35 protein-coding genes, 7 pseudogenes and 1 other annotated feature are annotated in these 42,699 nt (G+C 51.8%); of the genes and pseudogenes, 24 read left to right on the plus strand and 18 right to left on the minus strand.

Annotated features, from left to right (window positions below; all coding sequences use genetic code 11):
- Positions 1-486: hypothetical protein (locus AC1RMF_RS24495; protein WP_493145013.1), on the minus strand; the 486-nt coding region annotated here is incomplete at its 3' end.
- A gap of 327 nt (positions 487-813) precedes the next feature.
- The gene (locus tag AC1RMF_RS24500; protein WP_493145015.1) at positions 814-1,110 is read right to left on the minus strand and encodes a hypothetical protein; all 297 of its coding nucleotides are present in this window, start codon (positions 1,108-1,110) and stop codon (positions 814-816) included.
- Between the two features lie 320 nt (positions 1,111-1,430).
- On the opposite strand from AC1RMF_RS24500, the gene AC1RMF_RS24505 reads away from it, so the two are divergent.
- From AC1RMF_RS24505 to AC1RMF_RS24520, 4 genes are all read left to right on the plus strand, one after another.
- Positions 1,431-3,167: a sensor histidine kinase gene (locus AC1RMF_RS24505; RefSeq protein ID WP_493145016.1), complete on the plus strand. Its 1,737-nt coding sequence runs from the start codon at positions 1,431-1,433 to the stop codon at positions 3,165-3,167.
- Positions 3,164-3,793 carry a response regulator gene (locus tag AC1RMF_RS24510; RefSeq protein WP_493145017.1) on the plus strand — a complete coding sequence of 210 codons (630 nt, stop codon included), beginning with the start codon at positions 3,164-3,166 and terminating at the stop codon, positions 3,791-3,793. Before AC1RMF_RS24505 ends, AC1RMF_RS24510 begins: the two co-directional genes overlap by 4 nt.
- 136 nt (positions 3,794-3,929) lie before the next feature.
- Positions 3,930-4,316, plus strand: coding sequence for a response regulator (locus tag AC1RMF_RS24515; protein WP_493145019.1), 387 nt, complete (start codon positions 3,930-3,932; stop codon positions 4,314-4,316).
- Positions 4,317-4,436: 120 nt separating this feature from the next.
- On the plus strand, positions 4,437-6,119 hold the full coding sequence (locus AC1RMF_RS24520; protein ID WP_493145021.1) for a methyl-accepting chemotaxis protein: 1,683 nt from the start codon (positions 4,437-4,439) through the stop codon (positions 6,117-6,119).
- 365 nt (positions 6,120-6,484) lie between these two features.
- On the opposite strand, the gene AC1RMF_RS24525 is transcribed toward AC1RMF_RS24520, so the two are convergent.
- From AC1RMF_RS24525 to AC1RMF_RS24540, 4 genes and pseudogenes are all read right to left on the minus strand, one after another.
- On the minus strand, positions 6,485-9,736 hold the full coding sequence (locus AC1RMF_RS24525) for an EAL domain-containing protein (protein WP_493145022.1): 3,252 nt from the start codon (positions 9,734-9,736) through the stop codon (positions 6,485-6,487).
- Positions 9,737-9,738: 2 nt separating this feature from the next.
- Positions 9,739-10,152 (minus strand): response regulator, encoded by a 414-nt coding sequence (locus AC1RMF_RS24530; protein ID WP_493145024.1) that lies wholly within the window; start codon positions 10,150-10,152, stop codon positions 9,739-9,741.
- A pseudogene (locus AC1RMF_RS24535) lies at positions 10,127-11,304 on the minus strand (PAS domain-containing sensor histidine kinase). Before AC1RMF_RS24535 ends, AC1RMF_RS24530 begins: the two are co-directional and overlap by 26 nt.
- A 55-nt stretch (positions 11,305-11,359) precedes the next feature.
- A complete protein-coding gene (locus AC1RMF_RS24540) occupies positions 11,360-12,004 on the minus strand; it encodes a PAS domain-containing protein (RefSeq protein ID WP_493145026.1) in 645 nt (214 codons plus the stop codon).
- 318 nt (positions 12,005-12,322) lie between these two features.
- Here AC1RMF_RS24540 and AC1RMF_RS24545 point away from each other — a divergent pair.
- The 3 genes and pseudogenes from AC1RMF_RS24545 to AC1RMF_RS24555 form a co-directional block, all read left to right on the plus strand.
- Positions 12,323-12,908 (plus strand): annotated as a pseudogene (locus AC1RMF_RS24545) (IS3 family transposase); the annotation flags it as partial.
- Positions 12,909-13,435: 527 nt separating this feature from the next.
- Positions 13,436-13,774 carry a hypothetical protein gene (locus tag AC1RMF_RS24550; protein WP_493145028.1) on the plus strand — a complete coding sequence of 113 codons (339 nt, stop codon included), beginning with the start codon at positions 13,436-13,438 and terminating at the stop codon, positions 13,772-13,774.
- Positions 13,771-15,876, plus strand: a complete 2,106-nt coding sequence (locus tag AC1RMF_RS24555; protein ID WP_493145030.1) for a putative bifunctional diguanylate cyclase/phosphodiesterase — start codon at positions 13,771-13,773, stop codon at positions 15,874-15,876. The genes AC1RMF_RS24550 and AC1RMF_RS24555 overlap by 4 nt, the downstream gene beginning before the upstream one ends.
- A 229-nt stretch (positions 15,877-16,105) precedes the next feature.
- Here the strand turns inward: AC1RMF_RS24555 and AC1RMF_RS24560 are convergent, their stop codons facing one another.
- A complete protein-coding gene (locus AC1RMF_RS24560) occupies positions 16,106-16,783 on the minus strand; it encodes a GNAT family N-acetyltransferase (RefSeq protein WP_493145032.1) in 678 nt (225 codons plus the stop codon).
- A 529-nt stretch (positions 16,784-17,312) separates the two neighbouring features.
- On the opposite strand from AC1RMF_RS24560, the pseudogene AC1RMF_RS24565 reads away from it, so the two are divergent.
- Positions 17,313-17,541: pseudogene (locus tag AC1RMF_RS24565) on the plus strand (IS30 family transposase); the annotation flags it as partial.
- A gap of 304 nt (positions 17,542-17,845) precedes the next feature.
- Here the strand turns inward: AC1RMF_RS24565 and AC1RMF_RS24570 are convergent.
- Positions 17,846-18,508: a class I SAM-dependent methyltransferase gene (locus AC1RMF_RS24570; RefSeq protein ID WP_493145034.1), complete on the minus strand. Its 663-nt coding sequence runs from the start codon at positions 18,506-18,508 to the stop codon at positions 17,846-17,848.
- 268 nt (positions 18,509-18,776) lie between these two features.
- Positions 18,777-19,070 carry a DUF1330 domain-containing protein gene (locus tag AC1RMF_RS24575; RefSeq protein ID WP_493145036.1) on the minus strand — a complete coding sequence of 98 codons (294 nt, stop codon included), beginning with the start codon at positions 19,068-19,070 and terminating at the stop codon, positions 18,777-18,779.
- A gap of 122 nt (positions 19,071-19,192) precedes the next feature.
- Here AC1RMF_RS24575 and AC1RMF_RS24580 point away from each other — a divergent pair.
- A pseudogene (locus AC1RMF_RS24580) lies at positions 19,193-19,483 on the plus strand (IS30 family transposase); the annotation flags it as partial.
- Here AC1RMF_RS24580 and AC1RMF_RS24585 read toward each other — a convergent pair.
- A complete protein-coding gene (locus AC1RMF_RS24585; protein WP_493145038.1) occupies positions 19,403-19,996 on the minus strand; it encodes a hypothetical protein in 594 nt (197 codons plus the stop codon). The pseudogene AC1RMF_RS24580 and the gene AC1RMF_RS24585 overlap by 81 nt on opposite strands.
- Before the next feature lie 222 nt (positions 19,997-20,218).
- A complete protein-coding gene (locus AC1RMF_RS24590; protein ID WP_493145040.1) occupies positions 20,219-20,689 on the minus strand; it encodes a hypothetical protein in 471 nt (156 codons plus the stop codon).
- 201 nt (positions 20,690-20,890) lie between these two features.
- On the opposite strand from AC1RMF_RS24590, the gene AC1RMF_RS24595 reads away from it, so the two are divergent.
- From AC1RMF_RS24595 to AC1RMF_RS24615, 5 genes and pseudogenes are all read left to right on the plus strand, one after another.
- Positions 20,891-21,853: a helix-turn-helix transcriptional regulator gene (locus AC1RMF_RS24595; protein WP_493145042.1), complete on the plus strand. Its 963-nt coding sequence runs from the start codon at positions 20,891-20,893 to the stop codon at positions 21,851-21,853.
- A 195-nt stretch (positions 21,854-22,048) separates the two neighbouring features.
- Positions 22,049-22,147: pseudogene (locus AC1RMF_RS24600) on the plus strand (IS5/IS1182 family transposase); the annotation flags it as partial.
- A 402-nt stretch (positions 22,148-22,549) separates the two neighbouring features.
- Positions 22,550-25,645 carry a bifunctional diguanylate cyclase/phosphodiesterase gene (locus AC1RMF_RS24605; protein WP_493145044.1) on the plus strand — a complete coding sequence of 1,032 codons (3,096 nt, stop codon included), beginning with the start codon at positions 22,550-22,552 and terminating at the stop codon, positions 25,643-25,645.
- Between the two features lie 1,030 nt (positions 25,646-26,675).
- Complete coding sequence (locus AC1RMF_RS24610; protein WP_493145046.1) at positions 26,676-27,119, plus strand: CZB domain-containing protein; 444 nt, start codon at positions 26,676-26,678, stop codon at positions 27,117-27,119.
- 48 nt (positions 27,120-27,167) lie between these two features.
- Entirely contained in the window at positions 27,168-28,067 is a 900-nt protein-coding gene (locus tag AC1RMF_RS24615; RefSeq protein WP_493145049.1) for a diguanylate cyclase, read from the plus strand.
- Positions 28,068-28,436: 369 nt separating this feature from the next.
- On the opposite strand, the gene AC1RMF_RS24620 is transcribed toward AC1RMF_RS24615, so the two are convergent.
- Entirely contained in the window at positions 28,437-28,913 is a 477-nt protein-coding gene (locus tag AC1RMF_RS24620; RefSeq protein WP_493145050.1) for a hypothetical protein, read from the minus strand.
- A 123-nt stretch (positions 28,914-29,036) separates the two neighbouring features.
- A complete protein-coding gene (locus AC1RMF_RS24625; protein ID WP_493145074.1) occupies positions 29,037-29,321 on the minus strand; it encodes an integration host factor subunit beta in 285 nt (94 codons plus the stop codon).
- Between the two features lie 348 nt (positions 29,322-29,669).
- Between AC1RMF_RS24625 and AC1RMF_RS24630 the strand changes: the two are divergent.
- The 10 genes and pseudogenes from AC1RMF_RS24630 to AC1RMF_RS24675 all read left to right on the plus strand — a co-directional run.
- Positions 29,670-30,038 (plus strand): annotated as a pseudogene (locus AC1RMF_RS24630) (LysR substrate-binding domain-containing protein); the annotation flags it as partial.
- Between the two features lie 284 nt (positions 30,039-30,322).
- The gene (locus AC1RMF_RS24635) at positions 30,323-31,120 is read left to right on the plus strand and encodes a transporter substrate-binding domain-containing protein (RefSeq protein WP_493145052.1); all 798 of its coding nucleotides are present in this window, start codon (positions 30,323-30,325) and stop codon (positions 31,118-31,120) included.
- A gap of 95 nt (positions 31,121-31,215) precedes the next feature.
- Positions 31,216-31,893 carry an amino acid ABC transporter permease gene (locus AC1RMF_RS24640; RefSeq protein WP_493145053.1) on the plus strand — a complete coding sequence of 226 codons (678 nt, stop codon included), beginning with the start codon at positions 31,216-31,218 and terminating at the stop codon, positions 31,891-31,893.
- Positions 31,894-31,902: 9 nt separating this feature from the next.
- The gene (locus AC1RMF_RS24645; RefSeq protein ID WP_493145055.1) at positions 31,903-32,562 is read left to right on the plus strand and encodes an amino acid ABC transporter permease; all 660 of its coding nucleotides are present in this window, start codon (positions 31,903-31,905) and stop codon (positions 32,560-32,562) included.
- An 8-nt stretch (positions 32,563-32,570) separates the two neighbouring features.
- A complete protein-coding gene (locus AC1RMF_RS24650; protein WP_493145057.1) occupies positions 32,571-33,317 on the plus strand; it encodes an amino acid ABC transporter ATP-binding protein in 747 nt (248 codons plus the stop codon).
- 7 nt (positions 33,318-33,324) lie between these two features.
- On the plus strand, positions 33,325-34,662 hold the full coding sequence (locus AC1RMF_RS24655) for an aminotransferase family protein (protein ID WP_493145059.1): 1,338 nt from the start codon (positions 33,325-33,327) through the stop codon (positions 34,660-34,662).
- A 13-nt stretch (positions 34,663-34,675) separates the two neighbouring features.
- On the plus strand, positions 34,676-35,605 hold the full coding sequence (gene kce, locus AC1RMF_RS24660; protein ID WP_493145061.1) for a 3,5-dioxohexanoate:acetyl-CoA acetone transferase: 930 nt from the start codon (positions 34,676-34,678) through the stop codon (positions 35,603-35,605).
- A 40-nt stretch (positions 35,606-35,645) separates the two neighbouring features.
- On the plus strand, positions 35,646-36,935 hold the full coding sequence (locus tag AC1RMF_RS24665) for a M20 family metallopeptidase (protein WP_493145062.1): 1,290 nt from the start codon (positions 35,646-35,648) through the stop codon (positions 36,933-36,935).
- A gap of 9 nt (positions 36,936-36,944) precedes the next feature.
- The gene (locus tag AC1RMF_RS24670) at positions 36,945-37,937 is read left to right on the plus strand and encodes a LysR family transcriptional regulator (RefSeq protein WP_493145064.1); all 993 of its coding nucleotides are present in this window, start codon (positions 36,945-36,947) and stop codon (positions 37,935-37,937) included.
- An 11-nt stretch (positions 37,938-37,948) separates the two neighbouring features.
- On the plus strand, positions 37,949-38,389 hold the full coding sequence (locus tag AC1RMF_RS24675; protein ID WP_493145066.1) for an acyl-CoA thioesterase: 441 nt from the start codon (positions 37,949-37,951) through the stop codon (positions 38,387-38,389).
- 239 nt (positions 38,390-38,628) lie between these two features.
- On the opposite strand, the gene AC1RMF_RS24680 is transcribed toward AC1RMF_RS24675, so the two are convergent.
- The 5 genes and pseudogenes from AC1RMF_RS24680 to AC1RMF_RS24700 all read right to left on the minus strand — a co-directional run bounded on the left by AC1RMF_RS24680 (position 38,629) and on the right by AC1RMF_RS24700 (position 42,664).
- A complete protein-coding gene (locus AC1RMF_RS24680) occupies positions 38,629-38,823 on the minus strand; it encodes a hypothetical protein (RefSeq protein WP_493145068.1) in 195 nt (64 codons plus the stop codon).
- 251 nt (positions 38,824-39,074) lie between these two features.
- The gene (gene trhA, locus AC1RMF_RS24685) at positions 39,075-39,713 is read right to left on the minus strand and encodes a PAQR family membrane homeostasis protein TrhA (RefSeq protein ID WP_493145069.1); all 639 of its coding nucleotides are present in this window, start codon (positions 39,711-39,713) and stop codon (positions 39,075-39,077) included.
- Positions 39,714-39,929: 216 nt separating this feature from the next.
- Complete coding sequence (locus AC1RMF_RS24690; protein ID WP_493145070.1) at positions 39,930-40,502, minus strand: hypothetical protein; 573 nt, start codon at positions 40,500-40,502, stop codon at positions 39,930-39,932.
- Positions 40,503-41,035: 533 nt separating this feature from the next.
- Positions 41,036-42,011 (minus strand): annotated as a pseudogene (locus tag AC1RMF_RS24695) (IS3 family transposase); the annotation flags it as partial.
- Positions 41,617-41,733: a sequence feature (AL1L pseudoknot), on the minus strand. Its footprint overlaps the pseudogene before it by 117 nt.
- Positions 42,012-42,058: 47 nt before the next feature.
- On the minus strand, positions 42,059-42,664 hold the full coding sequence (locus tag AC1RMF_RS24700) for a hypothetical protein (protein WP_493145072.1): 606 nt from the start codon (positions 42,662-42,664) through the stop codon (positions 42,059-42,061).
- Positions 42,665-42,699 lie beyond the last annotated feature (35 nt).

Genomic DNA, 42,699 nt, shown 5'->3' on the forward strand with positions numbered 1-42,699 from the left:
GCGCTGGAGGCGCTCGGAATCAGCGGCAAACGCCGTCAGCGTTTGGGCGATGCGACGTGAGCCCAACAAAGCCAGTGGCACTAGCACGAGTAAAACCGCCATAGCAACCAGCATTACGTCGCGTTGCGCGGCCCTAAATGCTGCGGTGAAGTCGGTAACTGGTGCCCAAACGGTGACGCTAAAACTTGCGCCGTCTGCAATTTGAACGGTCTTATGATTGACGACAAAGCGAGCACCTTTGGTGCCCACCGGCTCTACGGCCAAACCGCCCGGACTATTGGTCTTGAGCACCGAGAGGTATGCACTCTTCAACGATTCTGGCTTGGTTAAGGGGGCGATCCTTACGTTATTGAAGTGGGAACCCGAGCCATGGAAAGCCAGCACACGGCCCTTTGCGTCCTGAATTGCAATGGCACCGTTGGGTGGAAGCTTAAGCCGTGCCAAAAATCCCCCCATGGAACGCAGGCTGATATCGGTAGCCAGCACGCCACCTCCAGCAGCCAGGGGCGCTGCGACCGTGATGCCCAATTCATTATTGGAGGCAAATACATAGGGCTCCGTTATGAACAGGCCTCCTCTTTCAGTAGCTCCACCATACCATGGACGTTGCGTGGGTACCAGCTTCGCTGGGCTGGGAGCGATTACCCAACATGGTTCTGTCCTTGTCGAAGAATTGGTAGTCGTCACTGCGACGCCCTTTGCTATCGTGGGTGATGCGACGCACCGCAAAAAAAGTTCTAGCTGGAGCTAGAAGCGCAGCTTGGACTCTTTCATCCCCTTCGACATTAATCATCTGCAAAAAATCGTCATTGCTTAGCGCAAAAAAGTGGGAACCACGCCGTTCGGATTCAGCGTGCCATCTCTCACATAAGTCAGCTGCTCCGCACCTGCACGTACCTTTACCAGCTTAGCATTTTGCAGCACCAAACTTTCCAACTGCATTGAGGCCTGCGCGGCAATCAAAGAGAAACGTTCCTGTGCGGAATCTTCGGAAATACTGGTGAACGTCTGAAACACGGTGCCAAGAAAAATCGCAACCAGTGTGACCACAATTAATGAAGTACTCAATGCGATCCAGTTTTGGAAACGGATTTTGATACCGATCTTCATCGAAAACCCCCTGCGTTTGGTATTAGTTTCGTAGCATACTCGCGATATAAAGGCGTCTGGCAAGATCGCATCCACTCAGGCATTCGGCCACAAAAATCAACTGCAATTTCTCCCAACTGAATGCCCAAGCATATGAATCTGACGGGACTAACAATGTTCTGCACTGGCGCGCGGCTGAGTTATCTCTGTGGGTGTGCAAATCGTTTCAACGTGCCTAATTTCCTTCAGCCACAAGAGACCTCTACACACCAACTAGGGAGTCTTTATAGAAGATCATCCCAATGATTGCTAACAATTGACCATTTAAAGACGTGAAGACTATGAAATCCAAGCCACGCATTGTCATTTGGCTAACGCTCTTGGTCTTGTTGCCCGTTATTCCCTTATTTTTCTTTTCTCTTTACTCGGCCCAGCAGTATGCCAAGGAGCGTCAACTAGCCGTCGAATCTGATTTGACCCAGAGGGCCGAAGCTATCACTAACCACCTTCAGAGCCACCTTGAAAAAACGCTTGGCTATCTGAATGGCCTGGCCGTTTCGGAAGCCAGTAACCAAGGCGATGTCGCTGCGCTCTATCGTGGTGCACTGCGCATCCAAGCAAGCAATCCGGACATAGCAGGCATTTCATTAATTGATCGGGCAGGAAAACTTGTATTTCTAGCACCTCAACCTTTGGGAACTCTACTGCCCACCGGGCAGCCGGAAGCGGTCAAGGAAGTGTTTGAGTTTAAACGGCCTGTTCTTTCCGAGCCATATCAATCTTCCATTTCAAAGTATCTGGTTGTGGCTCTCGGAGTCCCTGTATTTCAGAACGGTGAGGTGATTTATTGCATCCGGGCACTCCTGACTACGGAATCGATTAATAGTGTGTTGAAGCAAATGCCGCTGCCGTTGAACGGCATTTCAGGTGTGTTTAGTCCGAGCGGAGTAACAATCGGACGCTCAAAGGGGCCGGAGTTCATTGGACAGAGTTCACCTAACATTCTTAAAGCAATTCGTGACCACAGGCAAGGCTCTTGGGATGCATTGACCAAGGAGAACGTGCTGACCCGAACGGTGATACGCCCCGTTGGGAACTGGAAGTGGTACGTTGCTGTCGGAGTACCCTCAGAAATACTCAATGCTCCCCTGCGGTCGGAAATAGCGGCTCTGGCCTCCTTCGGTGCTGTGCTCCTTGGTGTGGCTCTGGTAGCTGCCGCGTGGATATCTCGGCGTATCACACGCGGACTCAAGGGGGCGGTGGAGGCCTCGCGGTCCGTGTTGGACGGTACTTTCGTTGCCGAGCGCTCGTCTGGCATCCTGGAAATTGACCAGATGAGGGACAGTCTGACGGCGGTGGACGTGCGCAGCAAATGGCTTGAGCAAAAAGTCTCTGAGCGTACACAGGACTTGACGCAAGCGCGAGCACGACTGGGTCGCTTTGTGGTTGAGCAAGAGCGCGTCGTGGAGGCGGAGCGTCACCGCATTTCCAGAGAAGTGCATGATCAGATCGGCTCCGTACTGACAGGGCTAAAGATGATTTTCCGCGGCATTCCCAAAGGCTGCTTGCCCAGCGACCAGGAAGTCGCATTTCTCGAGGCTCTTGACTTGGGCATTATGATTGCACGACGTATTGCGTCGGAATTGCGGCCCCCGCTGATAGATGATCTGGGCTTGCAAGCAGCTCTACAACATTTGCTGGGAAATATGTCTCGCGCCGGTAGTGTAGCTTTTTCGGTTCAGCTTGAGGACCAGCACCTGCTTGCGGAGCACCAAACTATTGGAGCGTATCGAATTCTTCAAGAGGCTTGTACTAACGTCGCACGACATGCGCAAGCTTCTGAACTGAAGATCTTCGGTGAGCCGGTGAACGACCTCCAGTATCTGATCACATTGTGTGACAACGGCGTCGGTCTTCCCACCCCAGAGTTGCGGCATGGTGGCCTAGGTTTGACGGGCATGCAGGAGAGGGCGAACTTGCTGGGCGGCGCCTTAGAGCTGGATAGCCCGGCCGAAGGTGGTACATGCCTGAGGCTGCGACTACCATTGAATTCACCGGATCAACCATCTACTTTATGAAAATCCTGTTGCTAGAAGATCACCCGATCGTGCGTATCGGACTACACCAATTGGTGGCCAAACGCTGGCCCGAGGCCCTCATGCAGGAGGCACCATCACTTGCAACGGCATTGGAGCTTGTGCGCGAGCAGGTCTTTGACGCGGCTATCGTAGATCTCAACTTACCTGACGCCAAGGGATTGGAAAGCGTTTCCCGATTGCGCCGCGCGGCTCCACAGTTGCATTTGTTAGTGCTAAGCCTGAATGATGAGGTCGCCTATGCTAGCCACGTATTGCAATTGGGTGCTCTCGGTTATCTTACCAAAGACAGAGCGGCAGACGAACTGGTAGTGGCGCTCGAACGCGTCATGGCGGGAGGTCGCTACGTCACCGCAACCCAAGCCGACCATTTGCTCGATCTCGTGTCAGGTAGGGCCTCAATTCTCCCCCACGAAGAACTGTCTGCGCAGGAATATCGCGTCATGCTTCTGCTATCCCAGGACATGCGTTTAACCGAAATCGGCGAATTGATGCACCTATCGCCGAAGACCGTCAGCACCTACCGATCGCGCATTTTAGAAAAACTCGCTCTCGCCAACAATGGTGAACTGATTCGCTATTGCCTGGATCACGGTATAGCCCTCTGAGTGTTTGGCCACTGCCGTAGGCCTTCCCCTACAAGGTAATCCGCCAAACCTGACAGGATGATAGGGTTCTCGCTGCTATTAGAACTCTCGGGTGTGGAAGACACTCAGGGTACCCATTCAAATGCTCAAGCGCTTCATGAATATCCTTATCGTCGAAGACAGCGAGCTGATTTGCAGGCAACTAGTTCGTTTGCTTGAACCGTATCCCGCGATTCATGTCATTGGTACTGCCTCAACAGAGGCAGAAGCAGTGGAGAAAATTCTCAGTAATCCGATTGACGCTGTATTGTTGGATTTATCTCTGGCGTCAGGAAATGGCCTTCAAGTATTGCAGCAAGTAAAAGCCGCTGGGCACAGTGCACGATTCCTGGTATTGAGCAGCAAAGGGGGGCGTTTATTGAGGGATGCGTGCCTTGCTTTAGGCGCCTACGCCTACTACGACAAGAATTCAGAAATCGACGCGTGCTTGGCGCATCTTCAAAGTTGGATACCGTTCTTCTCGCAATACAAAGGACAAGAATAAATTGAAGTATTGAGCATAAACAGTTGGAAGGTAAGGGGAGTATTCAAATCGGACGCAGAGCCGAGAAAGCATGTATGGCCGGATAGACCTACTGCTTAGACCCACTTCAAAGGTAAGAAAATGCGTACTAATTTGCCAATCACCCAGCGTGAATATGAGTTTCCGGCAGACGCCACGCTGATGTCAACCACCGACGCACAAAGCCGCATCGTTTATGCAAATGCTGCATTTATTAGCGTTAGCGGTTTCGAACGCGAAGAAATCATTGATCAGCCGCACAATTTGGTACGCCACCCTGACATGCCAACGCAGGCGTTCGCCGACATGTGGGCCACATTAAAGGCCGGGCGGTCCTGGACTGCACTGGTGAAGAACCGCCGTAAAAATGGTGACCATTACTGGGTACGCGCGAATGCTACACCCGTAGTGCGCAACGGACAGTTGACAGGCTATATGTCAGTACGCACCAAACCCGGCACAGACGAAGTGCGCCAGACCGAACAGCTCTATAAAAAGTTCAGAGAAAACAAGAATGGCAGCCTGGCCTTTCGTGAAGGCTTAATCGTGCACACAGGGCTTTTATCCTGTATGTCGCTGTTCCAAATTTTACCTGTGCGCTGGCGCATCCGCCTGGCTCTAGCCCTTACCCTGGCCTTGACCTTGGGCTTGGCGGCTGCACTATTTCCCATAGGATCAGCCATGGGTTGGCTGTGTATAGGGTCCCTAGGATTGACTCTGGCAATATCTGTCATTTTGGAAAGCCAGATTTCGCGCCCTCTGGAGGTGGTTTTGCAACAGGCGCTAAACGTAGCCGCAGGCAATCCCGGGGCCAACGTCCAGCTGAACCGGGTGGATGAGATCGGGATGGTCCTGCGTGCCATCAACCAGTCTGGCCTGAACTTGCGCTCGCTGGTTGACGATGTCAGTGAGCAGGTAAACGGCGTACGAGGTGCCAGCGGCGAGATTGCCCAAGGCAACAACGATTTGAGTGCACGTACCGAACAGGCAGCTTCCAACCTGGAGCAAACCGCCGCTTCAATGGAGGAGATGACATCCATTGTTCACAACAATGCCGACACAGCGCTGCAAGCCGCTCATTTGGCTGCTTCTTCTAGCGCTGCAGCAGAACGAGGCGGCCAGGTAATTGCACAGGTAGTGGGTACCATGGGTACCATCACTGATGCCAGCCACAAGATCCGAGACATCATCGGCGTTATTGATGGCATCGCTTTTCAGACGAATATCCTAGCTTTGAACGCGGCGGTTGAGGCTGCGCGTGCTGGAGATCAGGGGCGCGGTTTTGCGGTGGTGGCTGGCGAGGTGCGCGCCTTGGCTAAACGAAGCGCGGATGCGGCCAAAGAGATCGCCACACTTATTAAGGACAGCACGGAGACAGTGGATGCTGGCAGCAAATTGGCTGTCCTTGCCGGCTCAGCCATGGCTGAGATTGTCGCCCAGGCGCAGCAAGTTGCCCACATGATCCGTGAAATGAGCGAATCCACACGTGAGCAGTCTAGCGGCATTGGACAGGTGAATATTGCTGTCGGGCAACTCGACGAGATGACGCAACAAAACGCGGCCTTAGTTGAGCAGTCCGCCGCCGCTGCCGGTAATCTTCAGATCCAGGCAGGCATGTTGGCGGAAGCCGTGGCGGTGTTTAAGGTACAAACCGGCCCCTGTTCCACCATGTCCTTTGTTTCTCACATACCAGCCAATTCGCCGCAAGACAAGCCCCGAATTCAACAAGTTAAAGCTAGACCTACTTTGGTTGCACCCAAGGCGCTTATTCAGCATCGATCCTAGTTCTCAATGCGGGCAAGGCGGTTGTAGTGCGACGGTTCAGAGATTATTTAAGCAGAAAGGCTGCGTTCGAAGTGATGTCTGTTGGTGACGCTCATCAATGTCAGTTCGGGAAGTGGCTTAATAATGAAGGGTATCGGCTGACGCTTAAACGGCGGCGAGAGCAAATTTGCATTGCACATGACGAATTCCCAATGTGATGCTCCTCGGAAAAATGTGTTGCCTCACTTATGGTTAATTTTACAAATGGGTGACAGGCAAAAGCAATACAAATCACCATTTCCCATACGATGATTAGAACATTACACTCCAGCATCTCATCTCGGAATTTTATATAAGAAATATCATCATGTCGAACCAGTGGATTCCTATTTCTTATCATCATTTAAATATACAGATTCAAATATTTCACTTGGAATTGGTTTGCTAACCAAATAGCCCTGCATTTCATCGCAGCTCAATAGAAGCAACTGACGTGACTGCTCCTCGGTTTCAATGCCCTCTGCAACAACCTTCAATCCCAATGAGTGAGCCAAATTTATGATCGTTGCCACGAGCGCAAGTCCCTGTGGACCAGATGTAATATCAGTTATGAATGACCTATCAATTTTAAGTGTGTTCGCCGGCAATTTGGCCAAATAGGCAAGTGAAGAATAGCCTGTACCAAAATCGTCTATCGCAATACTAACCCCCATATCGCGTATTGCCATTAGTTTAGAAATATTCGACTGAACATCGTCCATAATCACGCTTTCCGTAATCTCCAACTCTAGACCATCAGCCGCCTGCTTATTTACACCGATAACTTGTGCGACTTCGGCTAAAAAATTGCGATGCCGAAGCTGCAGAGGAGATACATTGACCGCTACGCGTATCGGTAATAGTCCTGCCATTCGCCAACGAAGGCCATCTTCCACGGCCTTTCCAAGAGCCCAGCGCCCGACCTCATAGATAAGTCCAGTTTCTTCAAGAATAGGAATAAATAAGCTGGGCGGGACCAACCCCGACAGAGGATCGTTCCAACGGATTAATGCCTCTGCGCCTGCCAATTTTCCTGAAATCATATTTATTTTTGGTTGGTAGTGCAAAACGAATTGACCTAGCGCGAGCGCCGCACGTAATCTACTTTCTATGATGAGTGTTTCTGCCGCACGGGTATTCATTTCCGGCCCATAAAACAGTAGTGTTTCTGCCGCACCTTTTGTTCTCGTAAGAGCCGCTTCGGCATTTGCTAGCAATGCGTCAGCTTCTTCACCATCCAACGGGTATAGGGCAATACCCGATTTTCCTGATATCCTTAGCTCAGATCCGCGAATTTGAAACGGCTCGGAAAAACAATGACGATGCAATGTCTCAACTGAAAGGGCAAGTGCGCCTGCATCCAATACATTACGAATAGCAATTCCAAAACAATTAGTGCCAACGCGAGCAATCGTGCCACACTCAATATCGCTTCGTTGGATTCTTGTTGCCACCAATTTCAATAATTCATCGGCAGCTTGCCTTCCCAATGTTTCATTGACGATTCGGAATCGATTTATATCCAGCAAAACCACAGCCACCTGACTATTATTACTATTGAGAGCATGTATATGCTGACTAACTTGCTCAAGAAATAAACTGCGATTTGGCAGGTTCGTCAGAGCATCGTAATATGCCAGGTAATTTAATCTCTCTTCCTTTTCAATATGATCCAGTGCAAAACCGATATCCCCCGCGAGTTCCGTAAGAAGGTGCATTTCCTCATCATCAAAGAAATTAACTTCATCCGCATACAAGGCCAGAACACCTACGGCTCTATCTGACACGACCAAAGGTAGAAATGCCATGGATAGAATCCCTTTTTCGTTTCGCTCACGATAGAAACGACTGGAAGATTCATCATGTATGTCGTTAATAACAATGGGAATCTTCTCCCTGATGGCTCGTACGCCGAGCATACTCTTAACGTGATCTTCTTCTTTCAATGAAAATTTTCCCTTAATAATTTCCAAAAACTCTGTCGATACTCCAGAAGATGCCAGCGGTTCAATTTTTTTGGTGATTTCGTTAACTATTCCTAACCATGCCATTTTAAATTTCCCATGTACCACGGCAATGCGACAAGCTTCCTTGTACAGTTCCCCTCGATCACGAGTGCGCACGATTAATACATTAATACCACTAAGTACTGCATAGACGCGATTTAGTCGAAGCATTCGTACTTCAGCTTGTTTTTGTTCCGTGACGTCCTGAATGGTGTTGAACCAGCGTCCTTTGCCCGTCTGGTGCGTTTGGCTATTAAGTGGATCCATGACTTGCCGTAAGTGAATCCAAATACCATCACCCCGTTTCAGTCTGTATTCAATTGCTTCGGATCGTGCGCCGCGAGCACCTGATTCAATTGCCGTTTTTCGAAAAAGTGCTCGATCAACTGGGTGGATTATCCTAATCCAATCGCGCGTACTTTTGATCATCTGGGCTGGTTCGATACCTATCATTTCGGGCATATTTTCAGGCCAACTCTCAAACTCTCCGTTTGGTCCGGTAATAACATGCGATATCTTTGCCATTAGCTGTGCCCGATGCAATCCCGCTTCTTTAGCTTCTAGCTCATCCGTTGCGCGCTTACGTTCAGAGATTTCAACCTCCAATTGCTCAGCATGTCGTTGCACTATGGCATAAAGGCTGCCGTTTTCGTAAATGCGACCAACTTGAGCAGATAAAACCGAAGCAATTTGCTCGTCTTCATCACTAAATTCAGTCGCCCCCATTTTGTCGCAAAGGCAGATCCATCCATACACGTGCGACAGTGATGCTATTGGAACAATGAGACAAGCGTAAATGGATGGATAACCGATGGGCAATCCAATTCTGGAAGGACTCCCATCTGAGACCCCCATTCGAATGGCGCGATGTTCCGCGCATGCCTTTCCAAGCATACCTATACCAAGCTGTGGCGCAGGCAATTTGTTTAGAAGTGCGGAATCAATTCCACTGGTAAAGAATCGTGCCCTCCCAGTTTCGTTCATGCCATTTACTCCCATCACGGCATACTTGGAGCTAAATAGATCACGCGCCCCAACGCAGAACTTACTTAAAAGAATATACGGATCGCGTTCAGATGCGAGATGAAGATTAAGATCTGTCAGCGCCGCCAAGCGCCTATTTGTATTCTTTAAATCATCGAGTTTCTCAGATAGTTTGTCAGTTATCAATCGCAAATGCTCACGGTCAAAATCTTGCTGAGTGGAGACGATAGGCTCCTTTGCTTCATTTGACAATGATTCGTTAATAGCGTTGAGAATATCTCGGGGATCACTTGGTTTCACGAGCACGCGTAATACTCCGCACGCGCGTGCTAAATTCTGCGCATCTCGTTCACGGTAATGAGCGGTGTAGAAGATCACATCCGTCGCAGCAAGTTCAGGGTCTGCACGTAGCTGGCGGACGAACTCATATCCATCCATGGTTGGCATTAGAATGTCTGAAATGACCAGTTCAGGCCTTTGTGCACGTACCAATGCCAAGGCTTCACGTCCGTCACCAGCCTCAAGTGGTTCGTGACCAGCATGAAGGATTAGTGTTACTACAAGCGCTCGATTCGAGGCGTGATCGTCAACTACTAATATTTTTGCCATGATTAAGGTACCGATTTCCGAGATTGCGCTGGGAAATTAATCCGTAATTCAGTCGGCAGATATGCCTCTATTTGTGCAACAAAAAACTCAGGAGCAATTGGTTTTGTGATGTAATCGTCAAAACCCGCGTCAAGTGCCCTTCGTCTATCCCCAGTCATTGAAAGCGCTGTAACTGCTATGACAGGCACTCGCCGCCACATTGGGCTAGAGTGCAAGATTCGCACAACTTCATAGCCGTTCAAAATCGGTATTTGAAGGTCACAAAGCAGCATATCAACTACCTCAGTCAAAGCCAATTGAAGCCCCACACTACCGTCCGCGGCTTCCAGGGTGGTATATCCTGAGGTATTCAGAAGATATTTCAATAAATTGCGGCTGGCGGTATCGTCTTCAATAATTAAAATTCGGGCGACCATTTTTTCTGACTCCTTGCAACTCTAATACGAACGTACTACCACGCCCCATTTCGCTTTTAAAGTTTTTGTGTCCGCCTAGTGCCTCCGCCAATTTTCTACTTAGATACAAACCAAGACCAGTACCTTCCATTTCGTGCCAGTCGGCAGCCTCTCCGCGCGCAAAAGAAAAAAAATGTGTACCTGATCGTTTTCTGAAATTCCGATTCCACTGTCCTCCACAAAGAAACTCAATTTTCTGGTGCTGTCTTGATCGTCGTGTTCTTGCACAGCTAGGTAGATATGCCCTATCGCGGTGAATTTAATGGCATTTCCTATTAAATTGATCAGAATTTGACTGAGTGCGCGACGGTCTGTATGTAAAATTATGTTCCCTTCGGATTGTTGAACTTCAAATGCCAGCCCCTTGCTTTCAGCTTGCGGTCGCAAACTCCGTGTAACTTCCTGTATTACTTCATAGCAATTGACATCTTCATTGTTTAGCTCCAACTTGTTGGCACCTAGTTTGGCAAGATCAAGTAGATCGTTCATGAGTGAAAGAAAATGCTTTGCAACAGCTTGAACTGTATTAAGCTGCCTCTCTTGCTCTATGGTAAGAGGCCCAGGCAAGCGCATTAACAGTGTTCCAGTAAAGCCAATTACCGCGTTCAATGGCGTACGTAACTCCTGCGACATACTGGCAAAAGATCTGTCTTTTGCCAGAGCAGCGTTTTCGAGTTCAATATTTTTGTCTCTCAAGGCTTGTTCGAATCGTTTACGCTCAGTGACATCGCGTATGGCACTAGAGACGAATAGTTCTTCCTCCGTCTCAAGGTGACCCAGGCTAATCTCCACAGGGAACTCGGTCCCATCTTTGCGGAGTCCAAAGAGCTCCAATCCGGCCTCCATTGATCGGTGCCGTGGTTTTGTAAAGAACCCCACTCGGTTATCAGGATGCCTGTTGCGAAATCTCTCCGGAACGAGCATTTCGATCTTCCGGCTTAGCATTTCTTGCCGATTCCATCCAAATAGATTCACTGCCTGGGAATTCACCAGCACTATCTCTCCTTCGCGTTTGACAATGACCATTGCATCCGTGGCGGATTCCAACAGATCTTTGAATTTATTATCCACTCGTCGACGATCTGTGAAGTCACGTATGGCGCTCAACACCATAGCGCCTTCTTCGGTATTAATGGGACTTAAACTTATTTCCACGGAAAACTCCTCACTATTCTTCCGAATCCCATGCAGAACTAAGCCAGCCCCCCATCATTCGCGTGCACGGTTGTTCAAAGAACCCACTCCTATGATTCAAGTGGGCATTGTGAAAACGTTTGGGGAACAACACTTCCACAGGAGACCCAAGGGGTTCTCCTCGTGTATGGCCGAACAGTTTCTCACCCTGCGAATTAATAAGCACAATGCGGCCTGTGACATTGACCATTGCAATGGCGTCAGGTGTGGACTCCAGAAGATCATGAAACCGGGCTTCAACGAGTTTTGCATCACGTAAAACCTTGAGTCGCGTCACGTCCTTTTTGTTGGAGAGAAAGAACAACAATTGACCATTTGACTGGTGTACCGCTTTCGTGGAAACACTAACATGCACCAGTGTTCCATCTTTGCGGCGGCGGACAGACTCGTACACAGCGAGACCAAGGCGAACGGCATCGTCCTGAATATGGCGCTCTTCATTGATTCGGTCTTGCGGAACAATTAAAGCTGCGAGGTATTGACCTGTTGCCTCGCCTTGACTGTACCCAAAGATACCTTCTGCAGCACGATTCCAATGAAGAATTACACCTTCGGGCGATACGGCAATCAATGCGTCAGGATTTTGCTCCCACAAGATTTTGGTGAACTCAGGCGTCATATAACCCTCGTGTTCTGGCCCCCGCTACGAGGCATTCACTGTTGCGCAACAAGTAGAGTAAAGCTCATCGAGCTACGTCAGTCACTTGATGCAAATCAATTCTACTTTACGCTTTTTCATTTTTCCAACACTTCGTACATGCCCTCGTCCCTTTGGCAAGTTGTGCTTGGAACAAAAATTTTGCGCCCGCGTTCTGAAATGAGACGAAGTAACTTTGAATCGCCCGGATCTTGAGGAGGTTCCATCTTCTAATAGAAAGGAGCCGTGAGAAATTCAACGAAGTTTTCCCCCGAAGTTCGCGAACGCGCTGTGCGTATGGTGCAAAAGCACCGAGGGAATATCGGCGTGTTGGCCTGGCCGGTGGGGTTGATATGCGAGACGCTCGATGTCTCTCGCAGCAGTTTCTATGCATGCTTGAGCCGCCCCAGAAGCGAGCGCAGCCGAACGGATAAGGTGATGGGCACACTGGTGCGCCAAAGCTTCATCGCAAGCGACCGGACCTATGGAGCCCGACACGTATGACATGACGTACTTACCTTAGGGCACAACTGCGGCTTGCATCGCATTGAACGGCTCACGCGTGCAGGCATTGCGTGCACGCCCCAGACGCCGTGGATTACCGCAGGACCGAGGCCAGTGCAGTGCCATTGCCGACAACGTTCTGGACCGTCAATTCCAAGCAGAGGCACCCAACCAGAAGTGGGTGGCTGACTTCACCTACATCTGGACGGCAGAAGGCTGACTCTATGTCGCGGCGGTGCTGGACCTGTATTCGCGTCGGATTATGGGCTAGTCCATGCACGGCAGCATGACTTTACAACTAGTGGCAGATGCCTTGATGACGGCAGTGTGGCGCCGCGGCATACCAGCGGCACCGTTGCATCACTCAGACCAAGGTAGTCAGGGTGTATTCAACTGGTCGTCGCAACAATACTAGGTTGCCGGTTGGAGAAGAGCAACACCATCTCCGCTCGCTTGAGCTTCGACCTTGTGATTTCTCCAGCCACGGGATCTACCGAGTGCAGTTAATAGAATCGTTTGAAAATATCTAGTCCGATCAAGGCAGGCATGGCGTTCACTTTGGAAGGTGTGGAAAGAATCTCCATCGTGATTGAAAAAGCCGCAGGAGGCGTCTATGTCATCTGCTGTAAATCTCTTTTTCACGTTCAATCGCCAGCCTACGGGATTGGACTCCAAGCTTATGCACTACCAAAATCCGGGCGACGTCGCACAGTTTTCAATCATCTCATGACCTAAATCAATCCTTTTGCGGGAGGATTGGCAAAAATGGCCTAATCGCGGGTCACAACAGCCCCTCTGGATCAGATTGGGTCTTCTTTAGCTGACGGTACTTAGAAGAATGTCCCCGGCTTGAACCTCTGGCTTATTTTCGTCAGGGGCACTCTATACAAAAGGCCATTGAAGCAATACATGCAACAGAAAAAACGGCAACACCACCTTCGCGTGCGCGTCAGGGAGTTTCTATTGCCGCCAATTGATGACGGCTTGGTTTTGGGCAACCGGTCGCCCATTGGTCACGTCGCGGTTGGGCGAGCCTTGAGCTTGCTATCTTCAACCTCCTACGAACATCTCCCCATTACGGATGATGTCATCAGCGACATCCTTATCCGAACGGCCATTTTGCGCAAGCTTGATGCACAGACAATAATTGCGTTCGTTCTGCATGAGATTAAGCCTCTCATGAGTGCAGAAGAAATTTTGCATCTTGATCTGGACGTTGAAGTACTGATTGAGACAGGGCGCCGATGAGTGAAGTTCTGCGAATTAGTGAAGCCTTGTGCGATCGCACGCTCCGTGTGTTGGATACACAAAGGTTACGGGATGTTCTGCCTGTAGAAGGCGCCGGTGCAGTCGAAGCTTACGCGGTTTTCAACGAGGACGAGAAGTTCTGTGGATTGGTTATCGCTCGCGAGGCCACGCTCTTCCCGAGCAGAATTTTTGCTGACCTCATAACACGTAAGCAGCCAATACCACTATCTGCGCAGGCCCCACTACAAGGAGCAGTGGAATTCTTCATGACCGAAAAACTCGACTATGCCGTAGTTTTGGACCAGGAGGATCACTACGCAGGAGTTGTCTCACGATATTCAATATTTGCGAAACTCCTCGCGCAAGAGCGAGAACTTCGGGCGGAGCGCACTGAACTTATCGAGCAGTTAGAAGGCGAGTTGGCGCATCACAAAATCGCCGCCACGGTCTTCGATGCTACGTCAGAAGGTATCGTCGTCACCGGTGAAGACCGAATGATACTGCATGTAAACGATGCCTTTTGCAAAACTACGGGATATCACAGTAAGGACGTAATAGGACAGACGCCACGGATACTCGCTTCGGGAAGACAAGATAACGTCTTCTACAAGAATATGTGGAGTTCGATTCTGGAACGTGGTGTTTGGCAAGGTGAGATATGGAACCGCCGGAAAAACGGTGAAATCTATCCTGAATGGCTCACGATCAACAGCGTCGTGGATGAAAAGGACAATGTGACGAACTACGTTGGCGTATTTTCAGATATTAGCTTGCACAAGGAACTTCAGCGTAGTCTTCATAGACTTGCATATTATGACCACTTGACTTCTCTACCCAATCGCACACTCTTTCGTGACAGACTAGACCATTCCATTGCCATGACGAAACGTGAGGGCTCATGTTTTGCTCTTCTGTTTATTGATCTGGATAACTTTAAGCACATCAACGATGCACTGGGGCACCGCGTCGGTGACGAAGTCTTGGCTGAGATAGGGAGACGCCTCCAAGAGGCTTTGAGGGAAACCGATACGGCTTGTCGTCTAGGTGGAGACGAGTTTGCCGCTCTGATCACTCACTACAAGAGTGAAGAAGTCTTGGTGAAGGTGGTTGACAACCTTTTTGGTCGACTTAATGGCCACGTGGTAATTGAGGGTCATGAGGTCTTTGTTACGGTCAGTATCGGTGTAGCACGCTTTCCACAAGATGCGCAGAACGCTGAGGTTCTTCTCAGCAATGCTGATATCGCCATGTACCGAGCCAAAGATGCGGGGCGCGAGCAAGTGTGCTTCTACACGGCGGACATGAACGAACGCATTGCGGAGCGATTGAGGATTGAAAATGCCTTGCGGCATTCACATGAAAGTGGAGCATTTTGGTTGGCTTGGCAGCTTCAAGTTGACCTCCTCACAAACACGGTCACGGGTGCAGAAGTCTTGATGAGATGCTCCAGCCCTGAGATTGGAGATATTGGTCCGGGCACATTCATTCCTATTGCTGAATCAAGCGGACTTATCGTCATTCTGGGTGAGTGGGTTCTGCAGCAAGCTGTACAGGAGGCAGTGCGTTCCTTGGCTCCTACGATTCCCAAGGGGTTCCGGGTTGCAGTCAATATGTCACTGCTGCAACTCAGCCAGGCGACAATAGAGCGAACGCTTGCAATGGCAGATATATTGGCAACGCGTGGATTCGTTCTGGAGATCGAAATTACGGAATCTGCCTTGATGAAGGACTCAACCCACGCGACGCAGTTTTTGCAGAAGTTGTGTGACCACGGTGTCGAGATTGCTGTGGACGACTTTGGGACGGGGTTTTCTAATCTTTCACGCTTAAAAGACATGCCAATTCATCGGATAAAAATAGATCAGTCGTTCATTCGCGATTTTTCGTCCCACAACGAAAGTGCCATGCAAATTGTCAAAGCTATCATTGCCATGGGCCATTCACTAAACCTTAAGGTCATCGCGGAAGGGGTTGAAACGCATGAACAAGCAACACTCCTCACAGATATGGGATGTGATGAGGCACAAGGCTACTGGTATTCTAAGCCTATCAAGGTGGCTGACCTTTTGCCACAATGGGAACTGCTAAATAGAGGAATTTAATTTCCGTTCTGGACAAGCCAAATGACGCGTTCCGCTATGCGTACTGCACTGTAACTAACGGGAGATTAAATATCTATTAAAAGAACCAAAGGAAAGCACAAGACAGGTAGATTTGGCTCTGATACTCGTAACATGGTGCTTCTAACTGCAAATCCAGTCTGGCGTGCATTGGCGAAGGGTCCAGTTTCACGTGAGACCCAGACCCGCATTAACCTGGCGGCTCCTGTTCTCATAGTTTGGAAACAACTCGAACAATTGAGTCCAGGTAGATCGTAAATCCCATCCGTAGGTATAGCGTGTGAGCACATTTGTTATCTCGCGAGACATGCAGAAATGGGAGTTCGCCTCGTTGAATCTGACGACGTATCAATTTGAGCATCAAGCGCCGAGCAAAACCACGTCCCTGAAAAGCGGGATGTGTGCAAACCCCGCTAATTTCCCGGAACTTGCCGACATGCATTCGTTCACCCGCCATGGCAACCAAATGTTCGCCTTCAAAGATACCGAAATACTCACCAAGTTGAATGGTCTTCAAGCCAAATGGGCCTGGGCGGGTAAGGATTGCCAGTTCGAGCGCCTGAGATGCATGCTCAACACCTAGTCGAATCGCCTCTGGCGCCGAATCGGTACAGGGAATTGGTACATCCCAAACCATTTTGGACATGTTTGTCTCAGCATCAACACGCCATCCTGTTGGAGTAGCACCCGTCCATCCAACGCAATAGAAGTGCTCAGCAGAATTGCAGTAGGGTGCAAGTGCGTCAAAGTTAGGATATTGGGCATCCGCGAAGCCAACAATCGCAGAGAAACCCGGCGCATATCGACGTGCGTCATTAGTACCAACGGCGAATTTTTCGTGTGGCCCGCAAAGGGTATTCCACACGACATTGTCGAGAAGATTTTTCATAGTCGCACCTTCCGTTTAAGCATAAGCAAGGATATACCAATAAATTCATAGCTTACACCCACCCTCAAAGGTGTATAAACTGAATAATATGAACGCTACTGATTGGGTTGAAATTAGACTAATTTAATGCCGACACGCCTTGTGCACTCAAATGCGGCCCACTTCGGTTGCTTGTTTTAGAAAGTATTGCTGCGAGGCCGTCAGATTTTCCGGATGCTACTGACCTGCCGAGAGCAATTACGTTGCAGCCAGCAACAAACGCTTCAGGTGCGTCTGAATTGCACAAAGTCATGTCCCCACTGACGGTTTCCTCTGCAATATTTTCGACCAATTCAAGTCACCATTTGACCGCAATAAGTACGTTGCCGAACGCTATGAACAGTTGTTGAAGAGAGTTAATTTGGGCCATCAGAAGGCTGACTTTCGTATGTTCCCGCTTCCAGCCCGTGTCAGAATTCAGCTTGGCCGGGCAGATTCAACCGGTCGATGCAACACACTAAATACTGCGTTGGCAGAAGGAATGTTGTAAATGAAATACCGGTCAAATACCTTTTACACGGATAGCCAGAAGGCATTGATGTGGGAGCGCTGGAAGAAGGACGTCCCTCGAACAGATAGCAACTCTATTCGACCGGCAGCATGGGACTGTGCGGGGTATCCTGACGTTGACTGAGGGGATACGTCCACCAGAGCGCAGTCGCAGGGAGTTCGCCCTGATCTTGGAGGAACGCGAAGAGATCTCCCTTGCTATAGTCGCAGCCCAACTGCGTATTCCAGTCAAGCCCGGCCACCCATTCCAGCGAAAAGTAGGCCAGTTATTCTGAATAGCGCTGCCACAATTAGCCGTGCGCATTAACCAAGTGAAACGGTAGCCTAGACCATGCTCTTGAATGTCTCCGCCGCTGATTGCGGGTGTTCACGATGGACGGCTTTACGCTCGATCAGTTTACCCAGGACGCAATGCAAAGCATGATGCTTCCTGCTCATGCCAGAAAGTCTAGATCGGGGAGGGTCGGTTGACGTGCTCGCCCTCGATCGGATGTCGGCATTAGGACTTTCGACTTACCACTGGGCGGTTACACGTATGGCGTAGCGTTTAATCGGCGTGCCATCCGGGGTAATCTGCTCGGATTCGCCATTCTGAGCGTCTACCCTACTGAAACCAGCTTGGAGAAACAACGTGCTCCATTCTGAGGCACTTCGCAGGTGAAAGCCAAATTCCGGGTGCGCAAATTGTGGGCGTGCGCGCAGATCAAGGGTGCTCATGACGGCGAAGCCGCCGGGGCGCATGACGCGATGAATTTCCATGAGTGCCTTAATTGGGTCTGTCCAGAAATGGATTACGCCGATGGCGAAGACGCGGTCAAAACTGGCATCAGCGAAAGGCAAGTGCTCGGCGGAGGCGAGATGAAAGCTGGCGCGGCCAGCGACAACGAAGGCCGCGTTAAAGCTATTCGCCTCGTCAACCATGGTTTGTGAGATGTCAACGCCTGCATATCGGACCCCATCGGCAAGGTCAATCACATCGGGCACTGCCCGACCATTGCCAAAACCGATTTCGAGCACATGACAGTCGACTTGCACTCCGAGCAGGGCGAGGGCCTGAGAATTACCCTCCCTGTTATTGACATTGAGCCACTCCGCGACCTCAATGCCGACTGGCCCCACTGGATTAGCCAGTTGGCGGGCCTGCTCGGCGGGATGAAGCGAGCTGAAGATGGTCATTTGTGCTTGTTGATCTCGGTGCACGCGGCACCGGAGAAAATAAATAATGCGCTGACCAACAACATCGGTGTCACGAGTATCATATGCATTCTCCTGCTGGAAATTTTACAGTAGAAGGAATGAAGCGAAACCGACTACTCACTTGAAGGTGGACGTCCTGTTTCGCGGCACTGCCGCAGTAGGTGATGCAGCTTGGACAGTCAACAACTTCAACCTCTTTGGTACCAACTTTATACGACTGCAGTACGCGACCAAGCTGCTGCTTGCTTCAAGGCAGGTAGCCCTCTATCAGCGCAATACTACCAGTGGCGGCTCGCTGGCGAACACCCTTGAGCGGTGTGTATTCTGCGGAAAAGTAGAAGGCTTTAAGCGCTGTCATGTCTGGAAATTCGAGAATGACCTGGCGCTGGGCATTTGCATCACCCTCAACCACTTCCACTGCACCTCCGCGAACGAGGTAGCGCCCGCCATACTTGGAAATGATTGCTGGCACCTGCGCAGCGTATTCTTTGTACAAGACCGTGTCGTGGATCTGAATATTGCCGTGAAGGTACGCTGTCATTTGGAATTACTCCTTTGCTGTGGTGACGCTACTCTAAACCACCTCGCTCAAGCATCGCCAATTCGCTTGCGTTGGTATCTTGTAAGCGAGGGAAACCAAGTGTGGCTGAACAGGCCACCTAGGATCGGGGACGTCGCCCCAAGACCTGCAAGCTTGTGGAGAATAGAGCGCTGGCAAAGATTGTGGCCGGCAAGCTGCAATTGCAGTGGTCGCCAGAGCAGATTGCTGGGTGGCTTAAGTACGCTTATGCCGACGACGAGAGCTATCACGTGTCACACGAAACCATCTATCGCAGCCTCTACATACAGGCCCGTGGGGCATTGAAGCAGGAGCTACTGCAACATCTCCGGCGTACGCGAGGAATGCGTCGCTCGCGCCATCACACGCAAAAGACGGACAACCATGGCCAGATAACCTCCAGTCAAATAACCGCTAGTACCCTGGCGCTGGTCAGATTTCCGAACTTGCTTGCCTTGGCCGCAATCGCCTGGAACGCTTCTGACATGACCTGCGTATCCAGGATACGTTCCCAAGTGCTCTATCGAATTTACATAGTAGGTGATGATCAGTTGGTCCATTTTTGGATCAAAAACGGGAACCACTGCGGCCATGTCAACACTATCGTCAAAAGCGGCTCTAGCCTCAGGCAATAGGGCGAGCGCGTCCTTCAAATTTTGTCGTGAGATCTGATACATGCGCTGCACCAGTACCGGTTGCGCTGTGATTTCACCAAACACCGTTCGATAGACATAGGGGCCGAACACCTCACCAGCTGGATTCGCTTCACGTTCCTTCACAAGCGCCGAGGTTTCAGCATCCTTTGAAGCGGCCATAAAAGAGTTACTCCCCGCCCGGAAATAAGCATACCGTGCAAAAGTCTCAATATTTCCGGTATCCACTCCCATGACTACTTTGAGAACGCGCACTGCGGCCCCCGCCTTGGTGAAAATTGCCGCTCCTCTTTTACTCTCTCCAACGCCAATTCAAATTGGCCAGCAGTCGGCACCATGATTCGTCTTGCAATTACAGATATATAGCTCTCCTGATAAATTTGAAAGGTCTTGAAATAGTTCTAAAAATGCAGGACGCAAACCCGACCAATTGCAAAGCTAGCATGGGCCGGTTCAACCCAGTCCAAATGAGGGCATCTACTTCACCTGGACATTGGAAAACGAGATGTCGGATTTGCCGATGTTCTGCTCGGCATACGGCCGGCTTGGCTCTTGAACATATACCTCCCCGACGCTGCGGACCATTTTTTCCGTTTTGCCATCCGAGTAAGTCCTCAATACGGTGCCGCCGCTCAATACACGGACGACCTTGTAATCTGCATAATTCTCGATTACCAGTTGTCCAGGCTTCCACGTGACCTCTGTGACTTTTACTTTTTCGTTGTCCAGCATAACTTTTGTTGTGGGGGCTGAAGCACCCGGCACGTTGGGCGAAGCCACATCGGCGCTGGCGAGTTGCATCCACTGGTTTCCCGATTGACCTGCACTGTTTAGTGTACGGTACTGGGCAACATTTTCAGCCGTCAGGTCGTCGGTCGTTGCGGCGGAGACCCCAAAGGACTGAAAACAAACAACGCATGCGATAGCGGTGAAGGGGAAGAGTTTCATCTTTTGATCCTCGTAGATGTGTGACAGGCTTGCAATGATCACCAATTGACCGGCGTTGCGATTTCATTCTTTGACAATTGTCGGCTTGGTACGTTGCAAGTTGAGCCAAACCATGTAGCATTCAGCGACAACATGGGGTGGCAAATAAATCTATCGGTCATTCCATGAACAAGTGGGTAACGCCCTGGGAGAGCTTGTTCTGTGGATCAATATATTTTCAATTCCGACGAAATCAGGCCCAAAAACCGGCCTTCTCTGATTCGGGATGTTGCTAACAGCCATTTCAATCTGGATGTCCGCCTGGGAAAAAGTGGAATTGAAACCCCATTTGCAGATATCAGGGTCAACAAAGGAGTGTTGGCAACCCACCTGCAGGTCAGTACGTCATGGAGCGAAGTGGAGCGCTCAAAGGCCCAGGCACGACGCAGCGACAACGGCAATCTACTGATTTATCTCATCCAACGCGGTGGGAGCTGGTTTCAGAACGAAAGCGGGCAAGAGTTCAGAACCCATAGCGGCTCAGTCGTGGTGGGCAGCCAGGCATCGGTCTACCGCGCCGTGGCCGCAGAAGGGCAGGCCTGGGGATTTCAGGCCTTGAGCATTGCACCGGGTCAGTTGCTACATTCGGCAAACGGCATTCGTCAATGTGGTTTCAGAATGCTGCCGGACGGCTGCGCAATGCAGCACATCCTGTCTGCCTATCTACGAGACTTCTTTGATCAGTTCAATGGTTTGTCGACGCCTGAATGCCTTGCATCGCTGCGGGCTCTTGACCATTTGTTGAAGGCCGCCTTATTGCATGGCGAGACGATATCAGACGAAGCGCATGATGTGATTTCTCACCAGCGTTTTAAAGACGCCATGCAATTCATCCACTCGAATTTGTTGAACCAGCAACTTTCCTCCGCTTTGGTTGCACAACATGTGTGCATTTCCGAACGGCAACTGCAGCGAGTCTTTGCATCTCAACGCGTTTCTGTTGCAAGTGTGGTCAGAAAATTGCGGTTTGAATTGGCACTGGAACTCCTTCAGACCTCCACCCTGCCGGTGACGGAAATCGCCTACAAGACTGGTTACGACTCCCTGTCCACGTTTTACAGAGCGATCAAGAAGTCAAAGGGGTGTACCGCAACGGACATTCGGCATCAAGTGATGAATATCTAGTTTTCGACGACCGTGGTTGATCGCACCCGTCGTCATAGCTCGATCAACCAAGGAATCAGAATGCGAGCTACTGCTTGCCGTGAAATCGTATGTCAGATCCCCACTTTTCATTCCGATGTCAGCCTGCCAGAGTCAACTGCATGAGGCTTCAGCAACTTCGAGAAGGCCAACCCGATTATGTCGCTGGGTAACCGGATTGTTGGCGCGCCTAGTTCAACCAAAAATGCGGACAACTCCAGAGATCCCAAGATGCACCAGACGCGCAAGGGCCAGCAGTGCTGCTTTGACATGAAATGTGGTCGACCACATTTCATGCTTAATGTGTTGTTAGTCCATGTGTGGCGCCCGGCGGCATAGCCTTCTGGAGGGCCGTCGCTGAGCACCACATAAATTTCACTGGCCACGTAGATTCGGGTCCCTTCGTTTCATAGGGGGATCAGATCATGTTCGAGAATCTGTATCGGTACTCGCGCGTCTTGGCCCACCATCTCGATGGACCGGCAGCCGAGGAGCGAGACCGTTTTGTCGCGCATTTTTCGGCGCCTGGGGCCGCGAGAGATTCAGTTTCGAATCGTACAGCATGTGCCTGCCGGCACAACTGAGCCTCTTTTGGCTTGCAACAAAACTGCCAGTGCAGACAGTAGGTAATTAGTATTGCATACTCATCTTCTCACCTCATTTTGAGCTTACCAAAATATGGCACCCCACAAGCGCATCGGACAATCATGGGCGGTCTTCGTCACGATATTGATGTTAGCGGTGACATTTTTCTATTGGCATAACGAAGAGCGTGAGCTGACTCAAAGGCGTGAAGACGGGTTTAGTCAAGCAGCTGACCAGATCGCGCTCAACATTGACCGACGGCTTGCCACCTTTGAATTGGCCTTGCGAGGCGTCAAAGGATTTGTCGAGAACTCTGATGTGGTATCGCGTGCCGAGTACCGGGGCTATTTCCAGGCGCTTCAACTGCCAGAGACACTACCGGGTATGCAAGGACTTGCCGTAGCCAGCTTGGTGCTCAAAGCTAGCCGCAACCGCCATGCGGATGAGATGCTCAAAAGAGGATATGCCAACTACCGAATCCACCCTGAGGGAGAACGTGCACAGTACGCCCCCATTACATTGATCGAGCCCTACAGTGGTCAAAATGTCACCGCAATCGGGTTTGACATTGCTTCAAACGCACAGGTGGAGCCAGCGCTAAGGCTGGCTCGCGATACCGGAAGCATGGCACTAAGTAACACTACCAATTTAGTGCAAGATGGAGGTAAAGACCTCAAAGCAGTGGTGATGTATTTGCCAATTTACTCTCGGGGTAAACCAGTAATCACTCTGCGTGACCGACGTGCAGCCATTTCGGGCTGGGTGAGTGGACCGTTTCGTGTGTCTGACCTAATCATTGGGCTGGGCAAGCAGCTTGATGCTGATATTGGTATTTCCCTGTATGAGGGAGATGACCTGTCTCTTGCGCACTGGCTCTATGGGGAGCGTAGCCCTGTGCGGCCTGATGCCAAAGACAATCACCTTTACACAACTCGAACATTGAATGTAGGTGGACAAAGGTGGACGCTGCTTATGCGTTCACTGCCCGACTTTGACGCAAAATACGTTGGTGAAGATAGCCACAAAATCATCGCTACATTTGGTGGCGCGTTTAGTTTGTTGATGGGGTGGGTGGCATGGTTGCTGGCAACGGGTCGCGATCGAGCGCTGACCATGGCTCATGCAATGACGCAAGAACTGCGTGCAGTGCAAGCAGACCAAGACGCAACGCTAGACGCCTTGCCCGATGTGTTGTTTGAGTTGGATCTGGACGGGCGGTATTACAAATACCGCACGTCTCGCATGAATTTACTGGCTGCACCGCCAGAGTTTTTTTTGGGCAAGCTGATCAGCGAAGTACTGCCCCACACTGCTGCAAAAATCTGTAGTGAGGCTTTGCGCGAAGCTAATTTGTACGGCTTCTCTGTTGGTCGGCAGATTGACATCCCACTTGGCAATGAGCGCCACTGGTTTGAATTGTCGATTGCAAAAAAGGCCGAGGTTCCGAACGAGTCTCAACGCTTCATTATGATTTCGCGCGACATCACTGAACGCAAGCGGGCCGAAGAAGCCCTGCGGATCGCCGCCACAGCATTTGATTCTCAGCAGGGCATGGCCATCACCAACGCGCAGCGCGTAATTCTGCAGGTCAACAGAGCTTTTACGGTCATTACCGGCTATAGCTCCGAAGAGGCGGTGGGGAAGACGCCAAGCATTTTGGCGTCTGGTCGGTATGACAGTGCCTTTTACGCCACCATGACGCAAGCCCTTGAGACCACTGGTGAATGGGCAGGTGAAATATGGAACCGGCGCAAAAGTGGCGAGGTCTACCCAGAGTGGCTCTCCATCAGCGCAGTGAAAGACAACGAGGAAAATATAACCCATTTCGTGGCCATCTTTAGTGACGTTTCTGATCATGTCCAGGCTTTGGCCCAAATTGACGCTTTGGCATTTTATGATCCGCTGACCCAACTACCCAATCGTCGCTTGCTGCTCAACCGGCTGGACCAGTCGCTGCACGCCAGTACCCGACACGCGCGCAAGAACGCCTTGCTCTTTATCGATTTGGACAACTTCAAGACTATCAACGACACGCTGGGCCACAGTCAGGGCGACTTGTTGCTGGTGCAGGTGGCACAGCGCCTGAAAGGTTGTGTGCGCGATGGCGACACGGTAGCCCATTTGGGGAGTGACGAATTCGTGGTGATGCTGGAAGATTTGAGTGAAGACGAAATTGAGGCAGCTACCCACGCTGAGACTGTGGGTCGTAACATCCTCAAGACTTTCGAAGAAGACTTCCAACTAGCTCAAAGTTTGCACCATAGTACGCCCAGTATTGGAATTACCCTGTTTGGTGGCAGTGCTCTGGAAGGCAGTGAACAGCCGCTTCGAAGAGCTGAGCTGGCTATGTTCCAGGTCAAAGCTGCCGGGCGCAACACGCTGCGATTCTTTGATACGCAAATGCAGGCAGACGTCTCAGCTCACGCGGCCATGGAGGCCGATTTGCGTGAAGCTGTGGTCAAACAACAGTTCCTGCTGTATTACCAACCGCAAGTTGTCGGAGGGGGGCACGTCGCGGGGGTAGAGGCGCTAATACGCTGGAACCACCCCCATCGCGGCATGGTGTCACCAGCCCATTTCATTCCGCTGGCCGAGGAAACCGGACTGATTTTGCAATTGGGTCAATGGGTGCTCGATACTGCATGCGTTCAACTGGCAAAGTGGGCCAAGTTGCCCGAACTGTCGCACCTGACCATTGCGGTGAATGTGAGCGCGCGCCAGTTCCAACAACCCGATTTTGTGGAAAGCGTTTTGGCCACACTGGAACGGACCAACGCAAACCCGAAACGACTTAAGTTGGAGCTCACCGAAAGCATGCTGGTGGATAACGTGGAGGCCATTATCGTCAAGATGGGAGCGCTCAAGGCTCACAGCATTGCATTCTCTCTGGACGACTTCGGTACTGGATATTCCTCCCTGGCATACCTCAAGAGGTTGCCGTTGGACCAGCTCAAGATTGACCAAGGCTTTGTGCGAAACATAGTTACAGACCCCAACGATGCAGCCATTGCAAAAATGATTGTGGCGTTGGCAGAAAGCATGGGGCTGTCAGTAATTGCGGAAGGGGTCGAGTTGCAAGCGCAGGCTGACTTCCTGGCGCATCTGGGCTGTCATGCATTCCAGGGTTACCTGTTCGGAAGACCGCAATCGGTGCATTCCATTGAGGAGTTAGTAGTGAAGAAAAAATAGAACATACAGAAGGTTAGGCGCGGGCTTGTCCTGCGTGTACCGCGTATAACGTCATAAGTGAGCGTCGTCAACAGTGCCAATACCGTCAGCTGCTCACCCCCAGTTGCTGTGCAGGTAAAAGCTAGACCGGAAATTAAGAAACCATGGACTTGGATGGGCATCAATCTTTAGTGACCGCCCCACGGGTGAAGCATGGGGCGCACTGGATGAATACGCAAAAGCAGCACTTTGGATGACACCCTAAGCACTTGCAATCAACTGAGTTGGAAGGGCGCTTGCTCCCATTTCTCAGAGGGGCTCCGAATTGATGCTCGCCAGGCTCACAGTCACTCAGTTGCGATTGGCATTCCAAGCGGCGGCCTCTAGAAGTGCCATCTAGGAGATTGTTGCCCAAGTGGGGCTGATGTCTCATGATGCCAGTGGGCTTTAATGGCCCCCGCGCCTACCTCACTGGCACGCCCGTAGCCAAAAAGATCTAACCCAGCCCAGTGCTGGGTTCCTTTTTTGGATGACTCATACTTATGATCCACCGCTGCGGTGCATCAATCGGTGGAAAACTAAGCTGATAACACTAAAAAGCGAGCCAAGATTTTGCTGTGGGGGGTGTGCTCAATATGGCGGCAGGTTGTACGAAAGATTGGGTATTGGTCCATCTACAAAGTCCCCCAGTACGGCGTTAAAGCACCTAGACCTGACACCTCGTCGGGTTCGCAGAAGAATGTGAATCTGGCCTCACGTCAGTTGATGCATATTGAGCACATTCTGTGTGAGGAAGTCGATCTTCCTTTTTAAGGAGAGATGGATTTAATTTGCAAATTGCTCGTTCGCAATGTGCCAGATAGGACTAATTCATTTTGCTTTAATTCCAAGCCTAACGTGGGTAGGATACGGTGACCGTCGAACGGTCCCTCGGTGCTATTACGGTTGCGCGACGCGGAATTGATCAGTAGGATCAGAAGTAGGCAAAGGCACCCGACTCGCGATGCACCGCCCATCGTTGTTGGTTGCACAGTTGCTTGAGCGACTGAGCGTGGCTGTATCCAAGGGGGACAACACTATGGGTATGAGGTTTGAAATCGACGCCGCATTAATGGCGCATTCTGCGTGGAAAAAGCACTTCAGAGATTATTTGAACGGAAAGGCTGCATTCGATGTAACGACCGTTGGTGACGCTCATCAATGTCAGTTCGGGAAGTGGCTTGATGATGAAGGATATCGGCTAATGCCCGAGCGGCGGCGAGAGCAAATTTGCATTGCACATGATGAATTCCATCACGTTGCGGCCGAAATTCTCCAAAAAATCAAAAACAAGCGTTTCGCAGAGGCACGCGCCGACATCGGTGCAGATGGGGTGCTAAGTCACACCAGTATCCGGTTGTCCGAATTGTTACTAAAGGCCAGACTGCATGAGCCAGGTACAAGGGAGGCACCTGAACCAGACAAATCGGTGGGACCTGGGGATGAAGCGCCCTAATACCGCAAATGGGATAGTCCAATACGGTCACTGCCATCGATTTTTCATATGGAACATGATTTTGTTGATCAGGATGTTCGGGACTTCGTGTATCGGCTCGATGACGCCGCACGCGCACATATGGACTGGTCGCAACGAATTCTGCGGTGTGCCGTATTGCATACTTCACCCGGTCAGGACGTTTTGGCCGCTGACGCACATGCTCGCTGCACCTTCGGCAGCTGGTTCGTGTCATGTCGAAATCGTTTTGACGCTATCGACCCCGTTGCGGCGCAACGCCTAGATGAGCAACATCGTCTGATGCACGATGCGGCACGCATCATTTGCAGATGCGTGCTTAAAGGCACGGCTGGAGAGGCGGCGGTGCTAGATAGCTTTGAGCATGCGCAGGTGAGTGTTCTGGCTGATCTGGCATTGCTGAAGACTAAATATTGGGTGACTAGTGGACGTCTGGATGCACTGACCGGGCTGCGACTGCGTTACGGATTGGAGGAGGAGTTCAACCGATACCGCGCCCAAGCCAGGCGCCGGGGGGAGATGATTGTCGTGGTAATGCTGGACGTGGACCACTTCAAGCGCGTCAACGACGAATTTGGTCACACGACCGGTGATATTGCGTTGCAACACATTGCTCATCTACTGCTCAGTCGTTGTCGCTCCGGCGAGCCACTGTTTCGCTACGGTGGTGAAGAATTTCTGGCAATGCTGCTAGCATCTAACCGTGAGGAGGCACAACAGGCTGCGGAGAGACTGTTGCAAGCCCTACGTGATAATCCGCTCATTCTCCCTGATGGACATGTCCTGAGTCTTCGCGTTAGTGCTGGTTTGGCAACGGTTGGCGACAAGGATTGCCTAGAAGAAGCCGTAAATCGTGCGGACCAAGCGCTTTACGCTGCAAAGGCGGCGGGGCGTGACACCTTACGTTGGAGCGAAACCGCCAATGAATGAGGTGTGACCTTCAGAACGCTTGCCTTTGCAACTCCAATCACATAATTTTATTGCGACAAAACCGGGGGTACTCTTGGGATTTCTGTCTATGGAATCGGCCTTATGCATCTGCACTATTGGTAGTTCCATCTTGACCAGCGCGATGGTAGCCATCTTGCAGATCACACGCAGTGGTTGGTTCGATAGGATGAAGTCCAAAATTGGATCGACCAAGGTTCATACCAACGCCGGACCTACTAGTCCTGTGCCAACGAAAACTGCAACTTGAAATTTCATCATTTTTCGTCCTACGTGATTTAGTGGCCGCTATACCGCAGTGGCAGCGGAATTAAGAGTTGAGCAAACATTTCGTGGTGCATTGAGCGATCTTTATTGCGTGTCTTGTGCACGCCGGTATCCTTCGACAATTGCCGATACCAATTCGGCCTTATCGGCTAGCTGCACCTGCTGCTCATGGAGTACTAGAAGGGTATTCACGCAGGCGGCATCCTGCGTACGAAGGATATAGGAAACTCCATCAATCGCCTGTAATCGGCATGTGAGTATGGCATCTAATGCCGTATGAAAGTCGTCCATCAGGTCACTGCCATATCCTTGTTCGGCTAAAACTATCCCGGCGTAGGCGGTGACGACCAGTTCTCTGAAGTGCTCAAACTGCCCCTCTCCATTGGTCAGCGCATACAGCGCCTTGCGACCGGCTAGGCCGATGCAGGTCTGGGTCTCCTGTGAAACCGGATCCTTCGCCAGTGCACGCCAGACTGGATTTGCAGTTAGGAGCACCATGTTACGGGTAACATGGTCAGACTTGCCTGACTTGTTTGTTTTTTTGGGTCTTTTAAAAGCCACTTTTTCTCCCAATCACCCGCCAATCTAACGGGTCAGCCTGGCCATGTTGCAAACTTCGCTCACAGGGATTAAACGTTTTTTCCTGTACATTGCGAACAGTCTGGGCGTCCGGTCAATTGTCTTTCAGCAGTGCCTCGTCACTGCTGCACGTAGCGCTTTACCCATCTTGAAATGGGGCACCCGCTTTGCAGGGACTAGTACCTTTTCACCAGTGCGTGGATTGCGCCCCAAACGTGGTGCGCGGCGAACCGTAGTAAAACTCCCAAATCCGCGGACCTCGACGCGGCGGCCTTGTTCCATGGCGGTATTCATCGCCTCCAGAATGGTCGTGACGGCGAATTCAGTATCGTATTGGGTTAGATGTGTAAAACGGACGGCCAGCCGTTCAACAAGAGTTGATCGATTCATGCGTATAGGAGAATACAGCAACTTCTGTTGAGATTCCCAAGTCGACCAGCTTATCATCATCATCGTCCGTCCGACAACGCCGTGTAATAGTTGTTTGCACTGGGTGAGCGCATTCGGACTGCACCCGGACAACTCAGACACAAATTGAACTCTCTCTCGTCCAGCTCTCCCTTCCTTGACGATTTCGTGCACCAAACCGATACGCAGAGCCTCTTGTGCATCGAACCGTTCCGCAGTCAGGAAATAGCGGTGAGCGCACTAGCCCCCATTTTTCGAATGACATAGGGGCTGATGGTCGCAAGAATGAGGCCCATCTTTACTTCGCTCAGACAAAAATGAACTTGTGCTGAACCCACCGCTCTGGATGCATTGCAAACGCAATTGGCGGTGAATTATGTCTCCAGCACAACTGGGCGGAATTCAGGGCTGGACTTCACTGTCAACGGAACGGTCGCATCGATTAAGCTGGAGGCGGTAGTGTCAGTGAGCGGCGCCGAACTCTATACGGGCGCGGCACTGACAGGGCTGAGCTTGGTGCAGGTACCAGTTTATCGCATTGCGACTGAATTGGCAGAAGGTCGGCTGAAGATCGTGCTCCCCGATTACCCGCCACCACCGATGCCTGTGTCGGTGCTGTATCCGCACAATCGCCAGCCCTCTGCGCGCGTCTTTGTCTTTGCGCAGTGGCTGGGGCAGCGCTTTGAGCAGTGCCATTGAGCAAATAGTTGCCTCCGAAGGGCTCCCCGGCCACCACAAAGCCACACCACCAAGTGGAGCAAGAGTGGTTGCCGCAATCGCAACAGCAGCAAGGAAAGTTCAAAAGCCGGCCCACGTTTGCATCCAAAGTCAACGAGAATGCATTCTCTAAATCAATGAATAGAATAAATATTATTGATTTTGAGAATTCAATGGACTGACTTAACGTTCGTCTCAGTCGTTGACATGCATGCCTTGGTGCCTCCATGCGACGACGATTGATAAATCTCACTAAGGATCGTCCCATGGAAGTACTTGCGTCTAAATTTGCTGGCTTGGCACTGGCTTGCCTCGCGTTCCTTTCACCTTTCTCCGTTCACGCGGAGGACCTAGCCAACATCAAGCGTTCGGGTGAACTCAGGTTCGCCATGAGTGGGGTGTATCCCCCATTCAGCTCAGTCAATGAGCAAAACGAGTTGTTGGGATTTGACGTTGATATCGGGACCGAAATCGCCAAACGTATGGGCGTCAAGGGTGTGGCTGTGAGCAATGCGTGGGACGGCATCCTGGCTAGCCTGTTGTCCAATAAATATGACGCCGTTATTGGCAGCATGACCATCACTCCCGAGCGCGAGAAAGTAGTGGACTTCGTGGGTCCCTACTACCGGTCCGGGCGTGGTGTATTCGTAGCGGGAAATTCGACAATCCAGTCACTGGCAGACATAAAGGGCAAGCCGGTAGGCGTAATCCTGGGGGAAACGCATGAGAAATGGGCGCGTGAACAAGCGGGTTGGGATGTGCACACGTACAAAGGTCTGCCCGAGTTGCTAATTGATGCCAAGGCCGGGCGCGTCCAGGCGGTTGTACTGGACCGCGTTGCGGCAGCTATAGCGATCAAGAATTCTGGTGACGGTTTTAAGCAAATGTCGGTGCCCTTGCTGGAAGATGAAACCTCCAAAAGCGCAGGTGCTTGGATTGGCATTGCCATTCGCAAGAATAACCCTGAGCTCAAGGTTGCGATGCAGCATGCGTTGGATCAAATGATGTCCGACGGTACCTACGCCCGCATCTCTATGAAGTGGATCGGTCGCGATATCCGTTGATGCATTCGTGAATGCGCAATGAACCTCATGACCAAAGATGCAGCCACTGATCAGTTGGCCGGTGGCGCATTTCAACCCAACCGGAGGTCCTGACCATGTTGGATTCTTGGTTCAGTAGTACAGCCTTCTATGGCTCGTATCTTCTGCGAATTGCACCTGCAGTTCTGGCGGCTGGTCTAGTCACGGCGGAATTGGCGACGGCTGCAATTTTCCTTGGCCTGTTGCTGGCCTTTGCAGTTGCGGCACTTCGCTTTTCTCCAATACCTCTTCTGCGTGGCTTGGCGGCAGTATTTGTTAGCGTGGTACGAGGAACGCCTGTGTTGATACAAATGTTTCTGCTCTACTTTGGCGGCCCGCAAGTGGGCATCCAATTGGAACCATTCACGGCAGGCGTACTTGCGTTGGGAATCAACATTGCAGCCTATATGAGTGAGGCCATTCGCGGTGCAGTGGTCGCAGTGGACAAGGGGCAGTTTGAAGCAGCTCGTGCTTTGGGGTTTTCTGCACATCAAACCATGATGAACTTCATTTTGCCTCAGGCGGCACGTTTGATGGTTCGACCACTGGGAGTGAACGCCGTGGCCCTGCTGAAGAGTACCGCGTTGGTGTCGAGCATCTCGGTAGTAGAACTGACTTTCACCGCCCAGCGCTTTGGCAATGCTTCAGGCAATCTGTTTGCGGTCTATGGCCTGGCTGGATTGCTCTACTTTGTCATGGTGGCTGGTCTGACGCGTCTAGTCAATGGGCTAGACCGGCATTACAGGCTGGCATAGGGGCATCCGATGGAAAGAATGGATTTCAGTGTGATTCCCGCTTACGCACCCATACTCGGTGAGGGTGTGTATTGGACGGTCGTGGTCTCTGTGGGAGCGGCACTCCTTAGTCTGGTCATGGGTATCGCCATGGCAGTTGTGGTGCTTTATGGTCCGCCCGTCTTGCGTGCGCCAGTACGCGTATTCATGGCATTGCTCATGGGTACGCCACTTCTATTGCAACTGTTTCTGGTCTATTTTGGCCTGGTACAGATTGGCATAGACATTCCGGCGCTTGCGACAGGCATCCTATGCCTGGGGTTGCACTATGCGGTATACAACGCGGATGTATTCCGGGCTGGCATCGCCGCTGTCGACCCCGGTCAAGCAGAAGCCGCGCGCGCGCTGGGATTCGGGCATTTGCGCACACTGTGGCACTTCATCGTGCCACAGGCACTTCGCAACACCTTGCCTGCGGTGGGTGGCAACATGATCTCATTGCTCAAAGAGTCGGCACTGGTCTCCATGATCAGCATTGCCGAACTGGTGCAAGCCACGCAACGAGCCATCAGCGACACCTACCGGCCCTTCGAGTTTTACATCGTGGCGGCCGCGCTGTATTACCTTCTCAATTTGATGCTGGAGCTTTTGCTCAATCGTTTAGAACTGAAAGTGAAATTGTCCCGATGAATGCCGCCATGATTGAGGTAAAAAATGCCCACAAGTCGTTTGGTTCCGTCGAGGTTCTGAAGGGAATCGACTTGCGCATCACGCGCGGACAGATTGTGGCCATCATTGGCCCCAGTGGATCTGGAAAAAGCACTTTACTGAGGGCCATCAACCAATTGGAGACTCTGGACAGGGGTGAAGTGTGGCTGGACGGTGAGCGCGTGAACGCAGATCTGAAGGGTCGCGCTTTTGATAACCATATCAACCACGTGTGCCAACAAATGGGCATGGTGTTTCAGCACTTCAATCTGTTTCCACACCTCAACGTGTTTGACAACATTACCAAGGGCCCCATGCTCTTGAAGAACGTGGGCCGCGAACAGGCGCATGCGCTGGCCGTGCAACTGCTTCGCAAAGTCGGGCTGGAAGACAAGATATACGCCTACCCGTCGCACCTTTCCGGCGGTCAGAAGCAGCGGGTGGCAATTGCACGCGCATTGGCGATGGAACCCAAAGTGATGCTGTTTGATGAAGCTACTTCAGCACTGGATCCTGAGCTGGTGGACGAAGTAAACCTTGTCATGAAGCAATTGGCCAAGGAACACATGACCATGCTGATCGTCACGCATGAGATGCGTTTCGCCGCTGAGGTTGCGGATCGCGTGATATTCATGGACGGGGGCACGGTCATCGAAGAGGGCACACCAGACCGCATATTTGGATCTCCCCAACAGGATCGCACCCGATCCTTTCTACGTAAATTTCTACAAAACTAAACACGACATGAGCAACCCCCTGCCATCCCATCTTTTTTACCAGTCGGGGAGTCGCCGTCCGCTGGTAGACCGCGCTGAAGGCATCTACTTGTGGAACCAGAGTGGTCAGCGCATGATTGACGGCTCCAGCGGCGCCATGGTGGTCAACATCGGACACGGCAACCGCCATGTGCTAGATGCCATGCGTGAGCAAATGGAACGCGTAACGTTTGCGTACCGACTGCACTTTGAAAACGCACCCGCCGAAGAATTGGCACGTCGTGTGGCGCAAAAGATGCCCCCCGGACTGGACAAAGTGTTCTTTGTCTCAGGCGGCTCCGAAGCGGTGGAATCTTGTTTGAAGCTGGCTCGCCAGTGGGCTGTGATGACGGGACAATCCGAGCGTTGGAAAGTGATTTCCCGTACACCTTCGTACCATGGCAGTACCTTTGGCGCCCTGGGTGTTACGGGCATGACCTCTTTCACCACCCCGTTTGCGCCCATGGTGCGTGAAATGCCAAAAATTCCAGCGCCAACGGCCTATCTGGATAGAGACAATCTAACCTTGGCTGAACGCGGAATACGCTACGCCAATATGCTTGAAGAGCGTATTCTGGCGGAGGGGCCCGCGTCGGTGCTGGCCTTCATCATGGAACCGATTGGCGGCGCATCCACCGGTGCCCTTGTTGCGCCAGATAGCTACTATCCTCGCATTCGCGAAATCTGCGACCAGTATGGCATTCTGCTGATACATGATGAGGTGATGTGTGGCGCAGGTCGCACGGGTGCCTTCTTGGGGGGTGACCACTGGGGCTGCCGTCCGGATTTGATCGCGCTCTCCAAGGGTTTTGGTGCAGGCTATATCCCCTTGGGCGCCATGATCGCGGCGGATCGCTTGGTGCAGCCAGTGATTGAAGCGGGGGGGTTTTTGCACGGCTATACCTACGCAGGTAACCCATTGGCATGCGCGACCGGGCTGGCCGTCCTGGACGAAGTGGAACGGTTGAATCTGGTGGAAAACGCGGCCACTGTGGGCACCTTGCTCAAACATGCGCTGGACGACCTGGCCACACGCTACCCGTTTATTGGTGACGTGCGCGGTAAAGGTCTGTTGCTAGCGGCAGAATTCGTGTCGGACAAGGACAGCATGCAACCCCTGCCCAAGCCTCTCAATGCGTTTCAGCGGATCGTGGATATTGCCTACGACAAGGGACTGATCATTTACTCCCGTCGCACACGCGGCGGCTCGTTGGGAGACCACTTTCTGGTCTGCCCGCCGCTCATCACCACGCCAGCCCAGGTAGGTGAGATTGTTTCCATTTTGGATGACAGTCTGCATGCCCTGGCGCTGGAACTCAAGCTTTAAGGTTGTGCCCAAAATGGCCAGTTCTCCTGTCATCATTACGTGCGCGATTACCGGTTCGGTGCACACACCGACCATGTCGCCCTATCTGCCGTTCACGGCTGAGCAAATTGCCAGCGAGGCCATCGCGGCTGCGGAAGCTGGAGCTGCCATTTTGCATTTGCACGCACGCGATCCGGTAGATGGTCGACCATCGGCAGACCCCGAGGTGTTTCTACAGTTTTTGCCGGCCATCCGTGCCGCTACCGATGCAGTGGTCAACATCACCACGGGTGGATCGTCTGCAATGACGCTTGAGTCACGCCTGGCAGCTCCCTTGCGCGCACGACCGGAAATGTGTTCCCTGAATATGGGATCCATGAATTTCGGGCTCTACCCCATGCTCGACAAGCCAGTTCAATGGCTGCACGCATGGGAACCGCAACTGCTAGAGGGCACGCGCAGTGGCATCTTCCGCAATACCTTTGCCGACATCGAAACCATTCTCCAAAAAATCGGTGTGGAAGGCGGAGCGCGCTTCGAGTTCGAATGCTATGACCTCGGGCATCTTTACACCTTGGCACATTTCCGGGACCGTGGCCTGATCAAAGGGCCTCTATTCCTGCAGTTTGTATTTGGGGTGCTCGGTGGCATGGGTGCGGATGCCGATAACCTGACGCATGCCAAAAGCATTGCTGACAAGCTCTTTGGCAGTGAATACCAGTTCTCGGTACTAGCGGCCGGGCGCCATCAGATACCCATGATCAGCATCGCTGCAGCGATGGGCGGGCATGTTCGTGTGGGGTTGGAAGACAGCTTGTATGACGGTCGTCAGTTGGCACGCTCCAATGCGGACCAAGTACGCCGCATTCGCTCCGTATTGGAGGCCTTGTCACTGGAAGTAGCCACACCGACCCAGGCACGCAAAATGCTGGGTCTCAAGGGTACCGACCAGGTGTCGTTCTAGGCGAGTGACGAATATATATCCAGACGAGGTGCCCACAGCTATGAACCCGACCGAACCTAGTCAACACGCCATTCAAGCCAGCGTATCCGATTTGCAGCGTGACGCAGTGCACTTGCTCGCCCAGCTGGTGCGTCAGCCCTCCTTGCTAGGCCAGGAACACTCAGCCCAGAATTTGATGGCAAGCCATTTTGCAGCCATGGGTCTGGAGGTAAAACAGTTCGAGATAGATGAGGAAAAGATCCGGAGCCACCCCGGGTATTCACCTGCCATCGTGTCTTACCAGGGACGCCACAACGTAGTGGGCACGCATATCCCCCAAGGTCCCGTACATGGCCGCTCCCTCATCCTCAATGGCCATATTGATGTGGTACCGGTTGGGGTGGAGGATATGTGGGCATCGCCACCGTTTGTACCTCGGCTGGAAGGTGACAGACTGTATGGCCGTGGCGCTGCCGATATGAAAGCTGGCATCGTGGCTTACTGCACCGCCATGGACGCGTTGCGGCGACTGGGTTATGAGCCTGCAGCCCCGGTGTACCTTCAGTCGGTTCTGGAAGAAGAATGCACTGGCAACGGTGCACTGGCATGTTTGGTAGAGGGATATACCGCCGACGCTGCACTCATACCTGAGCCCACCCAGGAACATGTTATGCGCGCCCAAATCGGCGTGCTCTGGCTCACGCTTGACGTTTATGGTCTGCCGGTTCACGCACTACAGGCCCACAAGGGCATAGCGGCCATTGCATTTGCCCAATACATGGTGGAGGCTTTGCGTGTGTTGGAGGCAGAATGGAACCTGCCTGAGGCAAGGCACCCGCTATATTGTCAGCACGAGCACCCCATCAATTTCAATCTGGGTATGGTCCAGGGCGGTGAGTGGACTTCATCTGTACCCACGCATTGCCGTGCAGATATCCGTATCGGCTACTACCCGGGGAAAAAGGTGGCCGACGTCAAGGCGGAAGTGGAGTCACTGCTTATGGCCGCTCACAGCGCCCATCCACATGCGCAGACTTTGCGCTATAAGGTCAGCTACCATGGCTTCCAAAGTGAAGGTGTTGTCGTGAATCTTGAAGAGCCCATGATACAAACACTTATGAGTTGCCACCAAGACGTGGTAAAGCAAACCCCGGAACTGCTGGCTTGGACCGCTACCACTGACGTAAAATTCTTTCACCTCTATGGCAACATCCCATCCACCTGCTATGGACCCACGGGGCATTCGATTCACGGTGCGGATGAGTGGGTCTCGATTTCCAGCATGCAACGCGTGGCAACGGTTTATGCGCTGTTCATTGCGCGCTGGTGTGGTCTCAATCGCCTACGCTAAGGACGCAGCATGAATGGTGTGCGTCGTCGGTTTGTCTGGGAGTTGGACTGGAACCTGCTGCGTACGTTTATCGTCATCGTGCAGGAACGTGGCCTCACGGCCGCGAGCGAAAAACTGTTTGTCCAGCAACCGGCAATCAGTAGTGCTTTGAGTCGCCTAGAAACACATATGGGGTGCCGCCTGATTGAACGCAGTGCGGCGCATTTTTCAGTGACGCCTGCCGGGCAACGTCTGTACGTGGAATGTTGCTCTCTTTTCAATATCGTCAATGGACTGCCTGCTGCTACCGATATTGCTCCCAATGAGCTGACCGGCCATGTTGAAATTGCATTGGCAAGCCATGTGGTTTGCGATTTTTTTGATCAACTGCTAACCCAATTTCACTTGGACTATCCCAACGTGAGCCTGAGCACACAGGTGATGCCTAGCTACCAAGCAGCCGAATCTGTGTTGGACAGGGCGGTGGGTTTTGGAATCTGCCTGATGCACGAGCGCCTGCCAAAACTGAATTACGTGGAGCTCTACCGCGAGCATTTTGGATACTTTTGTGGACCGGGTCATAGCCTGTATGGGCAATCGGACTTGCCGCTTGACGCCTTGCGTCATGAGTCCTATGTGTCATTCCAGACCGATCAAATGTCCAGTGCACTTTGGCCCGTAGCTCTACTGCGCCAACAAAACGGGTTTGATGGACCTGTTCTAGGTACCTCCTCGCACTTGGAGGAGGTCAAGCGACTGATATTGGCCGGATTCGGCTTTGGTCCCTTGCCAATACATGTGGTGCAGGATGACGTTCTGGCCGGCCGCCTATGGCGTTTACCACCTTACGAATCCCCACCCATGGTCAGCGTATATGTCATTCACGACCCCAGCGCGCGGCGCAGCAAGGCCGAATCCCTGTTGTTGGAGCGTCTGCTTTCGCTCATCGACTCCGTGCCAATTGCAGAGCGTACCTTCGCGAACAAACGCGTGGCCCCCCCCTCAGACACACCAAACAAGTAAACGCCACTACCATGTCCCTTAAAAGCAACACCAATCTGGCCGAACGCAGGTCTTACTCACATTGGTCGCCGGAGCATGTACGTTGGTCCGATACCGACCTAGTTGGCCATGCCAATAATTTGACCTTCGGCGCTTTTGCGGAAACCGGGCGCTGTTTGTTTTTACAAAAATTTCTTAAGCCCGATGCAGCTGAAGCTGCGATGTTCTTGCCCGCAACCATTGTTATCAATCTGTTGGGCGAAGTGTTCTGGCCTGCACAAGTAGACGTTGGCACTGGTATCTTGGAAGTGGGAAACACCTCATTTCGCTTTGGGCAAGGAATGTTTGAAGATGAACGATGCTTTTGCACGTCCGAGTCGGTCTTTGTATTTGTCGATCCCCAAACCCGTCGCCCGACATCTATTCCGGACGAGGTGTGCGCTTGGCTAAGGCAATACACAATTGCGCTATAGGTCGTTGCGACACGTGGATGCTGCGTTGACAGCTTACCTTGCAGGGGTGGAGCGCCTATCGCCTAGAGTATGATTATGTAGCTGTTGGTTATAGCGAGTGTCTAGTTTGTTGGCAAGTTCCGCCGGTTGTTGCACGTTACCGGTTCACTGCCCCAACACCAGGTGCAGACCGGATCGATAAAGGCCAGAATTCCCAGCTTGGATGCTGCTTGCATAGGGTTCTACTTTATGGGTTCGTGTCACTTCAATAGCCGCTGAGCCAACATCACCAGTGCGCCGATCAGGCCGACCCAGGCAATGCCGGTAAAGGAGTCCAGGCTGGCCAGCAATGTGGCCTGTTGGCTCAGTCGTTGGGCCAGTTGGGCGATGGCTTGTGGCAACGCCTGCGGGCCGCTGGTGGTCGCAAGAGACTCGGCGAGCTTTTGGCTCAGCAATGTTTATGAACTGTCAACGCCATTGGAGTATTGGCGCCGACAAAGATTTGACAGAGCTCGCCAAGACTGATTGTCAGTGGTACTTTGCTCTGCAGTCCACAGCTCATCATGAACTTAAACCAGAACAGCCTGTCAATGGCTTCCGGCACACCGCAATTCGACACTGGCGGTAACAAATCACGCTTGGCGGTCCGTTGGAAGCGCTCCTGCTTGTAGCCAATGCGGCGTAAAGAAAAGAGACTTACGTACGACTACGCGCCCGAATAGCCAATCACGGCGATAACGTGGCAACTAGTGCCACCTGTGACAAAGGCATGCCAAATCGCGTGAGAATAGCGAATGCGGTGGTCCAACACGAAAAACACGACACCGACCGTATACGCCAGACCACCAGCAATTAGCCACATGACTCCAGGCAGTGGAACTCTTTTGACTAACGGAACCGCAGCAACCAAAACAAGCCATCCCATTGCCAAATACAAGCCAGTGGACACCCATGGATATGGAAATAGCTCGAAAACCTTGAGCGAGATACCTATTCCTGCCAGCAACCAGATGACCCCCAACAGGGTCCATCCCCAAAGTCCATGGAGCGCACCCAATGCAAAAGGCGTATAGCTTCCGGCGATAAAGAGGTAAATTGCTGCGTAGTCAATTTTCAAGAAAACACGTTTGATGGGTCCTTGGGGCAATGCATGGTAGATCGTGGAGCTTAAGTAGAGCAATATCATTGTGACCGAGAAGACAATTGCACCAATCAAATTTGCGATTTTCCAACGCATAGCTGTGCCCACGATAAGGGGCGCGCAAGCGATGGCGCCCAGCAGTGCTACGCCATGGCTTACTGCGTTGGCTACTTCTTCACATAGGCTTTGATTGCGATGGTGCATTTCTGATATTGTGCATCGCGCATCCATTGACACTGAACTGTATTCAAGCTTATGGTCATTCCTACGCAAAGTGTGTGTGACGAGAAGTCATATACAACTGTCAAGTGATTAACGGTACACTGGAATGTTGCGGCCAACAACATTGAACCAAAAACAATTGGATGAAACACAGAAACGATCGTCAAGTAGCATGAACCAAAAGGCTTCTGCACTCCATTAATTTGTAATTAAAAGATTTAGCGTGACAACCTGTACAGAATCATATGTAGACGTTGCAATGAGAGTCGCAGGAACTGATGCCGACAATGGGTAACGAGCATATGTATCCAAGCCTACCGAAGTTTGATTCAAAGCGGTTGCCGTTATATTTACGCCTGAGTAGTAGACCTGCGCACCGCTGTTTACCTCAGTTCCTCCTACCACCAATGTCCAAACCACTGGTTCTCCAGCGTCTATGGCCACTGACTGGCCAGCATGGATTGCAAGATCAAGATATCCACCGGGAGCAACTGGAGTTGTGCTGAGTAATTGGCCGCCCACGGTGACTCCAATATTGAAATCAACCGGTGAGCGTGTTTCGCCACCACCACCGCAAGCACCTAATATCAACGTAGCTGAAAGCGTTACCGCAAGAAGTTCGCAACATCTGCCGAACTTGCGATAACACTTACCAACTAGAATCATCCAGCTTTTTATATTTTGAAGCATAAGCATATTCATTGAATCAAAGATAACTAAACGTGACGCATGATCATCAAGATGACCATACGGTGCACCTAATTGCTCCAATTCCCAGGAGAATATGTCAGCAAAGGTAACAACAGAAAAGGGGTGTGGGGCACAATAGGCGCGTAGAAGTCAGGGCGTTCAGCATTCAATGCCAAAGCGGGATGCTAGGACCGCGAAGGGCAACTTGGAGTGTGCACCAATGACCGCAGCGGGGAGTGCCGGCTTTAACAACTGGTCTTTGCTTGGCCCGTCAGGAGCCCCAATCTCTGGAATCGACAACTCCGGTCTTAGAGGTATCAATCGCTACTGACTTCTAAGTGGTGGAATTCAGTCATTGCGACAACGAATCTTTTGTTACCTCAAATCAAAACAATTGGACGTAGCCTCAAACACTCACTACACCCAGATGACGATCCAAACTTAGTTGTCCCCTTGAACCGCAGGCGTCAGCGTTAGCACGACTGCACAACCATCCGTCGAAAATGGGTCACCGGCCGCATTCGTCCCACGTTGCGTGGCTTGACACTAGAACGCTTCCTTCTTGGATCGCACCAAGGCCAATGGCAATGGGATCAATGACAGGTGTTACGTGCTTCGATGCCGGCCTCAGCCAGACGTTCGCTGTACTTTATGGACACGTATTGCGAACCCCTGACGCTGTGGTGAATCAGCGCGTCATCACGTTGCGGCCGTCGGTCATACAGGGCTTGTTCCAGTGCATCCAGAACGAAGTCTGTCTTCATGAAACTGCTCTGACGCCAGCCCACTATCCGGCATGCATAGACGTCAATTACAGAGGCCACGTATTGCCAGCCCTGCCAGGTCGATACGTACGTGAAGTCCGATACCCACAGCTGATTGGGCCGGTCTCATTGAATTGCCGGTTGACGCGGTCCAGCGGGCACGGGGCTCTAGCATCCCCGATGGTGGTGCGTACGACCTTGCCACGGCGCACGCCGCGCAGGCCCAGTTGCCGCATCAATCGCTCGACCGTGCAGCGGGCTACGACGATGCTTTCCCGATTCATTTGATGCCAGACTTTGTCTGCGCCATAGACCTGCATATTGGCCTGCCAGACACGCTGGATTTGCGGTACCAGCGTGACATCGCGTTGGACGTGTGCACAACACAGTTTCGGGTTGCGCTGGCGCGCTGCATGGCGCCGGTAACACGACGGAGCAATCTGCAAGACTTTGCAAATCGGCTCGACCCCGAAGGGGTGGCGATGATGGTCAATGAAATCCTTCAGGACTTGAGTTTGCGGTCGAGCTCCGCCTGGGCGAAAAAAGCGCTGACCAGCTTGAGGATTTCATTGGCACGGCGCAGTTCTTTGACCTCACGCTCCAGCGCTTTGACCCGCTCTCGCTCATCGATAGTCACGCCTTCTCGGGCACCAGAATCAATCTCAGCTGTGCGCACCCAGTCATTGAGGGTTTGCGGCACATAGCCTATCTTGGGTGCGATGGATTCAATGGCTGCCCACAGCGATGGATATTCGCCGCGGTGCTCTTGCACCATGCGCACAGCGCGTTCGCGGACATCGGGGGAAAACTTGGGTGACTTTCTCATGGCTCCATTCTCTCAAAAGTTGGAGCCTCCTCAATTCCCAGGGCGCCTCAATACTGGTATTTGCGCTGGCCAGGAGTCCACTTCTTCAACGCAGTGCTCGCAAGATGGATTGGTGTTCCACCTCTGAGACGCTGTAAATCCGCCTTTGTCAGGGTGTCTGCCTCGACATCGGTGTCGGCCCTGGATTGACTCGATGTTGCATTCAACTCCATTGGCGTCCGTGCATCCGCTACCATTTCAATTGGACGACTGGTATTCATTTGCAACATGAAGTGCTTGCCTCCCTTCATTTCAACGTGCAAGACACCGTGAACAACAACACCATAGCCTGAGGGGTGGAAGTTTTGGTTCGAATCACGGCAGCCGAACCATATGGCCGGCTCGCCTCTGTAGACACCACTAGTGCAATCACAAAGAACGGTTTCTCCAGTTGCGCGTGCGCCATATTCCAGTGTGTAGAGCTTCAAAGTCGAATCGAAGTACGAATAGGCGAATTCGATACCGTCATCGAGAGACGCAATCTTCTGGCTGAGTCTAATGCGCGCCTGCAACACGCCAGCACATTCCTGAAGGAGGATGTGGTGCGTAGTGCGCTTTCGAAGCTTACGCTTTAACAATGATTTGGGCATGTCTTCCGAGTCAAACAATGTCATGCAATTTCAATGGTCGAAATGCTGTAGGCACTCGT

The sequence above is a fragment of the Rhodoferax sp. GW822-FHT04A08 genome (assembly GCF_058801025.1).

Bases quoted from the DNA above. Each gene is read 5' to 3' on its own strand.
- AC1RMF_RS24500 (WP_493145015.1), bottom strand. From the start codon at position 1,110: ATGAAGATCGGTATCAAAATCCGTTTCCAAAACTGGATCGCATTGAGT.
- AC1RMF_RS24505 (WP_493145016.1), top strand. From the start codon at position 1,431: ATGAAATCCAAGCCACGCATTGTCATTTGGCTAACGCTCTTGGTCTTG.
- AC1RMF_RS24510 (WP_493145017.1), top strand. From the start codon at position 3,164: ATGAAAATCCTGTTGCTAGAAGATCACCCGATCGTGCGTATCGGACTA.
- AC1RMF_RS24515 (WP_493145019.1), top strand. From the start codon at position 3,930: ATGAATATCCTTATCGTCGAAGACAGCGAGCTGATTTGCAGGCAACTA.
- AC1RMF_RS24520 (WP_493145021.1), top strand. From the start codon at position 4,437: ATGCGTACTAATTTGCCAATCACCCAGCGTGAATATGAGTTTCCGGCA.
- AC1RMF_RS24525 (WP_493145022.1), bottom strand. From the start codon at position 9,736: ATGGCAAAAATATTAGTAGTTGACGATCACGCCTCGAATCGAGCGCTT.
- AC1RMF_RS24530 (WP_493145024.1), bottom strand. From the start codon at position 10,152: ATGGTCGCCCGAATTTTAATTATTGAAGACGATACCGCCAGCCGCAAT.
- AC1RMF_RS24540 (WP_493145026.1), bottom strand. From the start codon at position 12,004: ATGACGCCTGAGTTCACCAAAATCTTGTGGGAGCAAAATCCTGACGCA.
- AC1RMF_RS24550 (WP_493145028.1), top strand. From the start codon at position 13,436: ATGCAACAGAAAAAACGGCAACACCACCTTCGCGTGCGCGTCAGGGAG.
- AC1RMF_RS24555 (WP_493145030.1), top strand. From the start codon at position 13,771: ATGAGTGAAGTTCTGCGAATTAGTGAAGCCTTGTGCGATCGCACGCTC.
- AC1RMF_RS24560 (WP_493145032.1), bottom strand. From the start codon at position 16,783: ATGAAAAATCTTCTCGACAATGTCGTGTGGAATACCCTTTGCGGGCCA.
- AC1RMF_RS24570 (WP_493145034.1), bottom strand. From the start codon at position 18,508: ATGACCATCTTCAGCTCGCTTCATCCCGCCGAGCAGGCCCGCCAACTG.
- AC1RMF_RS24575 (WP_493145036.1), bottom strand. From the start codon at position 19,070: ATGACAGCGTACCTTCACGGCAATATTCAGATCCACGACACGGTCTTG.
- AC1RMF_RS24590 (WP_493145040.1), bottom strand. From the start codon at position 20,689: ATGAAACTCTTCCCCTTCACCGCTATCGCATGCGTTGTTTGTTTTCAG.
- AC1RMF_RS24605 (WP_493145044.1), top strand. From the start codon at position 22,550: ATGGCACCCCACAAGCGCATCGGACAATCATGGGCGGTCTTCGTCACG.
- AC1RMF_RS24615 (WP_493145049.1), top strand. From the start codon at position 27,168: ATGGAACATGATTTTGTTGATCAGGATGTTCGGGACTTCGTGTATCGG.
- AC1RMF_RS24625 (WP_493145074.1), bottom strand. From the start codon at position 29,321: ATGAATCGATCAACTCTTGTTGAACGGCTGGCCGTCCGTTTTACACAT.
- AC1RMF_RS24635 (WP_493145052.1), top strand. From the start codon at position 30,323: ATGGAAGTACTTGCGTCTAAATTTGCTGGCTTGGCACTGGCTTGCCTC.
- AC1RMF_RS24640 (WP_493145053.1), top strand. From the start codon at position 31,216: ATGTTGGATTCTTGGTTCAGTAGTACAGCCTTCTATGGCTCGTATCTT.
- AC1RMF_RS24645 (WP_493145055.1), top strand. From the start codon at position 31,903: ATGGAAAGAATGGATTTCAGTGTGATTCCCGCTTACGCACCCATACTC.
- AC1RMF_RS24650 (WP_493145057.1), top strand. From the start codon at position 32,571: ATGATTGAGGTAAAAAATGCCCACAAGTCGTTTGGTTCCGTCGAGGTT.
- AC1RMF_RS24655 (WP_493145059.1), top strand. From the start codon at position 33,325: ATGAGCAACCCCCTGCCATCCCATCTTTTTTACCAGTCGGGGAGTCGC.
- kce (WP_493145061.1), top strand. From the start codon at position 34,676: ATGGCCAGTTCTCCTGTCATCATTACGTGCGCGATTACCGGTTCGGTG.
- AC1RMF_RS24665 (WP_493145062.1), top strand. From the start codon at position 35,646: ATGAACCCGACCGAACCTAGTCAACACGCCATTCAAGCCAGCGTATCC.
- AC1RMF_RS24670 (WP_493145064.1), top strand. From the start codon at position 36,945: ATGAATGGTGTGCGTCGTCGGTTTGTCTGGGAGTTGGACTGGAACCTG.
- AC1RMF_RS24675 (WP_493145066.1), top strand. From the start codon at position 37,949: ATGTCCCTTAAAAGCAACACCAATCTGGCCGAACGCAGGTCTTACTCA.
- trhA (WP_493145069.1), bottom strand. From the start codon at position 39,713: ATGCACCATCGCAATCAAAGCCTATGTGAAGAAGTAGCCAACGCAGTA.
- AC1RMF_RS24700 (WP_493145072.1), bottom strand. From the start codon at position 42,664: ATGACATTGTTTGACTCGGAAGACATGCCCAAATCATTGTTAAAGCGT.